Raw genomic sequence first — 44347 nt, 5'->3', positions numbered from 1 at the left:
CTCATAAAAGATAGTAAAATAGATATAAACAAGTAAATTAACTACTAGAAACAAATTATACTTAATTACCCATAAATTACGGTACGTAAAAACTAAGAAAAGGGCGAAAAGCCCTTTTTTATTAGTTATTTACGTTTACTGTCAGCTTTGACAGGTTGGCATGGCTTGTTTTTTAAAATAATTTTAAGATGAGCCAGTAATAAACTATATTTTAGCAAGTTCACGCATTACATTATGACGAATAGTCATGAACTTACCCAATTTATCAGTAACCCCTTTTTCACCATAAAAAGAAAAACTATCTACACCATAATCAGGAGTCAATTTTAAGTTTTTCCTCAAACGTTGAATGTATTGCTTGTCATAGTCTTCTTTTCCTTTGGCACCTTTTTTAAGAATCTTTGTTACTACCTTGCCGTCTTTAAGTAACTCAATAGCTCTTCCATTATTGGTTTCATAACCAAACTCAAAGCCAAAACCATATAAAATATCTTTTAGTTCATGATATTTTAATAAATGTTCTCCCATTTTTCTCCTACGGGAGTTATATTTCAGCCAATCACTAATTATCGCTAATTCATCTAGCCGATTATCAGATAATTCATGCGCAGCTGCTTTTCTTGTAAATTCAAACATCTCATCATCAGAGGGGACAGTAACCCAATGTCCGTTATCACCTAAATAAACTAAAGTCGCCAGTAATGCAGTTCTTTTATTCCCGTTATGGAAGCAGTGGTTGTTTATTAGTGAATGAAATAAAGCAGCACCTTTGTTAAAGACTCCAACATATGCATCTTTGCCGCCAACTGTCATGAAAGGACGCTGTACTGCAGATTCTAATGTTCCTTCATTTTTTATCCCTGGAGGTGATATCGGGTCATCTTTGCCATCAAAATATGTAACTAAATAATCATGTATGAATTTTATTTGCTTAATATCCATTTATTAAATCCTATTTTAAATACTAAATAACTGTTTTTCTTGATATATCACCTATAATATCTAGCAATTGCTCCTGAAGATCAAATAAATATTTATCTTGAACTTTTGTTTCCGACTTAAGCTTTTTGTACATAGTTTCATGTTCCTTAGCTGACCATTTGTAACGATGCACAAACTGTACATCTGATGGTTTAACTTTCCCCCAAGGTGTAGTCATAACATTGTTATGGTACGAAATACTGCATTCTGCCCAAGGGCCAGTATCAGGTAAGTAACCGCGATACATTATCCAAATCAGTTTTTCGACTGGTTTACTAGCTTTGTTTGCTTTTACATATCTCCTTACTTGGCGTTCACTTACTCCGAGTTCTTTAGCCCCTTTTGCGTAGTCATATCCGAATAGCGTAACGAACTGCAATTTAAAGTTGCTCATTGTGATTTACTCCTTTTTGTTAAAATCACAATGCACACTCGGTTTCGGTGTAAGTGGTTTCGCTCCCCCCTTATTAGTATATGGGGGGAGGGTGTTTCCCTCGGCTGCTGTGCCGTCCTTAACTCAGCTTGGTTTATCAGAAGGCAATCAACTTTTATTGAAAACAGACTAGGGCAGTGAGTGCGATTGGCTACTTCACTGAATTGATACCCGACCCTAATAAACTGTATTGAAAATGGAAACGCTTTCGCGATGAAATGTGAATTTTCTGGAATGTATGACATGGCTACGCCATCCTCCAAGAACTGGAGATACAAAGGTGAGTGGTACGTGATAATTTTGTTCATTATTACGTACCGATAGAAATATTACGTAAAAAATTACGTACCACTAAATGGCCTTTTTCATACGGCCTGTTCTGACATTTCTTGCCATGAAAGGTATATGGTCTGGGTTATCAATCAGAAATTCTATCATCTGTTTAATTTCAACTTCCGATTCGTCAGGTATCCAAAGGGTTACTTTCTTTAATCCTTTAGCTTTTTGTTTCTGCTCGTATTTTTGGTTTCTAGTCATAGTGTCACCAGTGACGGAGGGTGATTAGTTAAACGCTAACCCAAGGCTTTCAACAAGTTGAAAGGCTTGGGTTTTAGCGTTTAATTGGATGTGTACAAATCATGATAAGATTCATCAGGTATTTGGTTATCAAAATATTTATCAGTCGGTTTATATCTAAATACGACCGCTAATTTAGTACCGCGATAACCTTCGATACCTAACATTGTTTTCTTTAAGCGATACCCTAGAGTTAGCAACTCCTCTCGATTGAATGTATCGAGAACTTGCTTTGCATCATTTTCAACGACAACACGCAAGTCAGCAATTCGCCCTTTATAAATTTCTTCATAAGTTATCATTGCATTGTTGTTTTGAATCATATCTCTTAAACGTTGATATGGGTCTACGCTTATTTTAGGTTTTGGAGGTTGTGTTTGTTGCTGATTAGATTCTCCAGTTGTGGGTGTTGAAGATTGATCTTCAGTTTTTGCTACTGGCCTGTTGCTCGGTTCTTTGGATTCTTGTTTAACAATTTGTGTTTCACCACTAAAAAATGAGCTTAAGAAATAAATAGCAAACGCAATGACACCTATGAAAATTGGTAAGTAAAGCATGAACTGTTTTGACTTAAATATGTTCACACGGTCATCAGAATATACATCCGTATTATCGGTCGTTAATTGGTGGCTGAGGTATGAACCAAAATATTTACTATCGTACTTTTCAGTGCCTGACTTAATTTTCTTAAATACAACATCTCCTTTTTGACCATTGATAGAGCCTTGGTACATTTCCCATTTGTACTTATTATCTAAGCCAACCATTGATAGTTTCAAAAAGGTAATCTTTCGCTCAATTCTTCGTTTCCATGTGGTATGGCAATCAGCTAAAGCTTGACCCATACACACAATATCCATACCTCGATGGCGATGCTCAGCAATAAATTGAGTCATTTCATCAGATAGCTTTTGCCTGCCACTGGGGAAAAAGTTCTGGAGTTCGTCGATAACAAGTAGACAGTCGTTTTCTACTATTTCATAAACGGTATGGACTTGTTCTTCAGTTACTTCGGTATACAGTTCTTTGAGTTCTTCAACTGTACGGCCTGTTAGTTCACTTACTTTTTCATAGTTAAAGCCGTTAAGTCGTGCGTAGACTTTACGGCCTTTTTCTAATGAAGGAATGATGTGTTTAACTAACGCTTCATAGCTTTTGCCAGAGCCTGGCAAACCTTCGTGGAAAATAATCATAGTATTACCACTGGAATAAAGTTAAGACTTTGCGGGTAAGTCTAAACGTGTAGCCTAGACCAATTATACCAAGCGCCTCAGCAAACCCTGTTACACCAAGCAAATAACTTACCTCGGGAGGAATTGCGCTAGAGAACTGTGAAATACCCGATTGTATAAATTGAGGCGGGTCTATCATGGCGAAAATATAACGAAAACCCTCAAGTACTTTTTCAAATACTTGAAGCGCTACCCACATCAAAGCGTCAAGAATAAACACTAATATTTCATAGCACCATTCTATAAAAGCTTGCCATTGCTCATAGAGCCAATCTAATAAATCGTTAATCATTCTATTGCTATCCTCCATGCAAAAAAGCCAGCGACAAGCATTAAGATAGCTCTAATCATAGGCAATATACTTTGAACAGCAGGACTGCAAAATTGGTCTATTGTTACTGTAAATGAACCTTCCATCACAGTGACAGTTTCTGACCAAGTTGGGCATGACCCACCAAATGAAGTTGTAAAGAAATTCTCAATAGCTGAGATAATTGGAAGTTGACGCATTGCTTGGTTATGTTCTTCAAGAACGGTACCGAAGTTCTCTGCTTCCCAATCAAACTCAGCTATTTCGTTATAGCCATCGGGCTTGGTTTCATAATCGATAACTGGCTTTTCACCATCATATGTCCCTATGTTTTCAAGTGATTCTGATTGCGACTTTAGTTCATCTGTTTGCTTTTTCATTTCAGATAATTGCTTATCTAAAGCGCCAATAATTCCATCTTCATCCACACCATTGACCGTTGATTCAGAACCATCTGGACATGTGACTTTTGTATCTCCATTGGATAGTGACTCAGTGGAACAGTTACCATTTGATAATTCAGATTGCGATTCTCCACATGAGATAGTTGCACCTGACATTGTCGAAACTATAGAGCAACCTTCGCCATCTTCGCCGTCCTCTCCATCAATGCCATCTGTTCCATTAATGCCATCTTTACCATCTTTACCGTTGGTTCCATTTGTTCCAGCAATACCTTGTAAACCCCTAGCCCCTTGTTCGCCTTTTTCGCCTTTATCTCCTTTCTCTCCCTTTTCGCCTTGTTCGCCTTTTTCTCCTTTCTGGCCATCAGCGCCCGCAGCACCTCTAGCACCTTGAATACCTTGTTCGCCTTTTTCTCCTTTTTCACCCTTATCACCTTTTTCGCCTTGCTCTCCCTTTTCACCTTTAAGTTCTCCAGAGGCCATAAGGTTATCTATGTCTTGTTGGCTGATAAAAGATGCTTCTATATTTGCAAGGCGTTCATGATTTACAGCTAATTGATCTGCATTTTTTTGTATACCAGTTGTATCGATAGAAATTGAAGTGGTAGGACAGTCAACGGAATATATTCCGCCATTGTTATGGACATAACAAAACTTATCTTCATCATCTTCATTATTAGATGGTAGGCCGTTGCAAGTGACAGGTTCTGCAGAATCAAAGGTAGAAGGTAATAAGTAACCGCCATTCGCATCTGTTTGTATATGGCATTGTGAGCCATCATCATTTTGATAACAAACAGTTGAATTTGCTGAACCTGAACCACCTACATAAGTATCACCAGCCGTGTTCTCTGGGCAATTATTAGGTGGCAAGTCTTTACCACACATAAGTGTGTCATCGTTAACATATATAGGAATGTCATAATCTGGAAAAGAAACGGGAGGGCATGATGGGGTATCATCAATTGAGTAATCATTATAAGCGTTGGTATTTCTTATATCAGTACAAGGGTTATTTGCATCAATATAATGACCACAATAAGAATATGAGAATCTATCCCTAAATATAGTTTCAGATTTATTGTAGGATGTAAAATCTCCGCCTAAATATCTATCATTATTAGTAATGTTTGATACGACTTGAGCAAACAAAGATTGGCATTCAGCAACAGTACTTGAAGGAGAACCGTGTGGCCCAAGGCAACCCTTGATAGTATTTTGAGCAGGTGACTTTAAATCATTCATATCAACTTCCGCCATAGCACATGATGCAAATACAGTTAGCATCATCATGCAGAACCATAGCTTGAATAGATTGAAAATAAATTTAAGTGGGTGTCTAGCTGCGAACTTTAGACCGCGGAAACACCATGATAAAAGTTTACTCGCTTTCGAAACCACGAATGACCGCAACGGCGCAAGCAATGCCAAGTGCTGCATAGTAGATACCCCAAATCATGTTAATTACTCCATTAAAAAAGCCACGCACCTGCAAAGAAACGTGGCTTGATGTGCGATTTTTGAAACAGGTTAAACGGTGATTAACGGAACCAGCCAATAACCTTGTTGTAACCCCATTTAGCTACACCCGGAGCCATTTTTAGAGCGGCTAGGCCAGTAATCGCAGCAACGATAATCGCTGCATCTACAACTGAAGTAACGTTTGTAAAATCCATAATGATTTCCTTTTAGCTTGAAAATTAAAATTTAAGTATTGTCGTTTTCTGGTCGAAACCAGTTGATTACCGTTCCATAGCCCCAAGCGACCATGTAACAAGTAATAACTATCGAAAAGCCACTTACAAAAAGCATCTGTGCTGTTTCAATAGGAATTTCGCTAGGGTCAAACAACGAGGAACCTAGCAAAAATTGTTGGTACTCGGTCGGCTCAAGCATGACAAAGCCAGTGCAGTCTTGGATTGATTGCGCGGTTGGTTTTAGTTCGCCGTACTCAAGCTGGACACAAGTAGCCATGATTATTTAGCCTTATGTTCAGCAAGGCTGTGTAATCGGAAGCCTTTCCAATCCATCTGGCGAGCAACGTTCGCACCTTCGTAATACTCGATATTCAGTAATACAGGCTTTAAGCCCCAGCCATTCGGGTCTGATTGCATTTGTTCTAATTGCTTGTAAGTGCCGTCTGTGTATTGGTCAGCAGAGACTTTTACAGACAGAATTTGTGCAGGGTTCTTTGTGTGAAGCTTAAACTCTGCGGTTGTTGGGAGTGGAGCACCTTTATCATCAGTACGGTTGATTGGTGCTAAATCCGTGATTGCGCCTTCAATATTCATAAAATTTCCTTAATGGGTGGTGTTAAATTTAAAAGTTACAGTTAATGACACAAGTCCAAGTTCGCGATTTCATCGCTCATAATGTTGCCTGCTAGTGCTTCGTAATCCATGAACAAACACATGTTTTGATAGTCCTCTAAAACACATGCTTCTAGGAATTGCATTTCTTCTTTGGTTGGCTCGAATAAGCGACCGTCGTCATGCCAGCCTTGAATCTGCTCTGATACGCCTATCATGATTTTGCGCTGAGCCTTGATGTCTGTTTCTGTCAAAATCTGTGATGTTCCGCGACGAGTGATAACAACAACGGCATCCCATGCCACGCCCAAAATACGGTTGGCTGGTTGGTCGCCGTATTTGGTGGCAAAGTAGGGCGATTGGGTTTCGCTTCGGCTAATCTCACCTGTGATTTGGTCAACAATGTCAGGTATCTGGTAATGCAGTCTTAGTGTTTGGTCTTTACGTTTAACTTGTACGCCGCCCATTGCTAAACAAAACGCTTTCCAGTCAGATGAATCAGCGGCTTGACGAACCTTTTCTAAGGCATATTTTGATACGGTATCTAGTGTGGTTTTCATTGCGTTTGCAACCTCGCATTTGCCTTGTTCGCCTTGGCCTAGTCGTCTTAGTTCTCGCCATAAACTGACAGATGGCCCGCCGATTTGTTGAAAGCGTCTAATGTTAAAAGTGCTTGCCCATGTTGATGCACGTTCGGCAGCATCAGCGGGTAGTACGTTAATTTCACCAGCTTGAGAACAAGTGACTTTATCAATGCAATCACCAGTAACAGCTTTAGTAATGTATTTAGCAATGTAACCAGCCGCAGAGCCTTTGTTTTTGTTTATAGCTATTGCTTTAAAGCGGGTTGTTTTTGATTTGAATTCGTCCGGTGTATCTTGGGTGCAAAGCTTTCTAAGTATGTTACGTACTTGAGTTGCATCACCTTTTTCCATGAATAAAAGCATGTGCCAGTGTGGGCAACCGTCATGATGTGGTTCAACAACTCTAAAACCGTAAGGTCTTAAATCTTGCTTAGCGAATAGGGCGCGTGCACGTTTCCAAATATCGTTAAAGTATTCTTGTGCTTCTTGAGGGGTTGAGCCGTTATATTTTTTGTTCGGTATGCCTGTGTGGTGTACTGAATGAAAACGACTAGGCGCTGATAAAGTATAAAACTCACCGCGATGGCCATGCATGTCGGCCAGTTCTTCGAAACCACGAATACGAACCATGAGTTCGGCAGCTTGTTGTTTGCCAGATGTATGAGAGCGTTCAATGATAGATTGCAGTGTTTCAAACTCTTCAAACGGATTTGATTCATTTGGAACAACAAATAAATCCGACATAATTTGCTCTGATTTTCGTTTTCTATCACGGCGGTTTTGGATGGTTGGCTGTGAGACATACGCACTCGCTTTTTTATGTACGAGTCTTAAATCACGCGCTAATTGTTCGATGGTTACAGCTTGGATTTTGCGAAGTTTTCTACGCCACCAAATAGGGTCTGCAAAACGGTTAAGAGCCCCAACTAATGATGTTGCTGATAGGGTTGAACAGTAAGGTGAAACGAGAACCGGTGCATCGATATTAAATGAATTTGCTAATTCTTCTAATTGAGCAAATACATGCAAGTTATGACCATTTTTAGCGATTTTAAGCTCGCAATAGCGAGCTTTTTGCTCTGCAATATCGCAAAGCTCATCATCAGAAACGGACAAATTAATGTGTCCGAACTTCAGATTTCCAAGTTTTAACGCTTCATCTGCACGCTTTAAACGGGCGTTTGCATCGGCTAAATTGCCGAATTTTTCAGCTAAAAAATAGCCCGAACTAAGCATGTGAGCAAGGTTAGAATGACGTTCAAAGATACGATTTCGCCAAGTTTGATAGTCGAAAAAACGTTCTTTCATTGGCTTAGATAAATTCTCGAAAACATCTTTTGCCGTGTTTGCAGGGTGCAAATTAGCCGTTAAATTCATTGCAGTATTTAACGGGAATACTTGAGCGTATTGGGTAGATGATAGTGCGGTCATTATCTAGTCCTTACTATCCATATATGAATCTTTAAGTGTTTCGTTAACAGCCAAAAGCGCAGCAATAATTACAAACAAGTACAGGCCGAAGAAAATGGTTAGAGTAACTGGGTCAGGAATATCGATTGAGAATGTATCGAGTAAATATTGAGATAAAGTTTGGTTTAGCTCATGTAATTTAGTGAAACTCATATCCGTATTCCTTGTTAAAATGACAAACTGTCAATCTTGAATGTTGGTAAATCTAGCATTCATTTTTGACAGTCGTCAACTTTTTATTTATCAAGAATGACAGTTATAATTAAGTAAGTGAGGAGAACGCTATGAATTTTAGTTACGAACTAATTGAAAAATATAAAGAAGTTAAAGGTTACACTCAGGACAAACAAGTTATTTCAGATTTTACTGAATTTAACTCAGGTAATATGTCTCAAATTAAAAAAGGTAACCGTCATTTAACTGCTAACCAGTGCATCGCAATGGCCAATGCTGTTGGAATGGATCAAAAAGAAGCTTTACTAAAACTTGCTATCGAAAAATCAAAATCGAAGGAAGAAGGTAAGATCTGGTCGGATATTGTAAAAAAGATTAGTGCGGCATGTGTAGCGCTAACACTTGTTGCAGGACTAGCAAATGCTCCAACTGAGGACGCTTTTGCGTAATAGCGGATAGCCCATAAATTACGTTATGTTAAATTACATGAAATAATGAAAAGTGGGAGTTAGGTTACTAACTAGCCCACTTTTAGAAAGGTTTAAAATAGCTTAATTTAGCTCAGAATCTACCCAAAACTTAGTGCCTTTAAGTACCGCTTGTAACGCAAGGCCATTTTCGGTTAAGGAATAAACAGTTACTTGGTCGGCAATTGCTTCGGCAACTAAAGCACCACCTTTATCTTCATATTTTGCTGCTGCATCTGCATTTCCACCGAATGCCCAACCATGTTCAATAAAGCGATTTACTGCTGCTTGATTATGAAAAACCATCACAACATTAAAGTCTTTAACACCTAAACCTAAGCCTAAACCTGCTTCACCCATATTCATATAAGTTGATTTACCGGTTAAGTTATTTTTTACTACACCATAACCACCGCCAAAACTGGCTAAAACAACATTTACATTGGCATTATCAAAAACCGCATAACCAGCAGAGTTAGCAATTTGTTGTTTAACATCAGGTTTTTGAGCGTAAAGCTCACTTAATGTATTGTTTTTCATGCTTTGTACTAAAGCACGTTTTTCATCGGGAGATGCACTTCCTGTTGTAGCACAACCGGTTAAAATTGTAGTGATTAAAACTAAACTAATAGCGATAAACTTTTTCATACATATTCCTTGAATATTAGTATGGCAATCTAGTTAATGTTGCAAATACTATAGATATATTAAGTCCAATACTAGACAGTATCGGACTTTATGGTAATCTTATAACTAGCTATTTTACAAGATATTACATCATTATGCTCGTTGCTCTCGTCGATACATTAAAACAACTGCGTTACCAAATTGCCCATCTTGAAGATGATACTCTTGCAACAGAATATCCAGAACTTGAACACTTTATACATCAAGTTGGATTGACTGTTGCTGAATCAAAAAATGACTTAGCTTTTGTTTATCAGTTTTTATATGTGTATGGCCGAAAATCAGAAGCCACATTTAATCGTTTTCGAAATGAGCTTGAGCGTTTTTGTTTATGGTCGTGGTTGGTTGCTGAAAAATCGGTATTTGATCTAAAACGTGAAGATATTGAAGCCTATGTTGATTTTATGGTTGAACCAGATTCAGCCTGGTTATCAAGTTCAGTGCAATGGCGTTATAAAGATGAACAAGGCATAAGACGACTAAATACAAATTGGCGCCCTTTCATCAATAAAGAAAATATTGCTAGCCAACAAACACTCGCAGCTATGTTTACAGCTTTAAATGTTTTTTATAAGTTCGCAATTTTAGAAGAAAAAACCCTTGCTAACTTTGTACCGGTTGTTAAAAAGAATAGCCCTTACTTAGTTGTGCAATCGCAAATTAAAATTCCCGATACACTTAGTGATATTCAATGGGAATATGTTTTTGGTGTTACTCGTGATTTATGTGAACAACAACCTGATTTAGAAAGAAATTTATTCACACTTGCTTGCTTAAAAGGGTTGTACTTACGAATATCTGAGTTATCCGAGCGCCCTCAGTGGTCACCCGTTATGTCACATTTTTGGCAAGATAATGATGGTTTTTGGTTTCTAAGAATTATGGGTAAAGGCAATAAATTACGTGATGTTACCTTAAGTGAAGATTTTATATCATATCTAAAACGTTATAGGCTTTACCGTGGTTTACCTGCCCTGCCCCGCGTTGATGAAGCTGAGCCGTTAGTTCATAAAATTCGTGGTAAAGGTGGAATGACTGTTCGTCAAATTCGTCGTTTGGTTCAGCAAAGTTTTGATTTAGCAAAACAATCTCTTTTAGATGACGGCTTTAAAGATGATGCGGAACAACTTGAAGCAGCCACTGCTCACTGGTTAAGGCATACTGGTGCAACACACGATGCTCAAACAAGACCGCTAAAGCATTTATCTGAAGATTTAGGTCATGCAAAAATTGCTACGACAGATCAAATTTATATTCAAACAAATATAAAAGAACGTGCAAAGTCTGGAATAAAAAGGAAAGTTTAATGGAATATACAATACTGGCGTTAGTCGGTTTAGCTTTATTATTTTACTCACTGACGATTCGTCAGCTAGAGCGAACAGAAATTACCGGGCCGATGTTTTTTGTGTTAGTCGGAATTGCAATGTCTTACTTTTTGCCGAGTGAGTTTAAGTTAGGCGAAGCCGGACTCAGTGACATTTTACCTTTGGTTGAATTAACCTTAAGTATTTTTTTATTTACCGATGCCGCTAAATCAAAACTTCCCGTATTAAAACATAGTTATCAGTACCCTAGCCTGTTACTTTTTGTAGCTTTGCCGATGACATTACTGTTAGGTGTAGCTGGTGGGTTGTTTTTCTTTTCGGAGTTATCACTTTTTCAATCTGCCTTGATCGCGATTATTTTAACACCAACGGATGCTGCGCTTAGCAAAGGAATTTTAGAATGCACATCGGTTCCAGAGAAAGTTCGCGAAGGAATAAATACGGAAAGTGGTTTGAACGATGGCCTTTGCGTACCCATCTTTCTAATTTTACTTTTATTAGCTCAAAATCCAGAAAGTGCTGTAACGACAATTGATACTTTACTTGTTTTTGCAAGAGAGTTAGGTGTTGCACTTGTTATTGCAGGCGTGTCGATGGCCGTCTTTATTCCACTTTTAAAAATAGCATTAGCACGTCATTACTTTGCAAATAATAGCAGTCCATTTTTATTGATTGGTTTAGTGATGGCTATTTTCTCTTTAACACAAAATTTCCATGGCAGTGGTTTTATTGCTGTTTTTGTTGCGGGACTTTTATTTGATTACTTAGCACCTAAAAAAATACGTTCAACATTAGTTAAAGACTCTGAGCATATCGCCGAATTTGTTGCGCTACTAATTTGGTGTTTATTCGGTTTTGTATGTGGTCACTTAATTGTGAATGATATCACTTGGCCAATTGTTTTTTATGCGTTATTAAGTGTGACGATTTTTAGAATTGTGCCGGTACTCCTTTCACTTATGTTTACTAATCTAAATTTCAAAGACAAATTTACTTTTGCGTGGTTTGGTCCTCGAGGTTTGGCGTCTATCGTTTTCACTTTAATGGTGATGGATACAGCAATTGAAAACAAAGAACAAATTGCCACAGTAACATTAACAACCATTTTATTTAGTGTGTTCATTCATGGCATGAGTACCAAGCCCATAGCAAAAAGTTACCAATAAAAAAGGCGCGTTGAGCGCCTTTTTTATTTTTACAACTTAAAGTAGCTCTGCAATTAATTGCAGTGGATGCTTTGGTTTAAATTTTTCATAGCGCTTCACTTGGCTACGACAAGAAAAGCCAGTTGCTAAAATAGTTTCAGGCTCATTACTTGAAATAATTGGTTGCCAACTCATTTCATAAAGAGCCCGTGAATTTTCTTGGTTTTGTTTTTCATGGCCGTACGTTCCTGCCATACCACAACAACCCGTACTGGTAGTTTCAAGCTGTAAATTTAGATCAGCAAAAATGGTTTGCCAAACTTTAGATGCATTCGGCATTGCTGTTGTTTCAGTACAATGACTCAACAATTTAAATGGCGAACTCGTTGTAGTGGCAAGAGTAACTTGTTTAAAGTTTTGCGTTTGAAGCCATTCATGCGCAAGCTCAACTTTAAAATCTCCACGGTTCTCTTTTAAAATTGACACATATTCATCTCGGTAACACATAACCAAAGATGCATCGAGCCCAACTAAAGGAGCATTGATTTCACTGAGTGAATTTAAAAACTCAGCAGCATTTTTTGCTGTTGTTTTAAATTCATTTAAAAACCCTTTTACATGCTGTGCTTTACCATTAGGTTTAAATGGTAATAGCATAGGTTTTTTGCCTAACGCTTTAATGACTTTAATAAAGCTTTCGACTAATTCGGCTTCGTAAAAACTCGTGAATGGATCTTGTACTATCAGTACATATTCAGCTTGTTGTTCTTTTGAAAGTGAATTAAGTAATTCAAAATTAAAATGCTGATCTTTTGAAATACGTTTAGAAAGTTGCGGTATGCTTAAACTTGGCGTATCAACATAACCAATGGTATTTTTAATTAATCCTGAAACAAGTTTTGTATTTACTATTGGATTTACCACTTTAGCAAATTTTGCCATCACCGGCGCAGTTTGTTCGATGCCTGCTACTAAATAATCTTTTGCTGGGCGCGCATAATAACTGTGGTAGAAATTTAAAAAGCGTGAACGGAATGTTGGTACATCAACTTTGATTGGGCAAGCAGTAGTACATGCTTTACAAGCTAAACACTCGTCCATTGATTCTTTTACTTCATGAGAGAAATCATAAACGCCTTTTTTCTTATCGCGACTATGTTGATAGCGCTCCCACCAAGTGATTACTTCGCCATTAACTAATTCTTTTTCGACATTGAGTAAATCAATATTTTCAGACTCTTGAAGGCGCAACCACTCGCGCATTAAACTTGCGCGACCTTTAGGTGAATAACGGCGGTCACCTGTTACTTTATAAGATGGACACATTGGTGATTTTTCATCATAGTTAAAACATAGACCATTACCATTACAGGTCATCGCGTTATTAAATTCAGTTTTAACATCGATAGAAATTTCTTTGTCGAACCAGGCACGCTTTTGATCATCAACAGAAACGAGTGAGTCTTTACTTTCAATTGGCGTACAGATTTTACCTGGGTTTACTCTATTATTTGGATCAAATGCCGCTTTGATTTTTCGAAGTTGTGTAAATAAATGCTCGCCGAAAAATTCAGGGCCATATTCACTTCGATATCCTTTTCCGTGCTCACCCCACATCAATCCGCCATATTTGGCAGTCAGTTTAACGACTTCATCTGAAATATGGCGAAGTAATTTTTCTTGCTCTGGATCACACATATCTAAAGCAGGTCGTACGTGTAATACACCGGCATCAACATGGCCAAACATACCATATTGAAGGTTGTGGTTATCGAGAAGTTCACGAAACTCGACTATAAAATCGGCTAAGTTTTCTGGTGGTACTGCAGTATCTTCAGCAAAAGCTAACGGTTTTTGACTGCCTTTTACATTTCCTAAAAGGCCCACTGACTTTTTACGCATTGCATAAATTTTTAATATATCAGCTTTGTCATTCGTTAACTGATAACCGATCACCCCATTAGTTTGTTTTTCAACACATTCATCGAGTAGCTTACAAAGAGTGTCTACTTTATCTTTAATGTCTTCAGGTGAAACCGCATTAAACTCAACCATGTTGAGCCCTTGCATATCTTTGTTTTCAACATCGGTTATTAAGTCCGATACTGAATGCCAAATGATATCTTCTCGAGCAAGGTTAAGTACTTTGCTATCGACTGTTTCTACAGAAGTTGCATTTGCTGCAACTAGAAAGGGTGAATGACGAAGTGCAGAATCAAAGCTATCGTATTTAATATTTATTAATGTTTTAAATTCAGCAATGGGCGTGATATTTAGTTTTGCTTCAGTAACTATACCTAATGAACCTTCGGAGCCAGTAATTAATCGACTCATATCAAAGGTTTGTAAATCATCAGAAAAAATATGTTCTAAATCGTAGCCGGTCAGAAAACGGTTTAAACGTGGGAATTTTTCTAAAATAGCGTCTCGATTCTCAAGGCCAATATCAAGAACTGTTTTATATAACTTACCTACTGTCGTGTTTTGTTCAGCAATTACTTTTGCTTTTTCAATAGGCATAGGGGTTGTTGACATTTCAGTGCCATCAACAAGATAAGTTGTTAGGCCTAAAACGTGATCACTTGTTTTGCCATAAACCAAAGAGCCTTGACCTGATGCATCTGTATTTATCATTCCACCGACTGTTGCACGGTTACTTGTTGATAAATCGGGCGCAAAGAAAAAACCGTAAGGACGCAAAAAGTCGTTTAATTGGTCTTTTATTACACCCGTTTGCACGCGCACCCAGTTTTCTTGGACATTGATTTCTAAAATTTCACGCATGTAGCGAGATAAATCAACAACTATACCTGGGGTTAGCGATTGACCATTAGTACCTGTACCACCTCCGCGTGGACCAAAAGTCAGTGATAAAAACGGATCACGAGAAGCAATTTGCATAGCAAGTTGTATGTCTTTTGCTGACTTTGGAAAGATGACACCTTGAGGTACCTGTTGGTAAACGCTGTTATCGGTTGATAAACTTAAACGTGTAGAAAAGCTTGCATCGGTATCACCACTAAAACCTTGTTTTTGTATTGTATCTAAGTAATTAGAAACGAGTTCTGTGGTGGCTTGTTGTTGGCTTATTGTTGCTATCATGACGGTGATAAATTAAGGCATTTTGCAAATTATATCATGCTAATAGCTAAGATAAATTGAAGATTTTACAGTTTGTAACACTCTTTTTATCGATTTCGGGGGCAATACTTTTATACTGTGTATTAAAGCAGCAAATGAGATAGTCAGATGAAAAAAATTGCATTAATCAGTTTAGGTGCCTTGTGCATGTTATTGGGTTTAGTTTTTGTTATTATTCCCGGACCGTCGCTGATCTTCTTTATTGCAGGACTTTTCTGTTTATCTTTTTACTATCCTAAAGCGCGTGATTATTTAACCTTGTGCCAAAAGGCTCTGACTAAGTCATGTGCTTATATCGATAAAAAACTTGCTCGCTGATTCCTAATTGAGCTACAAAAATGCCAGCTAAGTGCTGGCATTTTTTATATCAGAATCTTTATTTTAGTTAAATAAAGTACTTAGTCGGCTAATTTCTTAGCAAGATATAACCAAGTTTCTAATACTGTATCTGGGTTTAGAGAAACAGAATCAATGCCCTGCTCAACTAACCAAGCTGCAAAGTCTTCATGATCTGAAGGACCTTGACCACAAATACCTACGTATTTGCCTTTTGCTTTAGCAGTTTGAATAGCCATTGATAATAGTTTCTTGATTGCAGGGTTACGCTCATCAAATAGATGCGCAATTAAACCTGAGTCACGGTCAAGACCTAATGTTAACTGAGTTAAGTCGTTTGAACCGATAGAGAAACCATCGAAATACTCTAAGAACTCATCTGCAAGTAACGCGTTTGATGGTAATTCACACATCATGATTACTTTCAGACCATTTTCGCCACGTTTAAGACCATGTTCTTCAAGTAATTCAATAACGCGCTTACCTTCTTCAAGCGTACGAACAAATGGGATCATGATTTCAATATTAGTCATACCCATTTCGTTGCGAACACGTTTAATCGCTTCACACTCTAACGCGAAACAGTCACGGAAGTCTTCAGAGATATAACGTGCTGCACCACGGAAACCAATCATTGGGTTTTCTTCTTCCGGCTCATATTGCTGGCCGCCAACAAGGTTTGCATATTCGTTTGACTTAAAGTCAGACATACGAACAATGACACGCTCAGGTGCAAACGCACAACCTAGTGTTGCAATACCTTCAACAAGCTTAGAAATATAGAATTCTACAGGTGATTCATAACCTGCCATCATTTCTGAGATTTCAGCTTTTAGCTCGTCAGATTGCGCATCAAAATTAAGAAGTGCTTTAGGGTGAACACCAATCATTCGGTTGATTACGAATTCAACACGCGCAAGGCCAACACCGGCATGAGGTAAGCGAGCAAAGTCGAATGCACGATCAGGGTTACCTACGTTCATCATAACTTTCATTGGTAATTCTGGCATTTCATCAACACGTGAAGTAAGTACTTCGTAATCTAAAATACCTTCGTAGATATAACCTGTGTCACCTTCGGCACACGATACAGTTACATCTTGGCCTGCTTTAATTAAATCAGTTGCATTACCACAACCAACTACTGCAGGAATACCTAATTCACGAGCAATGATTGCCGCGTGACAAGTACGTCCACCACGGTTTGTAACAATCGCAGCGGCACGTTTCATGATTGGCTCCCAGTCTGGGTCAGTCATGTCAGTAACTAGAATGTCGCCTTGTTGTACTTTGTCCATTTCATCAATTGAATCTAGTACGCGTACAGTACCTGAACCAATCTTGTGACCAATTGCACGGCCTTCAGCAACAACTGTGCTTGTACCATTTAATTGGAAACGCTCCATAACGTTAGCGTCTTCGTTTGAACGAACTGTTTCTGGACGTGCTTGAACGATGTAAAGTTTACCGTCGTTGCCGTCTTTTGCCCACTCGATGTCCATTGGACGACCATAGTGCTTTTCAATAATAACAGCTTGCTTTGCAAGTTCTTGAACTTCAGCATCTGTGATTGAGAATTTGTTTGAAAGTGACGAATCTACGTCAACAATTTCAACTTGCTTACCATGTGATTCATCCGCTGAGTAAATCATTTGGATTGCTTTTGAACCAATGTTACGGCGAACTACCGCTGGTTTACCGTTAGCAAGAGTTGGTTTATGAACATAAAATTCATCTGGGTTTACAGCACCCTGTACAACCATTTCACCAAGACCATAGCTTGAAGTGACAAATACAACATCTTCAAAGCCAGATTCAGTATCAATACTGAACATAACACCTGAAGCTGCTTTATCTGAACGAACCATGCGTTGGATACCAGCTGATAATGCAACACCACGATGATCATAACCTTGGTGAACACGGTAAGAAATAGCGCGGTCATTAAATAGTGAGGCAAACACGTGTTTGATTGCAGTCATTACTGCATCAATACCACGTACGTTTAAAAACGTTTCTTGTTGTCCTGCGAATGAAGCGTCTGGCATGTCTTCTGCTGTAGCAGATGAGCGAACTGCAAATGAAACATCTTGTGATGCGTCGCCGTGTAGTTGGCTATATGCGTCGCGGATGGCTTGGTCTAGGTTAGGTTGGAATGGTGTATCGATAATCCATTGGCGGATTTCGGCACCGACTTTAGCGAGTGTATTTACATCATCCACATCCAATGTGTCTAAAATATCGTGGATTTTTGAGTTTAATCCAGATTGCTCTAGAAACTCATTGAATGCATCAGCGGTTGTAGCGAAACCACCTGGCACTTGAACACCAGCGTTAGCTAGGTTTGAGATCATTTCACCAAGTGAAGCGTTTTTACCGCCAACACGAGGAACATCTTGCATACCAAGCTCTTGATACCAGAGAACGTATTCTTGCACGGATCTTTCTCCATAAACAAATTGTAGTACTAACTGTGAGAGTTAAGAAAGAAAACCTTCTAAAAAGGTCGTAGTCATTCTACACTGGCAACAGACCTCACGTAAACCGTGAAGCCCCTATTTTGCAGATAAAGGTAATAAAAAGGTTAAATATGAGAACTGCATTTTATATTTCTGATGGAACAGCAATCACCTCTGAAGTCTTTGGTCATGCGACCTTATCTATGTTTCCTGTTGAGTTTAATCACAAAACAATTCCTTTTGTTGAAACAGAAAAAAAAGCAATTGAAGTTAAGAACTTAATTAATTCAACAGCGCAACGTGATGGAGAACAGCCACTCGTGTTTTTCACTTTTGTAAACCACGAGCTAAGTGAAATTATTAAATCGTCTTGCGCGGTGTGTTATGACTTTTTATCACAATACAGTGATAAAATTTCTCAAGAGTTAAAAGTTGCGCCAGTACCAAAGGTTCATAGAACGCATTCGATGCACGAGAAAAGTTATGATTTTCGTATTGATGCGGTTAACTATGCGTTGACCAATGATGATGGCGCTAACATTAAAAACTATGCTGAAGCCGACATTATTTTAGTAGGTGTTAGCAGAAGCGGTAAAACACCAACTAGTTTATACCTAGCATTACAATATGGTATCAAAGCGGCGAATTACCCGCTGACAGAAGATGATTTAGAAAGAGGCACCCTGCCTGAGTGTTTAAAAGCTTACAAACATAAACTTTTTGGTTTAACGATTGACCCTGTTCGCCTTGCCGATATTCGCCAGCGTCGTATGGCTAATTCAAAATATGCGTCTTTAAAACAGTGTCGTATCGAAGTGCGTGAAGTAGAAATGCTTTATAAAAAACAGAAGATTCAATTTTTAAATTCGACTCATCATTCAGTAGAAGAAATTTCTGCAAAGATTATATCTGATACTGGTCTTGAAAGACGTAAGTACTAACTTATTTTAGTATCGGACATTAAAGAAGGCTGCAATATGCAGCCTTTTTTGGATAACTTAGTGTTACTTACGTGCGTCTTTTAATAAATCAGCAACTAAGAAACCTAGTTCTAAAACTTGATCTGCATTTAGGCGTGGGTCGCACTGAGTGCGGTAGCGCTGTGCTAAATCTTCATCAGATAAGCCATATGCACCACCAGTACATTCAGTCACGTGCTGGCCAGTCATTTCAAGGTGAACACCACCTGGGTATGAACCTTCAGCTTTGTGTACTGCGAAGAACTGGCTAATTTCACGAAGAATATTATTAAAGCTACGTGTTTTATAACCTGAGCTCGCTTTCTCAGTATTACCATGCATTGGATCTGAGCTCCAAATAACTTTACGGCCTTCTTGTTGTACTTTACGTACTAGTGCCGGTAGTTTCTCTGGCAGTACATCAGCACCCATTCGCGTAATTAACGTTAAGCGACCTGGAATGTTATCTGGGTTAACTGCATCGATAAGTTTGATTAGCTCATCTGGGTCCATACCTGGCCCAACTTTCACACCAATTGGATTTTTAATACCTTTAAAGAATTCGATGTGTGCATGATCAAGTTGACGTGTACGTTCACCAATCCAAACAAAGTGTGCAGAACAATCATACCAATCACCTGATAAGTGGTCACGGCGTGTTAGAGCTTCTTCATAGCCTAATAATAACGCTTCGTGTGATGTAAATAAGTCTGTTTCTTTTAAGCTCGGAGCAACGGTTGAGTCGATACCACATACTTCCATAAATTCAAGCGCATCTTGAATTCTGTCAGCTAGTTGTTGGTATTTCTCTTTAAGCGGATTTGCAGCAACGAAGCCCATGTTCCAGCGATTTACTTGATGTAAATCGGCTAAACCACCTTGCGCGAATGCGCGTAATAAATTTAGCGTTGCAGCACTATGATGATATGCAGTCATCAATCTCTGTGGATCAGGTACACGGGCTTGCTCTGTGAATTCAAAATTATTGATGATATCGCCACGGTACGAAGGTAATGAAACACCATCGATTGTTTCGTAATCTGATGAGCGTGGCTTAGCGTACTGACCTGCCATACGCGCAATTTTAACTACAGGGCATTTACCACCATAAGTTAAAACAACGGCCATTTGTAAAAGTGTTTTAAATGTATCGCGGATATTTGCGGCATTAAAGTCACTGAATGACTCTGCGCAATCACCACCCTGTAATAAGAAGGCTCTGCCTTCACATACAGCTTCTAGTTGTTTGTATAAGCTACGCGTCTCTTCGGCAAATACCAGAGGTGGTGCGCTTTTTAATTGCCCTTCAACTGATTTAAGGGCTTCTTGATCTGGGTACTCTGGCTGCTGAAGTATCGGCAGTTTTCTCCAGCTGTCTGGGTTCCACGATTGCATGTTGTTTCCTCATTCCTAACATAGACCATTTACGAAAACTAACTTATTGCACGTACTAAGTTCAAGGACAATATTCAGCTATTTACGATTATTTCGTTATTTGATAAACAGATTCGATATTAACTAGCAGATACTTAGCATCTTTCCATTTTGAAACAGTGAGTTATAGAGCTTTTTTTGTTTTAACAATTAACCCAAAGGCCAAGAACACATCTTACCTAGATTAAGGTCTAGTGTAACCTCTGCTTTACACACTTATATTGAACAATTTATATCTAACATTGATCAAGTTGAAAACCTGTACTAAGCAGCATAAAGAAGAACACATCATACTTAAATTGATTAATAAGTAAGGTCAGCATTGAAAATAAATTTATCTATTAATTTGCAGGGGATAAGGTTAAAATTGAATAACCGTTAAGTAAGATGTGTTCCTATGAGTACAAAGTTAGAGATACGCAGTCAGTTTGATTTAGTAAGTGAATTGACTCATTTGTTTTGTGAAGAATTAAAAGAAGTGGGTTTTGATAAGGCTTCATATTATCAACTGCCAGATATCGATGTAAACGACGAAAAGAAAGTTCCTTCTTCAATTAGTGTACATAAAATTGAAGGCGATGATGCTCATAAATTAATTCTAAATTCCTTTGGTGATTTTTATAAAAAGTCAGGATTAAGTAGTCGAGTATTAAAAAGGCATCCAGGCTTATTAGTTTTAAAAGATGTCGATAAGCAACATTTCATTGCAAGGATAAATCAATTAAATAAAGCCAAAGCTGATTTTAAAAATAGTGTTATAGCTATCGATAATAATGATGCGAGGTTTGAAGCTGTCCACAATGCTGTTCCAAATCTCATTACCCTTGCAGCATATCGTAAGATCCATTTTGAAACTGAATCGCCCTACTCTGTTCGTTTTACTTGGATGCACAAACACGCAACTAAAACGCTAACAAAAAAAATGGCCTTAGCAATGTTGGATAAATCGGCTAGTTATTCTAACCCAAGAATGATCGACCAACACGCTTGGCAAGCGCTAGTTGCACAAGAGCAAAGTCGAGTTGCAAGTTTAGGTGATAAAGAAAAATTGCGAATTCGTAGACCAACAAGAGTTAGCCCACAAGTTAATGTAAGATATACAGCTAAAAATCGATATCATGTTAGTGCTGCTTTACCTTTTATTTTGATAAACCCAGAACCAGATGTAAAACTTGGTACATTAACTGATTATCAAAAACCTGAAAGCCACCCTCGAAAAAGAGAATATGATTTCTTAGTAGATAGACTTTACTTAGAACAAGTGACAGATTGATTATGTTAAAAAGGCCACATATGTGGCCTTTTGTATATAGTAATAGTAAGTATAAAAGAAATTAGTCTTCGACTATTTCTTCAATTTTATCTTCATCGATTAATACCGCATTCTCAACAATGCGTTTACCACCTTGAATTTCGATTCGTTTATTATGCTTATTAAGCGTAAGAATCTCATCACAAAATTGATCAGATGGATGCATTTCATATGTGTAATCAATAATATTACCCGTTTTGTCATCTTTGACATTGGTAATGTTATATTCAGAGATTGCACCTTTCTCAATTAAGTCTTTCATTGTCGTAGTCATATCACGACGCAAAGCTTTTAATTTATTCTCGGTAATTTCGTCTGTTGAATAAATAGAGCCATATTTTTCCATAATCGATAATAGTCGGAAATGGTAGGTCTTACCCGGTGCCGCATAACGCCATAAATGATATAAACGAAGCATCATCCAACGAGATAAACCACGTTTTAATTCTTGAGCACTATTAAAGTAGTAACCTTTGTATTCAAGGTTATCGATCATGTTATGAACGAAGGCATTCAAACAAGCTACACATTTTACGTTACCACCTTGACCTTTTTTTCCACTAAAATGAAGTGACGATAAAAAGTTCATGTTCGATTCGTAAAATGAGTCATCAATATCAGAGTTACGCGTATCTGTTGCTGAATATTTAAAAGAAAGTTTAGAACCTTGTAATGCTTCTAATGATTCTTTGATTTGCGGATAAGGCATCGACTGGCCAACCGCTTTCAGCTCTTGCGCTAATTCATTCATTGAAAAAACAACTGCGTATTGAATGCCAGACTTAAAATTGATTTTTACAATTTTACCTTTAGAGGCTAAACGAATTAAGGCACGTTCGACTTTTTCTTCTCGATCAGATGGCCAAACAAGATATTCAACATCTTCACCATCTTTTCTTGTGCTTACTACCGCAGGTGTAATTTTGATTTCGCCATCATAAAGAATGCCGTCTACTTTTTCAGAGATTCTTCTTGTGACGATGGTTTTCTTTGGTGCTTCTTCAACCGGAAGCTTCTTATGACCAGAACGGACAAAACGTCCCCATAAATCATAATGATTAAATGTATTTGAGTAAGCTCTCAAACCATGTGCAGCATTTTCAATTGAAACACGCACATCTTTGTTGTCTGTAAATAGTGCAAGACTTTCATTATCTATTGCACTTTCCACCCCGTGGATCTGCCCGCGTAATGTATCGGGTAAGTTATCTACCGAGATGTTGACCTTTCGGCTCATTGTTCTTATTTCCAATTTTTCTTCGACAGTTAATAACAACACATAAAACTTCAAAAGTTAAATGTTTAAGTTAGTATAAACTTGATCCGATCATAATTTATTTCTTCGGATCAGTTTTATACTAACTGTTTCGTAATTGCTGATTTTCAGATCAGATTTTTACTAAGTTATAGTTGATAGGTCGCAATTTTACTAACTCAGTTCAATTTATGTCCTGTTAATCACCTTTTTAAAGCAAATTAACACGACAAAAATTGCTTTTTTAAAACAGCATGTGGATAAACAGCTCTTTAGTTAGCATAGATCTGATCTGTACCAACTATAGATCAGATCCATACCAACTTATTGCGCATTTTAGTTATCCTCTCAGTGTATAACTTTATAATTTAGTTAGTAAAAGTTTGATCTACACAAGCATTTTTGTGTGTAAAGCAGTGACTAAGCTGTGCATAAGTCGAAAGCTCATTTTTTGCTTAGTAATATGCTGATCTGCGAGTCATTATAGATCTGATCTTTACCAAGTAAAAACACGATCTGGCTTTTTAGTAAATATTCAATAAAATCAGTGATATATTTCACTATTTTAGCATCTTAACCTTATATACCTATATACTTAACCGATATTAAACTTACTTATTTATACTTAGCATCAGTAAAGTTACAAATTTTTATTAAATGTCTTATAAATAAAAGGTATGTCGTCTTAAATACTTGTTTACAGCAATTTGAATGGACATTATACTTAAAGCATAACTTTGAGGAAGAAAGTATGTCTATCAATAATAATGCGCTAGCCACTTACAGGTTACTAAAAGCGACAGCAGAAGTTGCTGAAAAATCGCTAGAAGGACGTATTCAACATTATCGTGCCCATTTAAAGTCTGAAGAAAAAGAACTTCGTACTTACACGCAAAAAGCAGCCGCTGACTTATTAGGCTGTAATAATCGCACCTTGAAACGACGTCATGATAATGGTGACTTTGATGAACTAAATATCAAACGTGGTGCTAATGGTCACTACGCATATACCTTAGTAAATATATTTGCTATGGCTGATATCATGGATATAAAGCCAGATCACCGTACCGTTGATGATAAATTACAAGTTATCGTTATTAACTCATTAAAAGGTGGTTGTGGTAAAACGACCAGCATGGTGAACATAGCCGCTGCACTTGCTACTACCAACATTAAACGATACAGAATTGGTATTATTGACCTTGATCCACAAGGTTCTTCATCAAGCTTTTTCCCACCAAGTGAGCCAGACCCAATTACTGTGGGCGATTTAATGCGTGACTGTATTGAACTCGATGAAAACGAAACCTGGGATGAATTAGTATCAAACTCTTTCTTACCTACCCATATACCTAATATTCGTATTTTGCCTTCTGGTATGGATGACTTTTATTTTGAGCATGAAACAGCAACTTTATTAAAAGATAGCTCTAGTTATGATAAAACTCGTCACTATCATAAATTGCTCGAAAAAGTTATTGAACCGGTAAAAGATCAATTTGATATTATTCTAATTGATACAGCTCCATCACTTAACTTTATGTTTTATAATGCATTAATGGCTTCTACATCGATGCTTATCCCTGTTCATCCTGAAGCTGTAGACTTTGATGCAAACAATAAATACTTAAAGCGATTAGGCGAGATTTACCATACAGTTGCTGCGCTTGGCCACCAAGGTTGGGACTTCATGCAATTCTTAGTAACTAACTATGTTAAAGGGAACCATTCACAGCGCGACATCGTTAAAGATGTTCGTAGTGCATTTGGTCGTCAAGTAATGAGTTATCCAATCAATCATAGCTCGGCAATTACCGCCAGCTCATCTTCTTTTAATACCATTTTTGATCAAAAAACGTCAGACAGCTTAGCTAGTCGTGAGTCACTACTTCGTGCGCAAGAAAATATCAAAGATGTGGTTGATGAACTAGAAATGTTGATCCGATCTAATTGGCAGTCAACTCAATCGTCTCTAAATACAGCTAAGTAAGGTAATTAATAAAAATGGCTAAAAAACGTAAAAACGATACCAGCTTAGACCCTTTTTCAACGTCTATCGAAAGTAGCAGTTTAGATGCTTTGCTAGAGCAAGCTTCAGCTGGTGATGTTATCAGTATGCCTGCTCCAAGTGATCCTACTCGTCAAATTACTTTGGTGTGTAAGGTTATTCCAAGCTCAGAAATTGAAGCTAAAACAAAGGTCTATGGTAAAAACCGCCGTGTACAATCATTGCTAAATGAAAAGTCAGTTGCCGATATCCTTCCTGCAATTGCCGAAGACGGCCGTAACCAGCACCCTGCCCTATGTTGGGATAAAGGTGACGAAATGCTTGTATTAGCAGGTTCTCGTCGTCGTAAAGCATGTATCTTAAGTAACTCTGATTACTTAGTTTTAAGCTCGGAAGACTTTACAGATCAAGATGCTAAAATTCTTGCTGTATCATCTGATCAATACATTGCCCCAAGTCTATGGGAGCTAGGTCAAGCATATCAACAGACCCGTGATGAGCTTATTGCTGAGGGTAAAAAAGGCTCTTATCGTGAGATTGCGGCAATTGAAGGTGTATCACACACTGCTATTGCTGATGCTATTAAAGCGTTTGAGAATCTACCTTCTGAGGTTTTAAGTCTTTACCCTACTGCGAATCATGTTGGCCGCGAAGTAGCTAAAAAGCTCATTAGTGCCAAAGAGCGTGATGAGCAGCTGTTTACCAAGCTTGTAAATGAGGTTAGTAATGATAGCGAAATAGCGCAAATCAGCAGCGATGATAAACGTTCTCTTGCAATTACCAAGCTATTAACTGCTGAGCCAGCAGCGCCAAGCCGTCGTGAAGCACTTATCGACAGTGAGTTTGTTAGCGTACAGCGTAATATTAAAAGCGGTGATTTATCTGTGAAAATCGATAATAAAGTGATGACAGACAAACGCTTAGAGCAGCTAACTAAATTGTTAAATAGCTTTAATTAGTTAGTAAAATAATGATCTCTCACGCTTTTACAGTTAGTAAAAGCGTGATCTCCCCCCTCCTTTCGTTAGTAAAATAGTGATCTTTGGTTGGCTAATTTGGTCATTATTACACTCTCAGATCAGTTTTTTACCAACTAATCGCCCCTTTACAGTTCCGTTACCCTGAAAATTTGTTTGCTTAGTAAAAAATCGATCTGTAAAGTCCCTTCCTTGTTATTAACCTGTTTATATCTTGTGCGATTGTTGTTTGTTAAATGCTCAGTATGTCACTTTTCAACTTTGATTTTATTTTAAAGCACTTTTTTACTAACTAATCAGCTCCAACCAGTCCAATATTGCCCAATAGTGCTTTAGCTCTGGGCCGATAGATCATATACTGGCAGAATTATTTTTTGTTTTTACTGCCAAAAGCGTTATGTCTGCTAACTTATCCAAAAATGACTTATTAGCTATCTTTGAAGAAATCAAACAAGAGCAAGAAACTCAGTTTCCTCTGTCTGAGCGCTTCATTAAACAGCTGTTTAAGCCACATGTGTTAAGTAAAGCAAAAGAGTATCATCAGAACGGCCAAATCAATTGGTTAGAACATAACAGTGACTTTAGTGTTATCGATGCATCTATGTTTGGTAACGAAGGAAATACCTTCACTCAGCATATTGAGATCAGTAAATTACCAAGTGGCTTTTCGGTCGATTCGCATTGTACTTGTGGCTCTAAAACTAAATGCCGTCATATTGCAGCTGTGCTCTTAAAGCTCAAAATTGAACATTCAGGTGACTACGGTGAAGACTACATCATTAACGATTGGTTTAGTGAGCTAAAAACCCTTAAGCAAGTTGCTAGTGACAATGCCAAACAGGTTTTATTATTTGTTTTTGATGTAGAGAAGTCTGTTGTAACCCTTACTCCTAAAATTGCTAATTACGATCCTGAGCATAACTATACGCTTGGTCGTAACCTTACCGAGCAGCAATTAAATAGTTTTGTAACCCCCACTGATTTATTAGAATCGGATTTTCGTTTATATAGCTGGATCCGTTCTCAAAATGCCCTTGGAAAACTAGAGCTTAAAGGTCAATGGGGCTTTGCAGCACTACAGCAATTAATTGCCACCCAGCGTTTGTTTTTAGGTCGCTCTCGCCAAGCAATTAAAGCTGATAGCATGCAAGCACTAGAGTTTGATTGGAAACAAAACAAAGACTTAACGTCATTGAGCATGACGCTTGCTGGTCAAGATAATTGGTTATTGTTAAAAACAACCCCCCCTACTTACCTTGACCCTGAAAAGCTAAAAGTGGGCCGAATTCGTACGCCGTTAACTGCCGATGAAATAGCGTTACTAGCCAATATGCCTGCTATTCACACAGAGAACTTTGATCGTGTTTATCAACAGCTCAATGATAATTTTGGTGAAGGTGTGATCCCTCATGCATTTAAGGAAAGCAAAAAAAGCCTAGCTCGAACTGTATTCCCTGTCATCAGTATTAATAATGACGAGGGCACAATCCGCCTAGGATTGCAGTTTAATTATCAAAACTCTTTGTATGATTTAAGCCAGGCGCCAGCTGATATATTAAACCAGTCATTAGAAAACACCGTTGTAAATGAATTAACTAACCTTGGCTTTGAATTATGTAAAGGGGCTTTACAAACTGATTTTATCTTTAATAAACAATCAGTTATTCATGAGCACTGGTTAAAGTTTGAAATAATTCCAAACTTATTAAAACGCGGTTGGAAAATTAATGATGAGTTAGACGTAGGCAAAGTTCTAAAACAACTTTCACTGCAAGTTGAGCGAGGTAAAGGTCATCAGATAGTTAGTAAAATCGTGATCTCTGGTGTTAAAACTCAACAGTTGTTTGTCACTGATAACAACACTTATCAATCTCTTAACAGACAAAGTGAACGCTTTTATTACTTTACTGTAGGAAAACGCTTTGCTGTGGTTGAAAAGGCCGCGATGATGCAGCTTAATGATTATCGTGAACGTTTTGAGCATATTAAAACCCGTGACGAAATCTTAATGCCTTTGTCGTTTTTGCCTAAGCTTATCGAGCAAAAAGCAATTAAGGTTAATATTGTAGACGATGCTCTAGATGCTTACCTATCTGAATTAAATAGCTCGCAACAGCTTATTAAAAAGTCCGATATTCAAGGCTTAAACTCTGGTGTGCAATTACGAGAGTATCAACAACACGGTGTTGATTGGCTCAACTTTCTAAAACGTCACCAACTTGGTGGTATTTTGGCAGATGACATGGGGCTAGGTAAAACCTTACAAGTTATCGCCTTTTTAGCTAATGCCAAGCAATCACCACAAGCTGGCCCTACGTTAATTGTTTGCCCGACCAGTTTGGTTGGTAACTGGCAAAGTGAAATTAATAAATTTGCCAGCAACTTAAAAATTACGACTGTCTTTGGTGCTGCGCGCAGCGACCAATTACAACAGTTGTCGCAAGCAGATTGTATCTTAACAACTTACCCACTATTAAAGCGGGACATTGCCTTTTATTCGCCGCTGTATTTTGAAAACATCATTCTTGATGAAGCGCAATATATCAAAAACGATGCCGCACAGGTTTCACGCTTGGTTAAGCGCCTTAATGCTGACTTTAAGCTTTGCTTAAGTGGCACGCCTATCGAAAATAACTTATTTGAGCTTAAATCTTTACTCGACTTTGCAATGCCTTCTTTACTTGGTTCGCAAACACACTTCAAAAGCTATTTTCAAACGCCTATTGAGCGTGATAACGACGTTGCCCGTGCAGATGAACTTAAATCGTTGATCATGCCATTTATTTTGCGACGTACTAAAGCACAAGTAACGCAGGAACTACCAGAGAAAACTGAGCTAGTTAAAGAGTTTGAATTTGAAAGCAAACAAAAGGAAATTTACACCGGTATCACTGAATCTTTAGAACAGAAATTAGTTGACCTATTTGCGCAGCAAGGTGTGCAAAAAAGTAAGCTTGCCTTTTTAGATGCATTATTAAAGCTAAGACAAATCTGCTGTCATCCAAAATTGATCGATCCTAGTTCACAGGCTGGCAGTGCTAAGCTTGAGTGGTTATCAAAGCATTTGCCTATTATGCTTAGCGAAGGACGTAAGGTGATTATATTTAGTCAATTCACCATGGCACTTGATGTGATAGCTGAGCGATTAAATGAACTTGGCATCCGCTTTAGTATGCTTACAGGGCAAACGCGACATCGCGACCGTGTAATTGAAGAGTTTACTCAAGGTGATACATCCGTATTCTTAATCAGCCTTAAAGCCGGCGGCACCGGATTAAACCTAACTCAAGCCGATACAGTGATTCATTTTGATCCTTGGTGGAACCCTGCCGTTGAAAAACAGGCGACAGATCGTGCCTATCGTATTGGCCAAACTAACCCTGTGTTTGTTTATAAATTGATTATGGCTAACTCAATCGAACAAAAAGTATTTAAAATGCAGCAGCATAAACAAGCCCTTGTTGATGCATTATTTACCGAGAAATCAATGAGTTTTACTCAGTTTGATGAAGAGCAAATGCTTGCACTGATAAAAAATTAAATTTTTTTAAAGTTTTTTTGAACTAATCAAATTTTGGGGCGTCTATTATTATGCTTGTTGTTAAATTGCAGTTTACATAAGCATTATGTTGATTTCCCATTTGGTTACTAAATTTTAGTAATGTTAGAGCCAGCTCACTTTGAGCTGGCTTTTTTTATGCCTAAACCCCCTACTCTGCTGAGCACTAATTCGTTATGATGATGTGTCTTTAAGTTATTGAGTTTTCATTATGATTACAGAGCTAATTGCACAGATTAATTGGCAAAGTGGTGTGCTTGGTGCTGCTGTAGGTGCTGTTGCAAGTGGTGTTATTTTTGCCCTACAAAATAGTCGCTTAAAAAATCAGTCAACCGAACTTCAAAATAGCCAGCAAATCTTGCAAAATCATTTAGAACAAAAGCAGCTGCAACTTGAACAAAGCCAGCTTACACTTTCGCAGTTACAGCAAGATTACGCAGAACAACGTGATGAGTCTCAACACTTTAAAACCCGCTTTGTAGAACAAGAAAAACAAGCACAACAATATAGTCAGTTTTGGCGCAAGGTCGAAGCTGAGCTTGCTGATACAAAAGCTGCACTTAATCAGCGCGATGTTGATTTAAGTACCTTACGAAGCACAGTTGAGCAAAAAGAACTGCATTTTAAAGAGCAGCTTAGCCATATCAAAGAAAGCAAAGAGCAACTCAAAAAAGAGTTTGAAAATCTCGCTAATCAAATCCTTGAAGAAAAATCGCAACGTTTTAAAACCTTAAATCAAGAAAGTATTGAGCAACTATTAAAACCTGTTCAGGGGGAGCTAAAAGGCTTTCGCGATAAGATGGAATTGATCCACGTCGAAGATCTAAAGCAGCGTGCAGCACTAAAAACTGAGTTATTGCATTTGCAAGCTAAAAGCCAAGCCATCACCGAACAAGCTGATAGGCTGAGCACTGCATTACAAGGGCAAAAGAAAACCCAAGGTAATTGGGGTGAGTTAATGCTTGAGAATGTACTAGACAGCGCTGGGCTGCGTGCTGGAGTAGATTATCAGCGAGAAGTATCGTTTAACACCGAAGATGGCCGTTTACGACCAGATGTTGTGGTGTATTTGCCTCAGCAACGTCATTTAGTTATCGATGCTAAAACCTCTTTAAACGCGTATACACGCTATGTCAATGCCGATACAGAGCTTGAAGCGCAGCAAGCGCTAAAAGAGCATGTTATGGCGGTGCAATCACGTATAAACGAGTTAGCAAGCAAAGCCTACGACAGACTACCCGGTATTAACTCACCAGAAGTGGTGATCATGTTTGTACCAATAGAGTCGGCTTTTGTTGAAGCGCTTAAGTACCAGAGTGATATTTATCAGCAAGCAATCGAAAAAAACATTTTAGTTGCTACGCCAACGACCTTATTGACTAGCTTGAATATCGTAAAACAACTGTGGCGTTTTGAAGAGCAAACTAAATACTCAAAAGAGCTTGCCGCTCGTGCAGAGCGTTTTTACAACAAACTCAATGGTTTCTTAACCAGTATGGAAGGGGTTGGTAAGCAATTAGACCGCGCCAAAGAAAGCTATGATAAAGCGTTTTCTCAGCTGTACCGCGGTAAAGGAAACTTGATTAAGCAGGCCTCTGAGTTCAAAGAGTTGGGGGTTTCTGTTCAAAAAGAGTTACCCGCGGAAACTGTTGAAAAAGCCCAATTAGAGTTAGATTAATATGCAGGTTTTAAAGCTTATCGGGTTTGTTATTCTCGCATCTGTATGTTTTGCAAGTAGTGTCAAAGCTGAAAATTATGATTACGACAGCCAACTTAATAAAGCGTTACACGCTAATAAACTCGTTGCGATTGGTGATGTTCATGGCAGCGAGCATGTTGTTACTAGGATTATAAAATACTTAGATGAGCCTAGTAACTGGCAGCAGCTTGATGATCTTGTCGTTGAATTTGGCAATGCGCGGTATCAAGATTTAGCTGATCAATATTTGTTGAGCAAACAGAATATAAGCATTGATGACGTAAGGCACATTTGGCGCGACACCTTGTATTTTATGGCATGGCAATATGATGTTTATGAGCAATTAGTTTTAAAGTTAAAACAGCTTAATAGTACCCGTTTACATAAAGTTCGTCTCGTCCTTGCTGAGCCTGCAATGAACTGGCAAACCCTCTCTAAAGAGGATTGGCAAAAGCTAGAGCGTAGCCGTGAAACTGGCTATTTAGAGTCAATAAATCAGCATGTTGTCGCTAAGCAGCGCCGTGCAATCTTACTCTTTGGTGCATTTCACACCTTTAAGCAGCCAGTGGTTATAAGTACTCAAGCTTCGCCTTTTAATTCAGTTATTACATTACTTGAACAGCAAAAACCAGGTTCCACTTACACGGTGTGGCCAGCGATGAAAAACGATGATATTGCATCATCATACCCTGCGGATAGCTTGATCCCTTTATCGGCTAATAGTTCGTTGAATAAGCCGTTAGCGTCAATGTCTAAACGTTTTGCTACAAGCAATAGTATTAGCCTTGCGGATGTTGCAGATGCCTATTATGTGCTAAAAAACACAGATAGAAATGCACCATTAAGTGATGCGGCTTTAAATGATCAGGCATGGCATAAAGAATTAAAACGCCGAGCTGAAATAGTATCACCGAGAAGCGCTAAACAAATCCACTCTTGGCTTAAGCAACATCACTAACATAAAAGCCAACGCCATGTTGGCTTTTATGTTATACCAATTCACTTAATTAAATATTATTGCGGATCGGTATTAATTAATAAGTTCAGCTGACACGATATCGTTAAGCATTAAAAAGTGGTTAAGTACAGACTCTTCAAGTTCAAATACCTGCGCTATTTTTTCGCCACTTGCTGACATTCCTGTTTGCGCACCTGCAAACTCGATATGTAGCCCTAAACGTTTTAGGGTTTGGGTATCATAACTATAAATAGCCGCATCACGTTTCTCGGTAATACCTGGCATCATCCCTATGATAGTAACCGCTTGTTCAACATTGATGATATCGAAAAATTGTCGCTCTGCAATTTGCCATTTTGCTATATAGCTAGCTACCTCGGGCGGCTGCTCCATGGGCACGTATAATGGCTGTAATGAGCCGCCATGCCAGCCAATAACGGCTTGTGCTTCAACGAGGACATGTGGACTTGCAGTAACGACATAATTGGCGCAGGAGGATGCACAAAGCTCACGCACTACAACATTGAGTTCATATTCATGAACTAAGCCTCCGAAATGGAGACCTGCCATCACATCACCACCTTGACTGTTAATAATTAAAGTGTTGATTTGCTGATCGCTATTTACTAATAATTGTTCAAACTTTTCAACATTTTGCTTTGATGTTTTGCCGTGAAAATAAATAGTGCCCGGCGATACTTCACTAATTTCAGCAACGCTTTGCTGTGTTGTTTTACAACCAACCAGCAGCACGCTCAATAATAATAAAAAACGCATTAACAATGCCTTGAAGTTTTGTTTGTATACAGTGCGCAATTTAATAATATGTCATTAACGAACTGCAAAAATGGCATAGTACGTTTTTTTACTTGAGAAATAAATCCACATAATAGGAACAATTGTATGAATATTGGAATTTACATCTATGATGATGCCGAAGTGCTCGATTTCTCAGGTCCGTTTGAGGTGTTTAGTACGGCTAAGCGCCTAGTGAATAATGATTGGCAAGTGAGTTTAATTGCCGAAAATGATAGTCCTGTTCATGCCCGCGGCGGTTATAGTGTAAACCCCCATTACAGCTTTGCTGACTGCCCTTTGCTTGATCTGCTTGTTGTGGTTGGGGGTGACCATACACGAGAGCTCGAAAAAGTAGAGGTTATTACTTGGTTAAAACACACAGTCACTAACACCAAGCGTGTTGCGAGTGTTTGTACGGGGGCGTTTTTGCTTGCTAAAACTGGGCTTTTAAGCGGTAAAAATGTCACGACTCATTGGCAAGATCAACCTGAGCTGGCTGCTATGTTTTCTGATCTCAACGTGATTGCAGAAACTCGTTGGGTCACCGACGGTAAGTTTATCAGCTCTGGGGGGATTTCTGCAGGCATTGATATGAGCCTAGCATTAGTCGCTGAGTTTATTAGTTACGAACACGCACTACTAACTGCTAAACAGATGGAATATAAATGGCAGACGTTATAATTTCTCAGCAATGTAGTCGGTTATAAACTGTTTTAAACATACAGCCTTTTTACTCAGTAAACGTGCGCTTGGCCAGATAGCATAAATGTCGCGGTTTTCCCCTCGCCAGTGTGGCAGTACTTGAACTAGCTGCTGAGATTTTAATTCATCTATAACCTCAAACCGAGGTAACAAGGCGATACCTTGCTCATCACAAACTAAGTATTTTACAAATCCAGTATCGTTAAAAGTACTAGCAAATCGGCACATGTGAGTATAAGTTGCATTCGTTTGTGTATTGGTTAGCTGCCACTTATTTCGCAACGTGGTACCAATTAATCTATGTTGTTTTAAATCAGCAGGCTCTTCTATGGCAAATGCCGAATTAAGGTATGCTTTAGTGCTTACAAATAAGGTATCAACACTGCCTAACTTTTTCTGATGGAGCATAGAATCAGCCTGCGGCCCGACTCTTATTGCTAGATCAGCTTGGCTTTTACTCAGATCTTCAAGTTTATTATTAAGCAATAACTCAAGTTGAATATCAGGGTACTGTTTAGTAAATGCGAGCCACATCGGCTTTAAGAAACCATGACTAATATTCAGAGGTGCTAAAACTTTAAGCTTTCCTGATAATTGTGCTTTTTGATCATTGAGCTGGCGGTGAGTTTGTTCAAACTGCTCAATTAATTCAACATAACTTTGAAAATATACCTCTCCTGCTTGTGTTAACGTGCATTGCCTTGCTGAGCGATTTAAAAGCTGCTCGCCTAGGCGTTGCTCAAGCCGTTGCAAGCGTCTCGATACTGTTGCGGTAGGCAACGCCAAGCTCTCAGCCGCATTACTTAGGCCGCCTTGTTTAACAATCTGTATGAATAGGGCAATATCGTCAATCATGTTCTCATTTATGCAATCATAGTTTGTTTATCTTGCTATTTTTAGCATTTTTGCAATTAGATATCATGCCTTTTATTAAATCATTTAAGAGCATCTAATTATGAGTGTTAATGATATTTATGTGATAACTTTTGTTGGCATAGCGGCGACTTTGTTCATTGATCTTTATGCTTTTCTGCTGGCTAAAGTGTTTAAGATACCGTCATTAAACCTTTGTTTAGTTGGCCGTTGGGGCTTGGGGTTATTAGCTGGAAAGTTTATGCACCAGAATATAACAAGCAGCCCTGCTAAGCATTTTGAGTGCGTGTTTGGCTGGTGTTTACACTACTTTATTGGTGTTTTATTTTCGTTTCTATTTATATTACTGGTCGGTCTTGCTTGGCTTGAACAGCCCACCTTAATTGCTGCATGTATATTTGGATTAGCTAGTGTATCTATGCCATTTTTTGTTATGCAGCCCGCTTTAGGGATGGGGATAATGGCTACGAAAACAGCAAACCCACTTCAAGCCCGCTTAAAAAGTGCTGTAACTCACCTACTTTTTGGTGTCGGAATATATTTATCAGCTCAATTCATTCAATTTATTTAGGAGTAAGTAATGGACGCAAAGCATTGGCATCAACGTTGGGAAAATAACGAAATTGGTTTTCATGAAGGAGACGTTAACCGTTATCTAGATCAGTTTTTTACTAACTTAAATTTACAGCAAGGCGATACTGTTTTTGTGCCACTGTGCGGAAAAACTCACGACATTCATTATTTGCTCGCGCAAGGTATGCGTGTTGTTGGGGCAGAACTTAGTGAGATAGCCATTAAGCAGTTATTTGATGAGTTAAAGCTAGAACCCGAAATTAGCCAACACGGCGAACTATTACGTTATCAAGGCGCAAATCTAACCGTTTGGGTAGGTGATATTTTTGCACTTACCGCGAATGAACTTGGCACTATCAACGCGGTTTATGACCGTGCTGCCTTAGTTGCGCTGCCAAAGCCCATGCGCATTCGCTATACCCAGCATTTACTTGAATTAACCAATAGAGCTAAACAATTAGTGGTGGTCTTTGAGTATCAGCAAAGTGAGTTTTCGGGTCCGCCGTTTAGTGTGGTCGCCGATGAACTACATCAGCACTACGATGCTTTTTATCAACTAACATTACTGTGCAAAGAACCTCTCGAAGGTGGCTTAAAAGGGCAAGTCCCGGCTATGAACGTAGCTTGGCATTTAAGTTAGTACATACAAACTGGTGGTGTGTAAATTCACACCCTAGTTGTGCGTTTTTGTGGCTAGTTATTGTACCTCTGTGCGTGCACTATAGAGATACCAATCCGCAATAATACTTAATCATTTTGAGGGATTAAACCTGTCGCTACCTGCGTTAAAAATTTCTTAGTTAGAATAACTAAATAACGAAATTTTTGCCTTGCTATCAACGAGGTTTCTTTGCCTCAAAATAGACTACTTAATTAAGCGAATTGGTATGAAAAGCGTATTTAAGGAGTACATTTATGCAAAAGCCACGCGTTTTATTTGTTTCACATGGCGGCGGTCCTATGCCATTGCTTGGCGATCCAAGTCATGCCGATATGGTTACTTGCTTACAGTCTATTGCTGCAAAAATTCAAAAGCCGTCAGCTATTTTGATGGTGAGTGCGCACTGGGAAGCGAACCCTATTAGCATTACTTCGAGCGCAGCTCCTGAGCTAATTTATGATTACTATGGTTTTCCTGACCCTGCTTACAGTATTGAGTACCCAAGCCCTGGCGAACCAGCCCTTGCCGAAAAAGTACATCAAGCATTGGCAAAGGCTAATATCGATAGCACATTAAACCCATCTCGTGGCTTTGATCACGGTATGTATGTGCCTTTGAAGATTATGTATCCAGAAGCAGATATACCTTGTGTGCAATTGTCGTTACATCCAAGCCTTGAGCCAAACTTACACCTAGCGATAGGTGAGGCTTTACAACAGCTTGATTACGATAATTTATTGATCATTGGTTCTGGCTTTACTTTTCATAATATGCGCGCATTTTTCACCCCTGAAACAGCTGAAATTAAAGCGCAAAATATGGCTTTTGAGCAATGGTTAGTCGATGTCTGTGGCAATACTGAGCTGAGTGAACAGCAGCGACAAGCTAAGTTATTAGAATGGCAAATGGCCCCTGCGGCGCGTTTTAGCCATCCTCGTGAAGAGCACTTATTGCCGTTACATGTTTGCTATGGTGCGGCGATGCGCCCTTGTAGTGATATCTACGAACTACGTATTGCCAATAAGCAAGCCAGTATGTTCTTGTGGGACGATTAAGTTTAAGTTCAACCCCCCAGATAACACGATAAAGGCTCAGATTTTATAAGCTTATTTTGGTACGCTAGGTAAGTTAAAACCTAGGAACAACAAAATGAACTTAATAAAAACATCAACCCTTGCGTTTGCTGTGGTTGCGGGTTTAGGTTTGCAGGCATGCTCAACGACAGAGCAAGCGAGCACCCAATCAGCAACAGTGAACGCAACGGCTAATCCGCTCTCGCTTGAACAAATTTATAAAGAAAAAGACTTTAAAGCTGAGCGTAGTACCTATTTTACGTGGCTCGATGATGGTACTGGTTATACGGTACTTGAAGAGCGCGAAAGCGATAAAAACAACCAAGACGACAAAGCTGAAGACGATGAGCACGGTGTAAAAGGCAATGATATTGTATTTTATAACGCCGATGGCACGGGTCGTAAGGTACTTGTTAGCTACGAAAAATTAATTCCCAAAGGTGATAAAGAGCCACTCACCGTTGAAAGCTACCAATGGTCTAAAGATGGTAAATGGCTGATGGTTTTTACCAATGGCGAGCAAGTATGGCGTTCACGTAGCCGTGGTGATTTTTGGCTTTTAAACCTCGAAACTGATTCGCTATATCAGTTAGGTGGTGAAAACATCGAAGCGAAAAAGCTGATGTTTGCTAAGTTTTCACCAGATAGCTCAAAAGTCGCTTATGTGCGTGATAACAACATCTACATGGAAAAAGTCGGCAGCAAGGCTGTGACTGCTTTAACCACTGACGGTAACGACACCATTGTTAATGGTAATTTTGATTGGGTATACGAAGAAGAATTTACTATTCGTGATGGTTTCCGCTGGAGTCCAGACAATAAATCAATTGCCTATTGGCAGCTTGATACCAGTGGCGTTAAATACTTCACCATGATCAATAACACCGATGATCTCTACCCTACCCTTAAAGAATTCCCGTATCCAAAAGCCGGCGAGATGAACTCAGCGGTTAAAGTGGGTGTGGTTAGTCTTAATGACAAGAAAACCCGTTGGGCTGAACTAGGTGGCGATAATCGCGATCGTTATATTCCACGTATTAGCTGGGCAGGCACAGGTGAATCTTTGATGATACAAGATCTTAACCGTCCGCAAAGCCACAACAAGGTTTGGTTATTCGACTGGCAAAAACAGCAGCTGACTAAAATTCTTGAAGATAAAGACGATGCCTTTATTGAGTGGTTTTATAAAGCAAACTGGTCAAAAGACGGTAAGTTCTTTATTTGGCATAGTGAGCGTGATGGCTGGCGTCATTTGTACCGTGTATCTCGCGATGGCGAAACGGTTGTTGATTTAACACCGGGCGAGTACGACATCATAGATATGTTAGCGCTCAACGAAGATAAAAACGTTATGTACTTTACTGCATCACCGGATGATCCAGGCCAGCGTTATTTATTCCGTACCTCGCTTGATGGTAGCACTAAACCGGTGCGCGTAACGCCTGCGTCATTCGATGGCTCAAACAGCTATTACATGTCTAAAGACACCTCTTGGGCGATGCATACCTTCTCTAAATTTGGCACCCCACCAATGAAAGAGATCATCAAAGTAAGCGATCACAGCAATGTGAAAACCTTAGTTGAGAACAAAGCATTAAAAGAGAAATTAGCGACTGAGCAGTTACCGACTCACGAGTTCTTTACGGTTAATGCGCGCGATGGTGTTGAGCTTGATGGTTACATCATGTTCCCAGCGAATATGGATAAAAGTAAAAAATACCCAATCGTTTTCTATGTTTACGGTGAGCCGTGGGGCTCAACAGTACAAGATCGCTGGGAAGGTAACAGTTACTTATACAAGTCGTATCTAACTCAGCAAGGCTTTATTGTTGCCTCAGTTGATAACCGCGGCACGCGCGCACCAAAAGGCAGAGATTGGCGTAAGTCTATCTACAAAAAAATAGGCTCTATTACCGTACGTGACCAAGTTGACGCCCTTGATGCAATGGCAAAACGTTGGGATGTCATTGATACCGACCGTGTTGGTGTATGGGGTCACTCAGGTGGTGGTAGTTCAACGCTTAATTTGTTATTCCGCCACGGTGATAGATATAAAGTGGGTATTGCCTCTGCCCCAGTGCCAGATATTCGCTTGTACGATACTATCTACCAAGAGCGCTATGCAGGTAACCCTAATACTGATCCTGAAAGTTACGACAACACGTCTCCGATCAGCTTTGCAAAAGACCTGCAAGGTAAGTTGCTACTGATCCACGGTACAGGAGATGATAACGTTCACTACCAAGGCTCAGAGCGCTTAATTAACGAATTAGTTAAGCACAATAAACAGTTCGAGTTTTTCTCTTACCCGAACCGTTCTCACAGCCTACGAGAAGGTAAAGGCACTACCCTGCACTATCACACTATGATGGCTAACTTCTTCGAAAAGCATTTACTTAACAAGTAAATATGCTCTATAAAAAATACCGCAGCTTAGAGGTTAAGCTGCGGTTTTTTTATGCAAACTGTAAACCCCCGTTACAGAAAATAAGCATTTTAATCAGAATTCTGTTTCTTCTTAGCTAACTCTCTATTATTGTTATGATGTTCTGCAAGTTCATACCAAAATTTATCTAGCCCTTTTTTTGATTCTAAGGAAATATAAAATCGCTTGTTGCACCAACTGACTCGAGGATAGATGTGCTTAAATTGTTCAAGATCAAATTTAGCCCAATTATCAGCATGTCGAATATAAGGAATATCAGTTACCCAAAATCTTAAATCTCCAGAGCTGATTCTGATTATCGAAGAAATGATTTCCCCATACATTGTCCATAGTCTTCGATAACACCGACATATTTCACCTCTAGAATATTTTTGCTTATCTTTACTGTAAGCAACTAAGTACTCAAGATTAAAAATATCTAGAAATATAAACGTATAAGCAGAAAGAATGTCATTTGTTCCTTCAAACCCTGCTCTTAATTTTAATAACTTACGGTAATATTTAGGGTGAAACTCAGACTTCAGTGAACCAAGAAACTGACGAGCAGACTTCCAAGAGCCGTCAGTTTCTTTTGAATTTTGGACGAAGGAGTCTAAATCAACTTCCACGTCAATAATTAAATCAGACAACTTCTCATTTAATACCCACGACTGCTTATATCGTTCGATAATCATTGTATTCTTTGTTTTTATAGCTTCTACCAGTATGGTTAACTCATATTGCCCTTTTGCCCCAGCAAATTTAGCAAGGCTATCTAAGCCCCATTTTAAGAGTGATTCATACATAATATGGCTCTTATCGTTCCATTTTGAAAATAGGTTTTAGCTCAATAAGCAGTATACAACTATGCACTAAAACGCGAGTTAAAGGGGTTATGTATTTATTACTATTTAAACGTAGCACTTATTAGGGGGAATGAACTTTAAAAAGAGTAATAAGAGTGCATTTATTCGTTTTTAATCATTTTGATATGGCTCAGTAATGACGAAAAACAAAGCTACAAATAGGCGTTAAACCAATTAACTAACTCTGTTTCTAGCTGCTTTTTATGGTTCATTAAAAACTTTATAATTTAAATGATGTTTACTTTTACATTTTTAAGTTAGTAACCGCTCAAGCCATTCAATCACAGCGTTATGTGCTGATGTTTCGAAGCGAGATTTTTCGGGAATGTAGTAACACAGTTTTGATTCAACTTCTTGGTTATTAAACGATGTTAGTAACCCTGCATCTAGGTAAGGTTGTACTAAGGTTTTTGAGCAAAACACTACACCTTTATTGGCGAGCACCTGATTTATACCAAACAGCTCTTGATCGAATGTTTTTACCTTGAAACATGAATCACTTAGGTTATTTACTTTTAGCCACTGCGTTAATGGTGGGGCTGGTAGGGCATTATTTTTCCATTGGCTGGTGTATAAAGTAACCTGTTTATCAAGCCAAGGGGCACTTTGTTGCGCGTTTGCCGCAAACATATCAAAGCGCTCATATTTGATGATATCTGCTTTGTTTACTTCCTCACTATTTCCTAGCCGAACAGGCAAGGTATGCAGTTGCTTATCTAAAGTTTCACTGGTTGATATATCGAGCTGTAAATGTGGTTTTTCGCTATTTAGCTCATCTAAAGCGGGTATTAACCTTAGGGCTGCTAGAGACGATGTTGTGGTGATGCGTACTTGATTATTTGCTTGGCTCAATTGTTCAATTGCCGTAAAAATAAGTTTAAAGCCGCTAGTTGTGTTTTGACTCAGGTACTCGCCTGATTGAGTTAAGGTAATCTTTCTCACTTCGCGATGAAATAAATCTGTATTCAAGCGGCTTTCTAGATTTGCAATGTGGTGCGATACCGCTGTAGGCGTAATCGCAAGCTCAGCGGCGGCTGCTTTAAAGCTACCTAATCGCGCAGCTGATTCAAAGGCTTTTAAAGCTTGTAATGATATATGCATAGTTGAACCCACCTAAATTTATAGATGAGTATAACTTACTTATAGTGAATAATAACTCGTTTGTTAAATAGCCTTCATTTATTGATGATACCAACACATTAACTAATGAGGTATTTACTTATGAGCACTCTATTACACATTGATGCTAGTGTACGTTCGGCTAAAAATGCAAACCCTAACCACGACTCAATCTCTAAAAATATTGCTAAGAAATTTGTAAATCACTTACAGCAAAATAATGCTATAGCTGAGTATATTTATCGTGATGTTGGAATGAATCCACCTTCATTTATTAATCAATCTTGGATTGGTGCTGTGTTTACGCCTGCCAATAAGTTAACGCTAGAGCAAAAAGAAGTACTGGCCGAATCAGATGAATTGATAAATGAGTTGGTTAAGGCTGATACCATCGTGATATCAACGCCTATGTATAACTATGGCATGCCTGCACAATTAAAAGCATGGTTTGATCAAATCGTTAGGATCAATAAAACGTTTGATTTTGACTTGCAGCGGGGAGATTTCCCTTTGCAACCCTTGTTAACTGGTAAACGTTTGCTGGTTATAACCTCAACGGGTGAGTTTGGCTTTGAGGTAGGTGGTATACGCGAGAGTATGAGCCACTTAGTGCCACACATTAAAACCTTGAGTAAGTATTTAGGTGTTCAGCATATTGATGAAATAGCCTGTGAGTATCAAGAATTTAACGACCAAAGACACCAACGCTCTTTGACTAATGCCTATGCTAAAGCAGAGCAATTAGCGCTGAGATACGCCAATTAATATACACAACAAAGCCGCAACAAGCGGCTTATTTTGTAATGGGGCTTTACACTAAAAAATGGGTTTAGTGTTATTCAACCGAAATGAATACCTCAACTTCTTCACTGCTTTTATAAAACTCATAGTCAGTTTTATATGCTCGAATATGCGGGCACTGTTCATTACTAAAGTACTGCCAAACTTGACCCCAAACATCGATAACGGTTTGTGGCATTGCTCCTTTGCCACTAAAGCGAAGATAGTTACCTGTGGCGAGTGTCGTTTGTTCTATCTCTGATGACGTGACTTCCATGTCAGTACACGCAAAGACATCAAACTCCCCTGTGACATCAGATTCATAATGAGTGTAAACGCCATAAACTTGGCTAGATGGGGTTAATTTTGGCGCTATGTCTGTATAAAACTGCTGCCATAAGCCAGCTATTTTGGCACCTTCGCCACTCATTTCATTCATATTGCAGGTGCGAACTTTGAGACCAAATAAAGTTGTCGGGTTGTCGATATTGATGTGTGTTACTTGCTGATCCATTGCATTTATCCTTGCTTAATTTGTTCCCAGTAAAATACCAGAGCATGTGTACTTTAACCTAGCCTTTTTAATTATTTATTTTAAAAAAGACTATATTTTGTCAACGGCCTTTACAGCTTAAAAAACAGTCATGGCATCCTTATCTGCATCAGGTTAAGATGGGTAAAATAACAACAAAATCAGCGGGTGTTTAATGAATAAAATCAATGCGCTTATCTACTTTTTAGCCTTTAGTAGTGGCTTTTGTATTATGGGAATTGAGCTGTTAGGCGGGCGAATTTTAGCGCCATATTTTGGTAGTAGTGTGCATATATGGGGCAGTATTATCACCGTCTTTATGTTGAGCTTATCTATCGGCTATTTACTTGGCGGCAAGCTCTCTACTCGCAATCCTTCGTTAACTAAATATGGACTCATTTTCTTTGTAGCAAGCATTATGGTGGTGCCAATTGTATTGTTTGCTGAGCCAATTATGACTTTTATTTTCACCCATATTGAAGACAGTCGCTACGGCTCGTTATTGGCATCAACGGCGTTGTTTTTTATTCCTACAACAATACTCGGCATGATCTCACCTTACTCAGTGCGATTATTGGTTACCGATCATGAAAAAAGTGGCCAGGTTGCCGGTGGTTTGTATTTTGTGAGCACCCTAGGAAGCGCCCTTGGCACGATTATTACCTCTTTTTATATGGTGCTAGCGTTTGATGTTAACGACATCATTAAAACCTTTGCAGCGGTTTTAGGCGCGCTTGGTTTGCTTGCAATTGTTGTTAGTCAAATTAAAACAAAGGAGCGTGCTGTATGTTTAGAATCTTAATGCTTTGTTTACTCATGACATTGCCTTTTAGCAGCTTAGCCGAAGTAATACATAAAGAGCGCTCGCTTTATCGCAATATTTTAGTGGAGAAGACTGGCGATTTACTGTGTTTAAAATTCAACGAAAAAACCCGTAAAAGTACGCAAAGCTGTATGTATGAGAGTAAGCCTAAAAAGCTGGTGTTTAATTACACCAAAATGACGTTTGCAAGCTTATTATTTATTGATAACCCTCAAAATGTATTAATCATTGGCTTAGGTGGTGGCACGCTATCTAATACCATTCATGAGCTTTACCCGAGTGCTCATATCGAAAATGTCGAAATTGACCCTGCGGTAATAAAAGTTGCCCGTGATTATTTTAGCTTTGTAGAAACCGATAACGTGACGTCAAAAGTGCAAGATGGCCGTATTTTCATTAAACGCGCCGCATTTAAAAAACAAAAGTACGATTGGATTGTTCTTGATGCCTTTAATGGCGATTATATCCCTGAACACCTCCTCACTAAGGAATTTTTTGCAGAAGTAAAAAGTGTTTTAGCTGATGGCGGAATTGTCGCTGCAAATACCTTTTCATCAAGCAAGTTATACCAGCATGAGTCGGCAACTTACTTCGATGTGTTTGGTGACTTTGTGAATGTTGTGACCGATGAAAACTCTAATCGCATTATTTTAGCTGGCTTCGAGACTATGCCTAGCCAGCAACAGTTAACTGAGCGCGCCAACAAGTTAGCAAGTAAGTTAAGCCCTTACGACGTTGATTTGCAGTTACTCAGCGAGCATTTGTTTTATACTAAGGGTAATCAAGATTGGCCAGCGGATATCAAGGTGCTCACTGACCAATATTCACCAGCGAATTTATTAAATTATCAATGATCAAATACGCCTTAATTGCATGCCTTTTATTTACCAGCCCTGCTGCTATGGCAGAGCACCCTTCACCCCCT

General features: G+C 38.7%; 41 protein-coding genes (1 of these 41 only partly in view). 20 read left to right on the top strand and 21 right to left on the bottom strand.

Annotation, left to right across the window (positions count from 1 at the left end; all coding sequences use genetic code 11):
• Positions 1 to 204 precede the first annotated feature (204 nt).
• The 11 genes from BIZ38_RS04890 to BIZ38_RS04845 all read right to left on the bottom strand — a co-directional run bounded on the left by BIZ38_RS04890 (position 205) and on the right by BIZ38_RS04845 (position 8452).
• Positions 205 to 942: a type II toxin-antitoxin system death-on-curing family toxin gene (locus tag BIZ38_RS04890; protein ID WP_187489723.1), complete on the bottom strand. Its 738-nt coding sequence runs from the start codon at positions 940 to 942 to the stop codon at positions 205 to 207.
• Between the two features lie 22 nt (positions 943 to 964).
• Positions 965 to 1375: a hypothetical protein gene (locus BIZ38_RS04885; protein ID WP_187489722.1), complete on the bottom strand. Its 411-nt coding sequence runs from the start codon at positions 1373 to 1375 to the stop codon at positions 965 to 967.
• 390 nt (positions 1376 to 1765) lie between these two features.
• Entirely contained in the window at positions 1766 to 1951 is a 186-nt protein-coding gene (locus tag BIZ38_RS04880) for a hypothetical protein (RefSeq protein WP_105180822.1), read from the bottom strand.
• Positions 1952 to 2031: 80 nt separating this feature from the next.
• The gene (locus tag BIZ38_RS04875) at positions 2032 to 3183 is read right to left on the bottom strand and encodes a zonular occludens toxin family protein (RefSeq protein WP_187489721.1); all 1152 of its coding nucleotides are present in this window, start codon (positions 3181 to 3183) and stop codon (positions 2032 to 2034) included.
• 4 nt (positions 3184 to 3187) lie between these two features.
• Positions 3188 to 3514: a DUF2523 family protein gene (locus tag BIZ38_RS04870; RefSeq protein WP_187489720.1), complete on the bottom strand. Its 327-nt coding sequence runs from the start codon at positions 3512 to 3514 to the stop codon at positions 3188 to 3190.
• The gene (locus tag BIZ38_RS04865) at positions 3511 to 5229 is read right to left on the bottom strand and encodes a collagen-like protein (RefSeq protein WP_222938004.1); all 1719 of its coding nucleotides are present in this window, start codon (positions 5227 to 5229) and stop codon (positions 3511 to 3513) included. Before BIZ38_RS04865 ends, BIZ38_RS04870 begins: the two co-directional genes overlap by 4 nt.
• Before the next feature lie 248 nt (positions 5230 to 5477).
• Positions 5478 to 5612 carry a hypothetical protein gene (locus BIZ38_RS21745; protein ID WP_262387556.1) on the bottom strand — a complete coding sequence of 45 codons (135 nt, stop codon included), beginning with the start codon at positions 5610 to 5612 and terminating at the stop codon, positions 5478 to 5480.
• Positions 5613 to 5643: 31 nt separating this feature from the next.
• Positions 5644 to 5910, bottom strand: a complete 267-nt coding sequence (locus BIZ38_RS04860; protein ID WP_187489719.1) for a hypothetical protein — start codon at positions 5908 to 5910, stop codon at positions 5644 to 5646.
• A 2-nt stretch (positions 5911 to 5912) separates the two neighbouring features.
• Positions 5913 to 6227 carry a hypothetical protein gene (locus BIZ38_RS04855; protein ID WP_187489718.1) on the bottom strand — a complete coding sequence of 105 codons (315 nt, stop codon included), beginning with the start codon at positions 6225 to 6227 and terminating at the stop codon, positions 5913 to 5915.
• A gap of 41 nt (positions 6228 to 6268) precedes the next feature.
• Positions 6269 to 8260, bottom strand: coding sequence for a replication endonuclease (locus BIZ38_RS04850; protein ID WP_187489717.1), 1992 nt, complete (start codon positions 8258 to 8260; stop codon positions 6269 to 6271).
• Positions 8261 to 8263: 3 nt separating this feature from the next.
• Positions 8264 to 8452 (bottom strand): hypothetical protein, encoded by a 189-nt coding sequence (locus BIZ38_RS04845; RefSeq protein ID WP_187489716.1) that lies wholly within the window; start codon positions 8450 to 8452, stop codon positions 8264 to 8266.
• Between the two features lie 131 nt (positions 8453 to 8583).
• Here BIZ38_RS04845 and BIZ38_RS04840 point away from each other — a divergent pair, with 131 nt between their 5' ends.
• Positions 8584 to 8922, top strand: coding sequence for a DUF3693 domain-containing protein (locus BIZ38_RS04840; protein WP_054554905.1), 339 nt, complete (start codon positions 8584 to 8586; stop codon positions 8920 to 8922).
• A gap of 102 nt (positions 8923 to 9024) precedes the next feature.
• Here the strand turns inward: BIZ38_RS04840 and BIZ38_RS04835 are convergent, their stop codons facing one another.
• Positions 9025 to 9588, bottom strand: a complete 564-nt coding sequence (locus tag BIZ38_RS04835; protein ID WP_054553327.1) for a YSC84-related protein — start codon at positions 9586 to 9588, stop codon at positions 9025 to 9027.
• 134 nt (positions 9589 to 9722) lie between these two features.
• Here BIZ38_RS04835 and BIZ38_RS04830 point away from each other — a divergent pair, with 134 nt between their 5' ends.
• Together BIZ38_RS04830 and BIZ38_RS04825 are read left to right on the top strand one after the other, a co-directional pair.
• On the top strand, positions 9723 to 10934 hold the full coding sequence (locus BIZ38_RS04830) for a tyrosine-type recombinase/integrase (protein WP_187489715.1): 1212 nt from the start codon (positions 9723 to 9725) through the stop codon (positions 10932 to 10934).
• A complete protein-coding gene (locus BIZ38_RS04825; RefSeq protein WP_187489714.1) occupies positions 10934 to 12121 on the top strand; it encodes a cation:proton antiporter in 1188 nt (395 codons plus the stop codon). The genes BIZ38_RS04830 and BIZ38_RS04825 overlap by 1 nt, the downstream gene beginning before the upstream one ends.
• A gap of 36 nt (positions 12122 to 12157) precedes the next feature.
• Here BIZ38_RS04825 and BIZ38_RS04820 read toward each other — a convergent pair whose 3' ends face one another.
• Complete coding sequence (locus tag BIZ38_RS04820) at positions 12158 to 15202, bottom strand: FAD-binding and (Fe-S)-binding domain-containing protein (protein ID WP_187489713.1); 3045 nt, start codon at positions 15200 to 15202, stop codon at positions 12158 to 12160.
• Between the two features lie 147 nt (positions 15203 to 15349).
• Here BIZ38_RS04820 and BIZ38_RS04815 point away from each other — a divergent pair, with 147 nt between their 5' ends.
• Positions 15350 to 15559, top strand: a complete 210-nt coding sequence (locus BIZ38_RS04815; protein ID WP_054553331.1) for a PGPGW domain-containing protein — start codon at positions 15350 to 15352, stop codon at positions 15557 to 15559.
• An 80-nt stretch (positions 15560 to 15639) separates the two neighbouring features.
• Here the strand turns inward: BIZ38_RS04815 and ppsA are convergent, their stop codons facing one another.
• Entirely contained in the window at positions 15640 to 18015 is a 2376-nt protein-coding gene (gene ppsA / locus BIZ38_RS04810) for a phosphoenolpyruvate synthase (RefSeq protein ID WP_138617233.1), read from the bottom strand.
• Between the two features lie 152 nt (positions 18016 to 18167).
• Here ppsA and BIZ38_RS04805 point away from each other — a divergent pair, with 152 nt between their 5' ends.
• Entirely contained in the window at positions 18168 to 18977 is an 810-nt protein-coding gene (locus tag BIZ38_RS04805) for a pyruvate, water dikinase regulatory protein (protein WP_054553333.1), read from the top strand.
• A gap of 63 nt (positions 18978 to 19040) precedes the next feature.
• Here the strand turns inward: BIZ38_RS04805 and BIZ38_RS04800 are convergent, their stop codons facing one another.
• The gene (locus tag BIZ38_RS04800) at positions 19041 to 20390 is read right to left on the bottom strand and encodes a class II 3-deoxy-7-phosphoheptulonate synthase (RefSeq protein ID WP_054563102.1); all 1350 of its coding nucleotides are present in this window, start codon (positions 20388 to 20390) and stop codon (positions 19041 to 19043) included.
• A gap of 436 nt (positions 20391 to 20826) precedes the next feature.
• On the opposite strand from BIZ38_RS04800, the gene BIZ38_RS04795 reads away from it, so the two are divergent.
• Positions 20827 to 21702, top strand: a complete 876-nt coding sequence (locus tag BIZ38_RS04795) for a DNA replication terminus site-binding protein (RefSeq protein WP_054553335.1) — start codon at positions 20827 to 20829, stop codon at positions 21700 to 21702.
• A gap of 61 nt (positions 21703 to 21763) precedes the next feature.
• Here BIZ38_RS04795 and BIZ38_RS04790 read toward each other — a convergent pair whose 3' ends face one another.
• Positions 21764 to 22978, bottom strand: a complete 1215-nt coding sequence (locus BIZ38_RS04790) for a hypothetical protein (protein ID WP_054553336.1) — start codon at positions 22976 to 22978, stop codon at positions 21764 to 21766.
• 769 nt (positions 22979 to 23747) lie between these two features.
• On the opposite strand from BIZ38_RS04790, the gene BIZ38_RS04785 reads away from it, so the two are divergent.
• From BIZ38_RS04785 to BIZ38_RS04765, 5 genes are all read left to right on the top strand, one after another.
• Positions 23748 to 24986 (top strand): AAA family ATPase, encoded by a 1239-nt coding sequence (locus BIZ38_RS04785; protein WP_166341018.1) that lies wholly within the window; start codon positions 23748 to 23750, stop codon positions 24984 to 24986.
• 14 nt (positions 24987 to 25000) lie between these two features.
• On the top strand, positions 25001 to 25963 hold the full coding sequence (locus BIZ38_RS04780) for a transcriptional regulator (RefSeq protein ID WP_187489712.1): 963 nt from the start codon (positions 25001 to 25003) through the stop codon (positions 25961 to 25963).
• A gap of 415 nt (positions 25964 to 26378) precedes the next feature.
• A complete protein-coding gene (locus tag BIZ38_RS04775; protein ID WP_187489711.1) occupies positions 26379 to 29522 on the top strand; it encodes a DEAD/DEAH box helicase in 3144 nt (1047 codons plus the stop codon).
• 229 nt (positions 29523 to 29751) lie between these two features.
• Complete coding sequence (rmuC, locus tag BIZ38_RS04770; RefSeq protein WP_187489710.1) at positions 29752 to 31218, top strand: DNA recombination protein RmuC; 1467 nt, start codon at positions 29752 to 29754, stop codon at positions 31216 to 31218.
• A gap of 1 nt (position 31219) precedes the next feature.
• Positions 31220 to 32197 (top strand): hypothetical protein, encoded by a 978-nt coding sequence (locus tag BIZ38_RS04765; protein ID WP_187489709.1) that lies wholly within the window; start codon positions 31220 to 31222, stop codon positions 32195 to 32197.
• A gap of 72 nt (positions 32198 to 32269) precedes the next feature.
• Here BIZ38_RS04765 and BIZ38_RS04760 read toward each other — a convergent pair whose 3' ends face one another.
• Positions 32270 to 32974: a hypothetical protein gene (locus tag BIZ38_RS04760; protein WP_187489708.1), complete on the bottom strand. Its 705-nt coding sequence runs from the start codon at positions 32972 to 32974 to the stop codon at positions 32270 to 32272.
• 126 nt (positions 32975 to 33100) lie between these two features.
• Here BIZ38_RS04760 and BIZ38_RS04755 point away from each other — a divergent pair, with 126 nt between their 5' ends.
• Positions 33101 to 33676 (top strand): DJ-1/PfpI family protein, encoded by a 576-nt coding sequence (locus tag BIZ38_RS04755; RefSeq protein WP_187489707.1) that lies wholly within the window; start codon positions 33101 to 33103, stop codon positions 33674 to 33676.
• Here BIZ38_RS04755 and BIZ38_RS04750 read toward each other — a convergent pair.
• Entirely contained in the window at positions 33671 to 34552 is an 882-nt protein-coding gene (locus BIZ38_RS04750) for a LysR family transcriptional regulator (RefSeq protein ID WP_187489706.1), read from the bottom strand. The two genes, BIZ38_RS04755 and BIZ38_RS04750, sit on opposite strands and share 6 nt — an antisense overlap.
• A 100-nt stretch (positions 34553 to 34652) precedes the next feature.
• Between BIZ38_RS04750 and BIZ38_RS04745 the strand changes: the two genes are divergently transcribed.
• The 4 genes from BIZ38_RS04745 (at position 34653) to BIZ38_RS04730 (ending at position 39284) form a co-directional block, all read left to right on the top strand.
• Complete coding sequence (locus BIZ38_RS04745; protein WP_187489705.1) at positions 34653 to 35141, top strand: DUF2938 family protein; 489 nt, start codon at positions 34653 to 34655, stop codon at positions 35139 to 35141.
• A 9-nt stretch (positions 35142 to 35150) separates the two neighbouring features.
• Entirely contained in the window at positions 35151 to 35783 is a 633-nt protein-coding gene (gene tmpT / locus BIZ38_RS04740; RefSeq protein ID WP_054553346.1) for a thiopurine S-methyltransferase, read from the top strand.
• Positions 35784 to 36058: 275 nt separating this feature from the next.
• Positions 36059 to 36859, top strand: coding sequence for a DODA-type extradiol aromatic ring-opening family dioxygenase (locus tag BIZ38_RS04735; RefSeq protein ID WP_187489704.1), 801 nt, complete (start codon positions 36059 to 36061; stop codon positions 36857 to 36859).
• 94 nt (positions 36860 to 36953) lie between these two features.
• Complete coding sequence (locus tag BIZ38_RS04730; RefSeq protein ID WP_187489703.1) at positions 36954 to 39284, top strand: S9 family peptidase; 2331 nt, start codon at positions 36954 to 36956, stop codon at positions 39282 to 39284.
• A gap of 89 nt (positions 39285 to 39373) precedes the next feature.
• Here the strand turns inward: BIZ38_RS04730 and BIZ38_RS04725 are convergent, their stop codons facing one another.
• Together BIZ38_RS04725 and BIZ38_RS04720 are read right to left on the bottom strand one after the other, a co-directional pair.
• Positions 39374 to 40108, bottom strand: coding sequence for a hypothetical protein (locus tag BIZ38_RS04725; RefSeq protein WP_138617213.1), 735 nt, complete (start codon positions 40106 to 40108; stop codon positions 39374 to 39376).
• Positions 40109 to 40420: 312 nt separating this feature from the next.
• Positions 40421 to 41269 (bottom strand): LysR family transcriptional regulator, encoded by an 849-nt coding sequence (locus BIZ38_RS04720; RefSeq protein ID WP_187489702.1) that lies wholly within the window; start codon positions 41267 to 41269, stop codon positions 40421 to 40423.
• A gap of 120 nt (positions 41270 to 41389) precedes the next feature.
• Between BIZ38_RS04720 and BIZ38_RS04715 the strand changes: the two genes are divergently transcribed.
• A complete protein-coding gene (locus tag BIZ38_RS04715) occupies positions 41390 to 42052 on the top strand; it encodes an FMN-dependent NADH-azoreductase (RefSeq protein WP_187489701.1) in 663 nt (220 codons plus the stop codon).
• Between the two features lie 70 nt (positions 42053 to 42122).
• Here the strand turns inward: BIZ38_RS04715 and BIZ38_RS04710 are convergent, their stop codons facing one another.
• A complete protein-coding gene (locus BIZ38_RS04710) occupies positions 42123 to 42581 on the bottom strand; it encodes a GyrI-like domain-containing protein (protein ID WP_187489700.1) in 459 nt (152 codons plus the stop codon).
• A 193-nt stretch (positions 42582 to 42774) separates the two neighbouring features.
• On the opposite strand from BIZ38_RS04710, the gene BIZ38_RS04705 reads away from it, so the two are divergent.
• The 3 genes in view from BIZ38_RS04705 to BIZ38_RS04695 are tightly spaced (each overlapping or abutting the next) and all read left to right on the top strand, a layout consistent with a single transcriptional unit that may run on beyond the window.
• Positions 42775 to 43401 (top strand): fused MFS/spermidine synthase, encoded by a 627-nt coding sequence (locus BIZ38_RS04705; RefSeq protein ID WP_054553353.1) that lies wholly within the window; start codon positions 42775 to 42777, stop codon positions 43399 to 43401.
• Entirely contained in the window at positions 43386 to 44276 is an 891-nt protein-coding gene (locus BIZ38_RS04700) for a spermidine synthase (RefSeq protein ID WP_187489699.1), read from the top strand. Before BIZ38_RS04705 ends, BIZ38_RS04700 begins: the two co-directional genes overlap by 16 nt.
• On the top strand, positions 44273 to 44347 hold the start of the coding sequence (locus tag BIZ38_RS04695; protein ID WP_262387555.1) for a TlpA disulfide reductase family protein. The gene runs 402 nt beyond the window's last position; 75 of the gene's 477 nt are visible here — the first part of the coding sequence; it begins with the start codon at positions 44273 to 44275; its stop codon lies off the right edge, out of view. The genes BIZ38_RS04700 and BIZ38_RS04695 overlap by 4 nt, the downstream gene beginning before the upstream one ends.

The organism is Pseudoalteromonas sp. BZK2, assembly GCF_014349195.1.
In the GTDB taxonomy this organism is placed as follows: domain Bacteria; phylum Pseudomonadota; class Gammaproteobacteria; order Enterobacterales; family Alteromonadaceae; genus Pseudoalteromonas; species Pseudoalteromonas simplex.
Note: the sequence above shows the minus strand (reverse complement) of the source record. Positions and strands in the feature narration are given on the sequence as shown.

What these genes read in the sequence shown, in the direction of transcription:
- BIZ38_RS04880 (WP_105180822.1), bottom strand. Translation starts at nt 1,951, where the DNA reads ATGACTAGAAACCAAAAATACGAGCAGAAACAAAAAGCTAAAGGATTA.
- BIZ38_RS04760 (WP_187489708.1), bottom strand. Translation starts at nt 32,974, where the DNA reads ATGCGTTTTTTATTATTATTGAGCGTGCTGCTGGTTGGTTGTAAAACA.
- BIZ38_RS04795 (WP_054553335.1), top strand. Translation starts at nt 20,827, where the DNA reads ATGAGTACAAAGTTAGAGATACGCAGTCAGTTTGATTTAGTAAGTGAA.
- BIZ38_RS04875 (WP_187489721.1), bottom strand. Translation starts at nt 3,183, where the DNA reads ATGATTATTTTCCACGAAGGTTTGCCAGGCTCTGGCAAAAGCTATGAA.
- BIZ38_RS04700 (WP_187489699.1), top strand. Translation starts at nt 43,386, where the DNA reads ATGTTTAGAATCTTAATGCTTTGTTTACTCATGACATTGCCTTTTAGC.
- BIZ38_RS04775 (WP_187489711.1), top strand. Translation starts at nt 26,379, where the DNA reads ATGTCTGCTAACTTATCCAAAAATGACTTATTAGCTATCTTTGAAGAA.
- BIZ38_RS04850 (WP_187489717.1), bottom strand. Translation starts at nt 8,260, where the DNA reads ATGACCGCACTATCATCTACCCAATACGCTCAAGTATTCCCGTTAAAT.
- BIZ38_RS04710 (WP_187489700.1), bottom strand. Translation starts at nt 42,581, where the DNA reads ATGGATCAGCAAGTAACACACATCAATATCGACAACCCGACAACTTTA.
- BIZ38_RS04735 (WP_187489704.1), top strand. Translation starts at nt 36,059, where the DNA reads ATGCAAAAGCCACGCGTTTTATTTGTTTCACATGGCGGCGGTCCTATG.
- BIZ38_RS04825 (WP_187489714.1), top strand. Translation starts at nt 10,934, where the DNA reads ATGGAATATACAATACTGGCGTTAGTCGGTTTAGCTTTATTATTTTAC.
- BIZ38_RS04765 (WP_187489709.1), top strand. Translation starts at nt 31,220, where the DNA reads ATGCAGGTTTTAAAGCTTATCGGGTTTGTTATTCTCGCATCTGTATGT.
- BIZ38_RS04730 (WP_187489703.1), top strand. Translation starts at nt 36,954, where the DNA reads ATGAACTTAATAAAAACATCAACCCTTGCGTTTGCTGTGGTTGCGGGT.
- BIZ38_RS04750 (WP_187489706.1), bottom strand. Translation starts at nt 34,552, where the DNA reads ATGATTGACGATATTGCCCTATTCATACAGATTGTTAAACAAGGCGGC.
- BIZ38_RS04835 (WP_054553327.1), bottom strand. Translation starts at nt 9,588, where the DNA reads ATGAAAAAGTTTATCGCTATTAGTTTAGTTTTAATCACTACAATTTTA.
- BIZ38_RS04855 (WP_187489718.1), bottom strand. Translation starts at nt 6,227, where the DNA reads ATGAATATTGAAGGCGCAATCACGGATTTAGCACCAATCAACCGTACT.
- rmuC (WP_187489710.1), top strand. Translation starts at nt 29,752, where the DNA reads ATGATTACAGAGCTAATTGCACAGATTAATTGGCAAAGTGGTGTGCTT.
- BIZ38_RS04755 (WP_187489707.1), top strand. Translation starts at nt 33,101, where the DNA reads ATGAATATTGGAATTTACATCTATGATGATGCCGAAGTGCTCGATTTC.
- BIZ38_RS04820 (WP_187489713.1), bottom strand. Translation starts at nt 15,202, where the DNA reads ATGATAGCAACAATAAGCCAACAACAAGCCACCACAGAACTCGTTTCT.
- BIZ38_RS04715 (WP_187489701.1), top strand. Translation starts at nt 41,390, where the DNA reads ATGAGCACTCTATTACACATTGATGCTAGTGTACGTTCGGCTAAAAAT.
- tmpT (WP_054553346.1), top strand. Translation starts at nt 35,151, where the DNA reads ATGGACGCAAAGCATTGGCATCAACGTTGGGAAAATAACGAAATTGGT.
- BIZ38_RS04805 (WP_054553333.1), top strand. Translation starts at nt 18,168, where the DNA reads ATGAGAACTGCATTTTATATTTCTGATGGAACAGCAATCACCTCTGAA.
- BIZ38_RS04745 (WP_187489705.1), top strand. Translation starts at nt 34,653, where the DNA reads ATGAGTGTTAATGATATTTATGTGATAACTTTTGTTGGCATAGCGGCG.
- BIZ38_RS04705 (WP_054553353.1), top strand. Translation starts at nt 42,775, where the DNA reads ATGAATAAAATCAATGCGCTTATCTACTTTTTAGCCTTTAGTAGTGGC.
- BIZ38_RS04865 (WP_222938004.1), bottom strand. Translation starts at nt 5,229, where the DNA reads ATGATGATGCTAACTGTATTTGCATCATGTGCTATGGCGGAAGTTGAT.
- BIZ38_RS04890 (WP_187489723.1), bottom strand. Translation starts at nt 942, where the DNA reads ATGGATATTAAGCAAATAAAATTCATACATGATTATTTAGTTACATAT.
- BIZ38_RS04830 (WP_187489715.1), top strand. Translation starts at nt 9,723, where the DNA reads ATGCTCGTTGCTCTCGTCGATACATTAAAACAACTGCGTTACCAAATT.
- BIZ38_RS04785 (WP_166341018.1), top strand. Translation starts at nt 23,748, where the DNA reads ATGTCTATCAATAATAATGCGCTAGCCACTTACAGGTTACTAAAAGCG.
- BIZ38_RS21745 (WP_262387556.1), bottom strand. Translation starts at nt 5,612, where the DNA reads ATGGATTTTACAAACGTTACTTCAGTTGTAGATGCAGCGATTATCGTT.
- BIZ38_RS04790 (WP_054553336.1), bottom strand. Translation starts at nt 22,978, where the DNA reads ATGAGCCGAAAGGTCAACATCTCGGTAGATAACTTACCCGATACATTA.
- BIZ38_RS04780 (WP_187489712.1), top strand. Translation starts at nt 25,001, where the DNA reads ATGGCTAAAAAACGTAAAAACGATACCAGCTTAGACCCTTTTTCAACG.
- BIZ38_RS04840 (WP_054554905.1), top strand. Translation starts at nt 8,584, where the DNA reads ATGAATTTTAGTTACGAACTAATTGAAAAATATAAAGAAGTTAAAGGT.
- BIZ38_RS04815 (WP_054553331.1), top strand. Translation starts at nt 15,350, where the DNA reads ATGAAAAAAATTGCATTAATCAGTTTAGGTGCCTTGTGCATGTTATTG.
- BIZ38_RS04860 (WP_187489719.1), bottom strand. Translation starts at nt 5,910, where the DNA reads ATGGCTACTTGTGTCCAGCTTGAGTACGGCGAACTAAAACCAACCGCG.
- BIZ38_RS04870 (WP_187489720.1), bottom strand. Translation starts at nt 3,514, where the DNA reads ATGATTAACGATTTATTAGATTGGCTCTATGAGCAATGGCAAGCTTTT.
- BIZ38_RS04725 (WP_138617213.1), bottom strand. Translation starts at nt 40,108, where the DNA reads ATGTATGAATCACTCTTAAAATGGGGCTTAGATAGCCTTGCTAAATTT.
- BIZ38_RS04800 (WP_054563102.1), bottom strand. Translation starts at nt 20,390, where the DNA reads ATGCAATCGTGGAACCCAGACAGCTGGAGAAAACTGCCGATACTTCAG.
- BIZ38_RS04885 (WP_187489722.1), bottom strand. Translation starts at nt 1,375, where the DNA reads ATGAGCAACTTTAAATTGCAGTTCGTTACGCTATTCGGATATGACTAC.
- BIZ38_RS04845 (WP_187489716.1), bottom strand. Translation starts at nt 8,452, where the DNA reads ATGAGTTTCACTAAATTACATGAGCTAAACCAAACTTTATCTCAATAT.
- BIZ38_RS04720 (WP_187489702.1), bottom strand. Translation starts at nt 41,269, where the DNA reads ATGCATATATCATTACAAGCTTTAAAAGCCTTTGAATCAGCTGCGCGA.